The 57,671-nt window shown below is 41.6% G+C and carries 50 protein-coding genes, 1 pseudogene, 1 riboswitch and 1 other annotated feature (2 of these 53 cut by a window edge); of the genes and pseudogenes, 21 read left to right on the top strand and 30 right to left on the bottom strand.

Translation table 11 applies throughout. The features are described from left to right. The 3 genes from QFZ73_RS14650 to brnQ all read right to left on the bottom strand — a co-directional run. A protein-coding gene (locus QFZ73_RS14650) for a vWA domain-containing protein (RefSeq protein WP_307267373.1) crosses the window boundary here: on the bottom strand, nucleotides 1-646 show its 5' end (the start). The gene continues 1,271 nt to the left of window position 1, outside the view; only the first 646 of its 1,917 coding nucleotides appear in the window; the start codon lies at nucleotides 644-646; its stop codon lies beyond the left edge, outside the window. Nucleotides 647-661: 15 nt separating this feature from the next. Further along, complete coding sequence (locus QFZ73_RS14645) at nucleotides 662-1,528, bottom strand: ATP-binding protein (protein ID WP_307267369.1); 867 nt, start codon at nucleotides 1,526-1,528, stop codon at nucleotides 662-664. Between the two features lie 305 nt (nucleotides 1,529-1,833). Further along, nucleotides 1,834-3,165 (bottom strand): branched-chain amino acid transport system II carrier protein, encoded by a 1,332-nt coding sequence (gene brnQ, locus QFZ73_RS14640; RefSeq protein WP_307267366.1) that lies wholly within the window; start codon nucleotides 3,163-3,165, stop codon nucleotides 1,834-1,836. A gap of 341 nt (nucleotides 3,166-3,506) precedes the next feature. On the opposite strand from brnQ, the gene QFZ73_RS14635 reads away from it, so the two are divergent. Continuing rightward, nucleotides 3,507-4,073, top strand: coding sequence for a sugar O-acetyltransferase (locus tag QFZ73_RS14635; RefSeq protein WP_251434284.1), 567 nt, complete (start codon nucleotides 3,507-3,509; stop codon nucleotides 4,071-4,073). Between the two features lie 44 nt (nucleotides 4,074-4,117). Here the strand turns inward: QFZ73_RS14635 and QFZ73_RS14630 are convergent, their stop codons facing one another. Further along, nucleotides 4,118-4,762, bottom strand: coding sequence for an SDR family oxidoreductase (locus QFZ73_RS14630; protein WP_307267361.1), 645 nt, complete (start codon nucleotides 4,760-4,762; stop codon nucleotides 4,118-4,120). A gap of 359 nt (nucleotides 4,763-5,121) precedes the next feature. Here QFZ73_RS14630 and QFZ73_RS14625 point away from each other — a divergent pair, with 359 nt between their 5' ends. Together QFZ73_RS14625 and QFZ73_RS14620 are read left to right on the top strand one after the other, a co-directional pair. Further along, a complete protein-coding gene (locus QFZ73_RS14625) occupies nucleotides 5,122-5,385 on the top strand; it encodes a CD3324 family protein (RefSeq protein WP_307267358.1) in 264 nt (87 codons plus the stop codon). A 159-nt stretch (nucleotides 5,386-5,544) separates the two neighbouring features. After that, a complete protein-coding gene (locus tag QFZ73_RS14620) occupies nucleotides 5,545-6,180 on the top strand; it encodes a FusB/FusC family EF-G-binding protein (protein ID WP_307267354.1) in 636 nt (211 codons plus the stop codon). Between the two features lie 142 nt (nucleotides 6,181-6,322). On the opposite strand, the gene QFZ73_RS14615 is transcribed toward QFZ73_RS14620, so the two are convergent. The 4 genes from QFZ73_RS14615 to QFZ73_RS14600 form a co-directional block, all read right to left on the bottom strand. After that, nucleotides 6,323-7,042, bottom strand: coding sequence for a DUF4386 domain-containing protein (locus tag QFZ73_RS14615; protein WP_307267351.1), 720 nt, complete (start codon nucleotides 7,040-7,042; stop codon nucleotides 6,323-6,325). Nucleotides 7,043-7,229: 187 nt separating this feature from the next. Further along, complete coding sequence (locus QFZ73_RS14610) at nucleotides 7,230-7,751, bottom strand: MEDS domain-containing protein (RefSeq protein WP_307267348.1); 522 nt, start codon at nucleotides 7,749-7,751, stop codon at nucleotides 7,230-7,232. 117 nt (nucleotides 7,752-7,868) lie between these two features. Continuing rightward, nucleotides 7,869-8,279 (bottom strand): cytidine deaminase, encoded by a 411-nt coding sequence (locus QFZ73_RS14605; RefSeq protein ID WP_307272784.1) that lies wholly within the window; start codon nucleotides 8,277-8,279, stop codon nucleotides 7,869-7,871. 24 nt (nucleotides 8,280-8,303) lie between these two features. Continuing rightward, entirely contained in the window at nucleotides 8,304-9,452 is a 1,149-nt protein-coding gene (locus tag QFZ73_RS14600; protein WP_307267345.1) for an amidohydrolase, read from the bottom strand. Between the two features lie 425 nt (nucleotides 9,453-9,877). On the opposite strand from QFZ73_RS14600, the gene QFZ73_RS14595 reads away from it, so the two are divergent. The 6 genes from QFZ73_RS14595 (at nucleotide 9,878) to QFZ73_RS14570 (ending at nucleotide 15,435) form a co-directional block, all read left to right on the top strand. Further along, entirely contained in the window at nucleotides 9,878-11,206 is a 1,329-nt protein-coding gene (locus QFZ73_RS14595) for an LLM class flavin-dependent oxidoreductase (protein WP_307267341.1), read from the top strand. A gap of 61 nt (nucleotides 11,207-11,267) precedes the next feature. Beyond that, entirely contained in the window at nucleotides 11,268-11,801 is a 534-nt protein-coding gene (locus QFZ73_RS14590) for a GNAT family N-acetyltransferase (RefSeq protein WP_307267338.1), read from the top strand. A 19-nt stretch (nucleotides 11,802-11,820) separates the two neighbouring features. Next, on the top strand, nucleotides 11,821-12,621 hold the full coding sequence (locus tag QFZ73_RS14585) for an amino acid ABC transporter substrate-binding protein (protein ID WP_063234906.1): 801 nt from the start codon (nucleotides 11,821-11,823) through the stop codon (nucleotides 12,619-12,621). Nucleotides 12,622-12,645: 24 nt separating this feature from the next. Continuing rightward, nucleotides 12,646-13,317, top strand: coding sequence for an amino acid ABC transporter permease (locus tag QFZ73_RS14580; RefSeq protein ID WP_063234905.1), 672 nt, complete (start codon nucleotides 12,646-12,648; stop codon nucleotides 13,315-13,317). Nucleotides 13,318-13,321: 4 nt separating this feature from the next. Further along, complete coding sequence (locus QFZ73_RS14575) at nucleotides 13,322-14,089, top strand: amino acid ABC transporter ATP-binding protein (protein WP_307267333.1); 768 nt, start codon at nucleotides 13,322-13,324, stop codon at nucleotides 14,087-14,089. 5 nt (nucleotides 14,090-14,094) lie between these two features. Further along, nucleotides 14,095-15,435 (top strand): MmgE/PrpD family protein, encoded by a 1,341-nt coding sequence (locus QFZ73_RS14570; RefSeq protein WP_307267330.1) that lies wholly within the window; start codon nucleotides 14,095-14,097, stop codon nucleotides 15,433-15,435. 353 nt (nucleotides 15,436-15,788) lie between these two features. On the opposite strand, the gene QFZ73_RS14565 is transcribed toward QFZ73_RS14570, so the two are convergent. Both QFZ73_RS14565 and gltB read right to left on the bottom strand, forming a co-directional pair. Next, a complete protein-coding gene (locus QFZ73_RS14565; protein ID WP_307267327.1) occupies nucleotides 15,789-17,270 on the bottom strand; it encodes a glutamate synthase subunit beta in 1,482 nt (493 codons plus the stop codon). Nucleotides 17,271-17,286: 16 nt separating this feature from the next. Further along, a complete protein-coding gene (gene gltB, locus QFZ73_RS14560; protein ID WP_307267324.1) occupies nucleotides 17,287-21,837 on the bottom strand; it encodes a glutamate synthase large subunit in 4,551 nt (1,516 codons plus the stop codon). Between the two features lie 133 nt (nucleotides 21,838-21,970). On the opposite strand from gltB, the gene gltC reads away from it, so the two are divergent. Together gltC and QFZ73_RS14550 are read left to right on the top strand one after the other, a co-directional pair. Then, on the top strand, nucleotides 21,971-22,873 hold the full coding sequence (gene gltC, locus QFZ73_RS14555) for a glutamate biosynthesis transcriptional regulator GltC (protein ID WP_251434263.1): 903 nt from the start codon (nucleotides 21,971-21,973) through the stop codon (nucleotides 22,871-22,873). Between the two features lie 412 nt (nucleotides 22,874-23,285). Continuing rightward, nucleotides 23,286-23,708 (top strand): hypothetical protein, encoded by a 423-nt coding sequence (locus QFZ73_RS14550; protein ID WP_307267320.1) that lies wholly within the window; start codon nucleotides 23,286-23,288, stop codon nucleotides 23,706-23,708. Between the two features lie 617 nt (nucleotides 23,709-24,325). Here the strand turns inward: QFZ73_RS14550 and QFZ73_RS14545 are convergent. From QFZ73_RS14545 to QFZ73_RS14500, 10 genes are all read right to left on the bottom strand, one after another. Next, the gene (locus QFZ73_RS14545) at nucleotides 24,326-24,973 is read right to left on the bottom strand and encodes a hypothetical protein (RefSeq protein WP_307267317.1); all 648 of its coding nucleotides are present in this window, start codon (nucleotides 24,971-24,973) and stop codon (nucleotides 24,326-24,328) included. Then, nucleotides 24,960-25,601, bottom strand: coding sequence for an ATP-binding cassette domain-containing protein (locus QFZ73_RS14540; RefSeq protein ID WP_251434254.1), 642 nt, complete (start codon nucleotides 25,599-25,601; stop codon nucleotides 24,960-24,962). Before QFZ73_RS14540 ends, QFZ73_RS14545 begins: the two co-directional genes overlap by 14 nt. An 11-nt stretch (nucleotides 25,602-25,612) precedes the next feature. After that, entirely contained in the window at nucleotides 25,613-26,335 is a 723-nt protein-coding gene (locus QFZ73_RS14535) for a DUF2705 family protein (RefSeq protein WP_251434251.1), read from the bottom strand. Next, nucleotides 26,328-27,059, bottom strand: coding sequence for a WxPxxD family membrane protein (locus tag QFZ73_RS14530; RefSeq protein WP_307267310.1), 732 nt, complete (start codon nucleotides 27,057-27,059; stop codon nucleotides 26,328-26,330). The genes QFZ73_RS14535 and QFZ73_RS14530 overlap by 8 nt, the downstream gene beginning before the upstream one ends. A gap of 11 nt (nucleotides 27,060-27,070) precedes the next feature. Next, nucleotides 27,071-27,547, bottom strand: coding sequence for a hypothetical protein (locus QFZ73_RS14525; protein WP_307267307.1), 477 nt, complete (start codon nucleotides 27,545-27,547; stop codon nucleotides 27,071-27,073). 353 nt (nucleotides 27,548-27,900) lie between these two features. Further along, nucleotides 27,901-28,386, bottom strand: a complete 486-nt coding sequence (locus tag QFZ73_RS14520) for a DUF2712 domain-containing protein (RefSeq protein WP_307267305.1) — start codon at nucleotides 28,384-28,386, stop codon at nucleotides 27,901-27,903. A 260-nt stretch (nucleotides 28,387-28,646) separates the two neighbouring features. Continuing rightward, nucleotides 28,647-31,814 (bottom strand): S8 family peptidase, encoded by a 3,168-nt coding sequence (locus QFZ73_RS14515; RefSeq protein WP_373458936.1) that lies wholly within the window; start codon nucleotides 31,812-31,814, stop codon nucleotides 28,647-28,649. 338 nt (nucleotides 31,815-32,152) lie between these two features. Next, the gene (gene leuS / locus QFZ73_RS14510) at nucleotides 32,153-34,567 is read right to left on the bottom strand and encodes a leucine--tRNA ligase (RefSeq protein WP_251434234.1); all 2,415 of its coding nucleotides are present in this window, start codon (nucleotides 34,565-34,567) and stop codon (nucleotides 32,153-32,155) included. Nucleotides 34,568-34,620: 53 nt separating this feature from the next. Beyond that, nucleotides 34,621-34,852: a binding site (T-box leader), on the bottom strand. A 156-nt stretch (nucleotides 34,853-35,008) separates the two neighbouring features. After that, nucleotides 35,009-35,272 carry a DUF2524 family protein gene (locus QFZ73_RS14505; protein ID WP_034310579.1) on the bottom strand — a complete coding sequence of 88 codons (264 nt, stop codon included), beginning with the start codon at nucleotides 35,270-35,272 and terminating at the stop codon, nucleotides 35,009-35,011. A 95-nt stretch (nucleotides 35,273-35,367) separates the two neighbouring features. Further along, nucleotides 35,368-35,874 (bottom strand): SMI1/KNR4 family protein, encoded by a 507-nt coding sequence (locus QFZ73_RS14500; RefSeq protein ID WP_251434231.1) that lies wholly within the window; start codon nucleotides 35,872-35,874, stop codon nucleotides 35,368-35,370. A 168-nt stretch (nucleotides 35,875-36,042) separates the two neighbouring features. On the opposite strand from QFZ73_RS14500, the gene mnmL reads away from it, so the two are divergent. The 3 genes from mnmL (at nucleotide 36,043) to QFZ73_RS14485 (ending at nucleotide 38,105) form a co-directional block, all read left to right on the top strand. Beyond that, entirely contained in the window at nucleotides 36,043-37,002 is a 960-nt protein-coding gene (gene mnmL, locus QFZ73_RS14495; protein WP_307267287.1) for a tRNA modification radical SAM protein MnmL/YtqA, read from the top strand. After that, nucleotides 36,999-37,571 carry a tRNA 5-(aminomethyl)-2-thiouridylate-methyltransferase MnmM gene (mnmM, locus tag QFZ73_RS14490; RefSeq protein ID WP_307267285.1) on the top strand — a complete coding sequence of 191 codons (573 nt, stop codon included), beginning with the start codon at nucleotides 36,999-37,001 and terminating at the stop codon, nucleotides 37,569-37,571. The genes mnmL and mnmM overlap by 4 nt, the downstream gene beginning before the upstream one ends. 138 nt (nucleotides 37,572-37,709) lie before the next feature. Next, nucleotides 37,710-38,105, top strand: coding sequence for a hypothetical protein (locus tag QFZ73_RS14485; protein ID WP_251434226.1), 396 nt, complete (start codon nucleotides 37,710-37,712; stop codon nucleotides 38,103-38,105). 175 nt (nucleotides 38,106-38,280) lie between these two features. Here the strand turns inward: QFZ73_RS14485 and QFZ73_RS14480 are convergent, their stop codons facing one another. Next, nucleotides 38,281-39,444, bottom strand: coding sequence for a helix-turn-helix domain-containing protein (locus QFZ73_RS14480; protein ID WP_307267279.1), 1,164 nt, complete (start codon nucleotides 39,442-39,444; stop codon nucleotides 38,281-38,283). Between the two features lie 193 nt (nucleotides 39,445-39,637). Here QFZ73_RS14480 and QFZ73_RS14475 point away from each other — a divergent pair, with 193 nt between their 5' ends. Together QFZ73_RS14475 and QFZ73_RS14470 are read left to right on the top strand one after the other, a co-directional pair. Further along, complete coding sequence (locus QFZ73_RS14475; protein WP_307267276.1) at nucleotides 39,638-40,000, top strand: hypothetical protein; 363 nt, start codon at nucleotides 39,638-39,640, stop codon at nucleotides 39,998-40,000. Then, nucleotides 39,997-41,565 carry a sodium/solute symporter gene (locus tag QFZ73_RS14470; RefSeq protein WP_251434223.1) on the top strand — a complete coding sequence of 523 codons (1,569 nt, stop codon included), beginning with the start codon at nucleotides 39,997-39,999 and terminating at the stop codon, nucleotides 41,563-41,565. Before QFZ73_RS14475 ends, QFZ73_RS14470 begins: the two co-directional genes overlap by 4 nt. 113 nt (nucleotides 41,566-41,678) lie before the next feature. On the opposite strand, the gene QFZ73_RS14465 is transcribed toward QFZ73_RS14470, so the two are convergent. After that, nucleotides 41,679-42,482 (bottom strand): alpha/beta hydrolase, encoded by an 804-nt coding sequence (locus QFZ73_RS14465; protein ID WP_251434222.1) that lies wholly within the window; start codon nucleotides 42,480-42,482, stop codon nucleotides 41,679-41,681. Nucleotides 42,483-42,692: 210 nt separating this feature from the next. On the opposite strand from QFZ73_RS14465, the gene QFZ73_RS14460 reads away from it, so the two are divergent. Further along, nucleotides 42,693-43,211, top strand: coding sequence for a gamma carbonic anhydrase (locus tag QFZ73_RS14460; RefSeq protein WP_307272779.1), 519 nt, complete (start codon nucleotides 42,693-42,695; stop codon nucleotides 43,209-43,211). A 326-nt stretch (nucleotides 43,212-43,537) separates the two neighbouring features. Here the strand turns inward: QFZ73_RS14460 and metK are convergent, their stop codons facing one another. Continuing rightward, entirely contained in the window at nucleotides 43,538-44,731 is a 1,194-nt protein-coding gene (metK, locus tag QFZ73_RS14455; protein ID WP_251434220.1) for a methionine adenosyltransferase, read from the bottom strand. Nucleotides 44,732-44,893: 162 nt separating this feature from the next. Further along, nucleotides 44,894-45,056, bottom strand: a riboswitch (SAM riboswitch). 430 nt (nucleotides 45,057-45,486) lie between these two features. Between metK and pckA the strand changes: the two genes are divergently transcribed. After that, nucleotides 45,487-47,076 carry a phosphoenolpyruvate carboxykinase (ATP) gene (gene pckA / locus QFZ73_RS14450; RefSeq protein ID WP_251434218.1) on the top strand — a complete coding sequence of 530 codons (1,590 nt, stop codon included), beginning with the start codon at nucleotides 45,487-45,489 and terminating at the stop codon, nucleotides 47,074-47,076. A gap of 415 nt (nucleotides 47,077-47,491) precedes the next feature. Here the strand turns inward: pckA and QFZ73_RS14445 are convergent, their stop codons facing one another. From QFZ73_RS14445 to QFZ73_RS14435, 3 genes are read right to left on the bottom strand one after another with little or no spacing between them, the layout of a single operon-like run. Next, entirely contained in the window at nucleotides 47,492-48,793 is a 1,302-nt protein-coding gene (locus tag QFZ73_RS14445; RefSeq protein WP_307267266.1) for a nucleotide sugar dehydrogenase, read from the bottom strand. Between the two features lie 41 nt (nucleotides 48,794-48,834). Next, nucleotides 48,835-50,151 carry a glycosyltransferase gene (locus QFZ73_RS14440; RefSeq protein ID WP_307267262.1) on the bottom strand — a complete coding sequence of 439 codons (1,317 nt, stop codon included), beginning with the start codon at nucleotides 50,149-50,151 and terminating at the stop codon, nucleotides 48,835-48,837. A 23-nt stretch (nucleotides 50,152-50,174) separates the two neighbouring features. Beyond that, the gene (locus tag QFZ73_RS14435) at nucleotides 50,175-51,380 is read right to left on the bottom strand and encodes a glycosyltransferase family 4 protein (RefSeq protein WP_373458934.1); all 1,206 of its coding nucleotides are present in this window, start codon (nucleotides 51,378-51,380) and stop codon (nucleotides 50,175-50,177) included. A 196-nt stretch (nucleotides 51,381-51,576) separates the two neighbouring features. On the opposite strand from QFZ73_RS14435, the gene wecB reads away from it, so the two are divergent. Together wecB and QFZ73_RS14420 are read left to right on the top strand one after the other, a co-directional pair. Beyond that, nucleotides 51,577-52,713 (top strand): non-hydrolyzing UDP-N-acetylglucosamine 2-epimerase, encoded by a 1,137-nt coding sequence (gene wecB, locus QFZ73_RS14430; RefSeq protein WP_373458933.1) that lies wholly within the window; start codon nucleotides 51,577-51,579, stop codon nucleotides 52,711-52,713. A gap of 560 nt (nucleotides 52,714-53,273) precedes the next feature. Further along, nucleotides 53,274-53,681 carry a VOC family protein gene (locus QFZ73_RS14420; protein WP_307267255.1) on the top strand — a complete coding sequence of 136 codons (408 nt, stop codon included), beginning with the start codon at nucleotides 53,274-53,276 and terminating at the stop codon, nucleotides 53,679-53,681. A gap of 71 nt (nucleotides 53,682-53,752) precedes the next feature. Here QFZ73_RS14420 and QFZ73_RS14415 read toward each other — a convergent pair whose 3' ends face one another. From QFZ73_RS14415 to QFZ73_RS14400, 4 genes and pseudogenes are all read right to left on the bottom strand, one after another. Further along, nucleotides 53,753-54,523, bottom strand: coding sequence for a sulfite exporter TauE/SafE family protein (locus tag QFZ73_RS14415; protein ID WP_307267252.1), 771 nt, complete (start codon nucleotides 54,521-54,523; stop codon nucleotides 53,753-53,755). 42 nt (nucleotides 54,524-54,565) lie between these two features. Beyond that, a pseudogene (locus tag QFZ73_RS14410) lies at nucleotides 54,566-55,047 on the bottom strand (2-thiouracil desulfurase family protein). Between the two features lie 522 nt (nucleotides 55,048-55,569). Then, nucleotides 55,570-55,812 (bottom strand): DUF2584 domain-containing protein, encoded by a 243-nt coding sequence (locus tag QFZ73_RS14405; protein ID WP_251434191.1) that lies wholly within the window; start codon nucleotides 55,810-55,812, stop codon nucleotides 55,570-55,572. A 50-nt stretch (nucleotides 55,813-55,862) separates the two neighbouring features. Beyond that, nucleotides 55,863-56,651 carry an alpha/beta hydrolase family protein gene (locus QFZ73_RS14400; RefSeq protein ID WP_307267246.1) on the bottom strand — a complete coding sequence of 263 codons (789 nt, stop codon included), beginning with the start codon at nucleotides 56,649-56,651 and terminating at the stop codon, nucleotides 55,863-55,865. Between the two features lie 180 nt (nucleotides 56,652-56,831). Here QFZ73_RS14400 and QFZ73_RS14395 point away from each other — a divergent pair, with 180 nt between their 5' ends. Further along, a protein-coding gene (locus tag QFZ73_RS14395) for an ABC transporter substrate-binding protein (RefSeq protein WP_251434390.1) crosses the window boundary here: on the top strand, nucleotides 56,832-57,671 show its 5' portion. It continues 117 nt past the right edge of the window; the window shows 840 of its 957 coding nt (coding positions 1-840); it begins with the start codon at nucleotides 56,832-56,834; its stop codon lies off the right edge, out of view.

Raw genomic sequence — 57,671 nt, 5'->3', positions numbered from 1 at the left:
CACGGAAAACGATTTGCTCGCAAATCCTCGTGATATCACTGGTTTTAGTGGCTTCAAAGACAGAATGGATGAACGGTTTTAGTTTCTCCAGTTCTTCCAGCTGCCTTACATTGGCCCTTGGAAAAATCGGATCCGGCCTGTCAGATTTAAGCAGTAAATATATGAGGCAGTATAATTCATCCAGTGCGAAACTTCTTGTGACATTCGTCTCCAATTGGCTTTCGAAATATTGTTTAAGGTAAGCACCCCTTACCGAAAACCATTTTTTCGTGCCTGGCCTTTCTTTCTTCACCAATTCTTCCAATCGCAAATCTTCCAGTAAAGCGAATAATTGGGCTGCAAACTTCGGAAGCGAACTTTCCCCGATGATGTCCTGGTACTCCTTCATGCTCTGGATTGTTGAATGATGCAGCGTACCTATCGTCCTAAGGAGCACGTCCGTTTTCAGCCCCGCTTCCTTCACTTCCTTATTTCCATTTTCCCAAAAATGGCTGGCTGTGACCTTATTCTCGATCAGATCAATGAAGGAGCCATAATTGTATTCGAATTCCAGCTCAGGAATGCCGGATAAAACAGTCGAGAGATCCTGCAGCTGTAAAAAAAGAGCCGTATCTATTATTGAATCATTGAACCGGATATACTTCATGAGGCATTCTCCTAGTTAGAATAATGTGTCAGCCAAGTTCTTAACAAACTCACGCTCCCGTTCCTCGTCCAACTTATCCACAATGGAACGAAGGATCGCCCTTTTCGGCGGGATCAACACACTTAGATCGCAAGCATCAAGCAAAGCCCTGATCGATGCCGCATCTTCAGCCACCTTCCCTTGATTCACGGCATTTATCAAATCACTCGACAGTTTAACGAACAATTCGATACTTCTTGGGTCCTTCAACTTTGTATTGGTTTCTATCAATTGCTTTAACTGCTCCCCTTCTATATAAGGCACTTCAATTACGACAAACCTATTTTTTAGCGCTTCGTTCAGCGGCACTGTACCGACATACCCTTCGTTGATTGCAGCAATCACATTAAAGCCTTCTTTTGCCGTTATGACTTCATTCGTGAACGGATTCGTTATCGTCCTTCTGTAATCAAGCACACCATTGATAAGCGGCAGAGTTTCCGGTTTTGCCATGTTGATTTCATCTATATATAAGAAGTGACCGTGATTCATCGAATTGGTCACTGGTCCAGGTACGAATTCTATCATTTGTTTATCCTCTTTGTAAGCCAACGTCTTGAAGCCCAATAAGCTTTCGGCATCCAAGTCGACTGAGCAGTTGACACTGAACATCGGCTGGTTGAATAAATTTGATAATGTCTCGGCAAACTTTGTCTTTCCTGCCCCTGTCGGACCCTTCAAAAGGATATTTTTCCCCATGCTTACGGCCGTGATGGCATCTACCATCAACTCCATCTCGGGAGGCAGATATCCGCCGCTCCTGATCAATTCCTCAAATTGAGCAGGATTCTTTTTGCTTGCTTGTAATATATTTGCGATTTCTATTGGTAATCGATTGATCATTGTGTTCCTACACCCCTTTCTGAACATTTTAAGGCTCTTTCCCATTAAAAACAAACACTAAGAAAAGGAGCTGTCATCAAGACAGCTCCCAGACTGCAGGCAAACTAGAAGAAAAGCGAGTTTGCCTGCAGTTTTTTATAAAAAAACAATCCAGTTGATTGGAACGGAAGGTACGAGACTCCTGCGGGAAAAAGCGCGTCCAAGGGAGACCCCACAGGCGCAAAGAGCGCCGAGGGCGGACCGCCCGCGGAAAGCGAGTGCCTGTAGAGGAAATCATCGTTATTCGAAGTTCATTCTGATGACTCTTAATAAGCTTCCTTAGGGTCGCCTTTCATTAGGTATATCATATAGCCCAATACACCGCCGATGATGGCAGGAATCACCCATCCTACCCCTACACCATATAGTGGAAGGTATTGAGTGAAAAGGTCCGAAACAGCGTCCATTTTAATGCCTGATGCCATGAATCCATCCGTTATGCTGATGATGGCCGTTAGTAATAAGCTTCCTAAATACACCTCCGATTTCCCTTTGAAAAAGGAATGGAAGAACGTAAGAACAATCAAAACGATCGCCACGGGATAAAGCGCCGTTAACACAGGCACTGTAATGGAAATGAGCTTGGTCAAGCCTACATTGGCAACAGCCGCACTAAAAACAGAGAAGATGACGACATATGATTTATACGATACAGCAGGCAGTATTTTATTGAAATACGTAGAACATGCCGTTATCAAACCGATGCTTGTCGTTAGGCATGCAGCGATCACAATCAACCCTAACAGCACGGCACCAGCCGGTCCGAAAAAATGATTCGAGGCTTGAGCCAAAACGTCTCCGCCATTACCCAGTTGACCCAGTTTCTCCACACTTGTTGCCCCGACATAAGTCAATGACGTATAAACGATCACCAATAAAGTGGCAGCTATTAAGCCGGCTTTCATACAGAAGCCTAACACTTCTTTTCTTGATGTTATCCCTTTATCTTTGATCGCGTTGATGACAATGATCCCAAATGCAAAACCGGCCAGCGTATCCATAGTCAAATATCCTTCTTTAAATCCCTTGAAGAAAGAATTATCTGAATAATTCGCCGCTGGTGACTGAATTTCACCCATTGGGTTAATGATGGCAACCACAATCAGAATGCCGATGAAAATCAATAATAACGGTGTTAATATTTTTCCGACGATATCCAGCATTTTTGATGGGTTGATTGATAATAAACAGGCAATTCCAAAGTATATGATCGTGAATGTCAGCAATGGTAAAAAACCGACATCATTAGATAGGAAAGGTTTAATCCCTATTTCGTAGGATACACTCCCCGTTCTTGGAAGCGCGAAAAGCGGTCCCAATGATAAATAAAGAACGACCGTGAAAATGATGCCGAATAACGGGTGTGCCCTGCTTGCAAGCGATTGAACATCATTTTTTCCTGAAAAACCAAATGCCAATATTGTAATGAATGGCAATCCAACACCAGTAATGATGAATCCTAAACTGGCCGACCATAAATTAGTCCCGGCGGATTGACCGAGCATGGCAGGGAAAATTAAGTTTCCTGCACCAAAAAATAAAGCAAAAAGCATTAATCCTGTTACAATGACAAAAGAAAGTGGTGCTTTCTGTGACATATAGAGCCCTCCATTGTTTTGATTATCTTAACGAAGAAAAGAGTTGTCCATCAATTTCCAGTAAAAAAGTGACATGAACTACAAACTATTCTACCTATCTGTTAAAATGTACCTTCATGAAACTATGAATCATCCATAATACTCCTTACTATAAAATCCGGCGGAACGTTTGTCAAAGCTATTTCATTCATTATTCGGAAAAATCTTTCTTTTCTTACTTCTTTTCGAGAAAATGAGAGAGGCATAGAAAAGTTGAGTAAAAAGTACTGCAATTTATTTTGCGGGAAAAATATTTTAATATTTATCCAAACTATATAAAAACAAGAAAATAGGAGGTAAACATGAATACTGAAAAAGAAAAGATGTTGAGTGGGGAACCTTACATCGCCGCTGATCAGGAATTAATAAAAGATAGGGAAAATGCCAGAAAGTTGACCCGGTTATACAATCAGACAACGGAAAGTGAAGGGGACGAACGAACTGCACTGCTGAAACAGCTTTTAGGTTCCACTGGGCTAAATGTATATATTGAACCCACTTTCCGTTGTGACTATGGATACAACATTTCTGTCGGGGAAAACTTTTATGCTAACTTCGATTGTGTCATTTTGGATGTTTGTGAAGTGAAAATTGGCAGGGACTGCATGTTGGCTCCCGGAGTGCATATCTATACTGCCACACATCCGCTGAATCCCTTTGAACGCAGTTCTGGTGTGGAATACGGAAAGCCGGTTACGATAGGGGATCATGTATGGATTGGCGGAGGGGCCATCATCAATCCTGGCGTAACAATAGGGAATCATTCCGTCGTCGCTTCAGGGGCCGTCGTAACAAAGGATGTTCCTGAAGGCGTTGTTATCGGTGGAAACCCTGCGAAGGTCATCAAGCATCTTGATGGAATTAAATAAGGCAGAGATCACTCCCCCCTGAGTGGCTCTGCCTCCTTTTTTCGTTAAATTCCCCTTAATGCTTCCGCGATTATTGTATCACCCGAGTTTAAATCAAATGAACGCTTGTAGGTATTTTCTTCAGTTAAAGAAGCAAGAATAGTTCGAGCCACATCTTCACGGGCAATCGAACCTCTTTCCAATTCTTCGGCGGCGGTCACTTTGCCCGTCCCCGGTTCATTCACCAGACCCCCTGGCCGAATGATGGTATAATTTAAATCGCTTTGTACCAATGCCCTATCCGCATAGTGCTTGGCCACATAATACGGTTTGATGGCTTCATTCCAGTTTTTGCGATTATTGGCCTGAAATGCACTCACCATGATGAATCGGTTGATTCCCAAATTTTCTGCCGCCTCAATCGTCTTAACAGCACCATCCAGATCGATCAACAGCGTTTGATCAGCACCGGTGCTTCCTCCGGATCCCGCTGTAAACACGATGGCATCACAGCCTTTTGCCGCATTCGCAATCTCATCCACTGATCCAGTTAAACTGACGACCGCTGATTTAATTCCATTTTTCTCTAAATACTCACTTTGTTCTTCTTTACGAACCATTGCCCGTACACTATGATCCGGGCTATCTTTTAATAAATCCACAAGATGTTTACCGATCTGCCCATTTGCCCCAACTACGAATACTTTCATAAAGGTCAGCTCCCACAATGGTTTGTTTGGTTTCCATTCAAATTATTTCATGGACTCAGAACATTATCAAACAATCAGCCCGCCAATTCAGCTTTAACATTGGAAAAAGTTTGGCAACCACCCTTATATATTTTATAATAAGAACAATACGTGTTCTTCAGGGGCACAAAGGGGAGGTGTAAAGATGGCAATAAGAATGTTAATGCCACCTTCTGCAGCGTCTCATGCAAAGCCTAGTATTGGAGGCGATACTTTGCATGGGGTTGAATTAAGCTAAACTTAATCGCCCGCCTTATCATTTCTAATATTCGGCTTTGCACCTTATTTCATTCTTAATAAAGAATAAGGGGCTGGCAGAAATGAAATATGTAAAAGCGACGGCCGTTTTGCCTGAAAAGCTGATCGTTGAAATTCAAAAGTATGTGCAAGGTGAAACCATATATATCCCTAAACCTGAAAAGGCCCATCACAAATGGGGAACCCGTTCGGGGTCAAGGGAATTGATCGATGACCGGAATGCCTCTATAAAATATGCATTCAAGGACGGGCATACCATCCATCAATTAGCCGAGGAACATTTTCTCTCCACGGAAACCATCAAGAAAATCGTTTATTCTAAATAGGATAGCATGGGTAGCACTGATAATGATATCAGTGCTATTCGTATGCCGAGTATGTTTCTCAGTCATTTCCCCCCTTTTATAGTAGATGCGATTTCTGTAAAGTAAATATAAACGGTAACATGTGACAAGTATCAAGCAACAGAAACAGGAGTGAAGAAAATGGAACCTTTTATCAGGAGCGAGCAGTATAACTTCATAAAATCCCAAACGCAGATTCTCATAAATGGACACGCGACTGCCAACGATAAGGATGTGATCAACACCCTGAAAACAGTCGCCAAAGAAAGAGTACTAAGCTTATTCAGTGACTTGAGCGAAGAGCAAAAACAATTGCTGGATCCAGTAGATACCATTAAAGATCCCGCACAAGCCGAAGCCTTTCTGTTACAGGTAAAGCCATTTGTGATCCCATTTAAAGAAGTAACCGAAAAAACGATAAAAAAATTGTTTCCTAAAGCAAAGAAATTAAAAACCCCTTCGCTGGAAAACATCGATTTGAGAGAGATTTCATACTTGGGATGGGATGATGTCGGATCCGGAAAGAAATTCATCATTGCACCTCATCATAATAAACTCACCGGATTGCATGGAACCATTAAACCTGCCAACAAAAAAGGGATCTGTGCCATATGCAGCCGCTTTGAAGAAGTAGGGATGTTCATGTCTGAAACAAAAGGAACAGTCCAAGGGACATTCATTAAAAAAGGGAATTATATTTGTCTGGACAGTATGAAATGCAACCATAACATAACCACTTTGGATAAAATGACCGACCTAATCGAGCGGCTGAAATAATACGAAAAAGCAATCCTTCAATGGCGAAGGATTGCTTTTTTGGGTTTTATTATACATTCATGTCATTTTTGAATATGTCCATTTTATGAACTAACTTTCTTACTCAACAGCCTCAATAGGTACGCCTCCTAATTTTGGAAGGTCATCTCCTTTGTTGAACTTTAACACCCTTAATCAAAAGCCAGAAAGCTAATGATAACTCCCCAACCACACCAGGTATGGCTACAATCAATAAGAATATCGTTTTATAGTCGGTGTAGTTGGTTAGAAGAAAATGTGCAAAACTGTCTATTAAATACCCAGCAGATGCAAGGACCAGGAAGATCCCGATCAACCTTGGTATGTAGCCTCCTGACCTGATTATTAAATAACCAACGACAAACAAATGAAAGCCAAAAAACACCAGCCCAATAAGCCATCCATTATTGAAAGCATCGATTAATGACAGCACTTGAGCATGTATCTGTCCAGTTGTGAATACCGTCAAATATTCAGTACCGCTTAGCAGTTGCAGAACACCAAGGAAATTATGCAAGGCGACCCCAAAGATGGCGGTATACACCAACCTAAACCACGCAGCGAGCATAGCCAGATTCTTATTAACGGGTTTAAGCAGAACATACAGGGCCCAAGCTAACAGCACATCAAGAATGAGCACGATGACAAAGCTAATGAATCCCCTCCTAAATAACATCTCATTGGTCATGATGTTAGTGGCAGTTACTGCTGCATCATCAAAGACAATAAGTCCTTCGAGAACAGAAAAGTTAGAAAACATCGCAAGTATTGCCATAAGCAATAGCCCTACTCCTGCGACTCTAGAATAATGTAGTGCTGGGGTTTCATTATTACGGTTTGTCATTTCTGACTCCTCCTAAATTACTACTAACTTTACAATATTCGAAGCACTATTGTCATATGAATCAAAAAGATGGCTGTGGCAAAATTAATTTTTTTTCTTGAATGGCCAAAAAAGGTAATGAATTAAGAAGATAGCAATCATGCATGCCGTTTATCAGCAATTCTTTATATCTTTGAGAATACGAATTTCAAGCTTCATCTACTGTTCTCTCAAAATCCTCTATGATATGCAGCGGCTCTTCCATGGTTGCCCATTCCACATGTGCCCATGATCGGAAAGAGATTTTATTATCCACATAGGATTGTACCGTTTTATTAAAGTATTCTTCGATTGCAGGAGGATGATAACTGCCGCTTGAGCAATAGAAATCGAAGTTGTTCACAAAGTGAATGAACTCCATTTGATCTTTCGTTAACCGAGTGCTCAGTTCTTTATGAATAATGGGGTAAATACGGTCATTTTCAATAAGAATGATATAATCTCCTGCCGCGATGCCGTCTTGGATAAAATTCAAAACTTGTTTAATGTAATTTTCCATTTCATTATAGGAATACAGCACATGAACGCTCTTTTGGTCTTTGAACAACTGATTCATTTTGCTTTTCAATATATCATTCCTTCTTTCATGCATCTCTTCAATTATATTGAATTCTATAAGCAGGACAAAATCAATCGGTGACAGCAGGTAAAGGTACGATGATATCATCATATCGGAACAATACTTGCCATCTAGTTTGAAATAATGAACAACACGCTTAGGGATTCTCCTAAGCGTGTTGTTTTCCGTTGCATTATTGAATTATCATCATCATGAATCCCTCGTGTATTAATACGGCAGTAACTCACCGATTTTCACCTTGACCGTTTCCCCATTAACAGTCAGTAGGACAAAGCAGGCTTTTGCATAATCCGAGATTAATTCACGACACATCCCACACGGGCTAACCACTTTTAAAGCTCTGTCTTCATCATCGGAATAGGGGTGCTTAACCGCCACGATTGTATCGAATCCCTTTTCGCCGTCCGATATCGCCTTCCCGATCGCAATGGCTTCTGCACATACGGTAACCCGGCCAATATATGCTTCAATATGTACGGTAGCAACGATTTTTCCTGACTTCGTTTTTAATGCAGCGCCAACATGATGCCTATTTTCCTCGTAAAGATCCCTAATTTTTGCACTTGCAGCTTCTATTAAATCACGATCCGACTCATTCAAAGGATAAGTTTTGATGATTGGCCCTCCTTCTCTTCTAATATTTCATTCAGGGATTTTTTTTAACGCTTCTAAAGCCAATAAGCGGAAATAAGAAGCCGCTGGAAAAAGTGCCGTTTCATCTACTATAAACTTAGGGTGATGCAGGTCATATGGACCGCCTGAACCTATCATTACGAAAGCACCTGGTATTTTTTCTTGGTAAAAAGCGAAGTCTTCCCCTATGGAGCTAGCTTCTAACGTTTTTGTCGTGTAACCTGCTGTGTCTCCAACCTGAAGCGCCAAATCTGCCCATTCAGGCGTATTATCAACTGATGGGGGGCCTGGATGCCATGATAATTCAACATTTGCATTGAATGTTTCACTTATACCGTGCAGGACTTGTTTCATACGTTTCTGAATGAACTCTCGTTGAGTTTTACTGAAGGTGCGGACGGTTCCTTCCAAATATGCACTATCTGGGATAACATTCCATGTTGAGCCACTATGAATTTGAGTGATGCTCAAAACCGCGGACTCTTTTGGCGCCACATTTCGGCTGATGATGGTTTGCAACGTTGAGATAATATGTCCTGTTATGATAATCGGATCATTTCCCTCTTCCGGTTTGGCCGCATGTGAGCCAGTTGCTTTAATATGCACTTCAAAGCGATCGACTCCCGCTGTCAGTGCGCCATGTTTTGTCCCTAACTCCCCAACTTGCAATGTCGGATCATTATGAAGACCAAAAATCACATCCACATCATCCAACACACCAGTTTCCATTAAAGCACTCGCACCATGTCCCGTTTCCTCCGCAGGTTGAAATATCAAACGAATCGTTCCGGACAGATCTCTTTCTTCCTTTTTTAATAAAAAAGCAGTCCCCAAAATGACAGAAGTGTGAAAATCATGACCACATGCATGCATCACGCCGATGTGCCTTGAAGGAAAGTCCACCTCAGATTGCTCCAAAATTGGTAAAGCATCAATATCGGAGCGAAGTGCTATCGTAGGTCCCGGCTTGCTCCCTTTTATCTCAGCTACGACACCAGTTTTTAATGGAAAATTAAGTATCTTAATTTTTTGAGATTGAAGCGCTTCTTTAATTTTTTTAGTCGTTTCAAATTCTTGGTTTGATAATTCAGGTGTCATATGAAGATCACGTCTGAATTCCAATAGATAATTTTCCAATTCTACATTACTTATAGTCAACGGTTGTCCATCTCCTTAAAAATCCGAATATTAAAGAACGAAAGCTAATATCCAAGCTATCAAATAAGCTATTTGATAAACGTGTAAAGCATGAGTTCTAATTTAAGTAGCATCGTAAGCATCATAACAATGAATTCCCCGAAATGAAAAGTGTTTATTTCGAACATTCAGCATTGACAATTTATTATACAAGATGCTACCATGTGAAGTAATTTACTATATTATAGTAACGTATCAATACAAAAAAGGATTAAATTTATATAGTAGAAAAGAAGTAAAGACATACATACACATTGGTCGGAAGGAACCCTCTTCTAAACTGGAAGCGGGTTTTATTTTAACATTAATTCATAGTAAACCAGTAAGGATATACTATTATAAATCCCCTGCGTTTAAAAGTGAAGACACAAAGGAGCAATTGACACATGAAAAAGAAAACAGTAAAACTTGGTGTATTTTTGGCCGGAACAGGACATCACGTTGCTTCTTGGAGACATCCTAACGCCAATCCGAAAGCAAATATGAACATCGATTATTTTAAGGGGTTGGCGCAGACTGCCGAAAAAGGTTTATTTGATTTATTATTCTTGGCAGATAGTTTGTCAGTTGCAAAGGACTCGCATCCTAATATTCTGACTCGATTCGAGCCATTGACCTTGTTATCTTATCTAGCCTCGGCGACTTCCAATATTGGGTTGGTTTCAACGGCCTCTACCACCTACGAAGAACCCTTTAATGTTGCTAGAAAATTTGCTTCTTTAGACCATATTACCTCCGGCCGTGCTGGATGGAACGTAGTCACAACGTCCCTTGCCTCCACTGCAGTAAACTTCAATAAATCTGAACATTTAGAACATGGTCTCCGTTATAAAAGGGCTACTGAATTTGTTGAAGTTACCAAGAAACTGTGGGACTCATGGGAAGACGATACGTTGGTTATCGATAAAGAAACAGGCCAATTCATTGATGAGTGCAAGTTTCATGAAATCAATCATCAAGGTGAGTTTTTCTCTGTAAAAGGACCATTAAATATTTCTCGCTCACCTCAGGGGCATCCGGTCATCGTACAAGCAGGTTCTTCTGGCGATGGGCAATTGCTTGCAGCAAAGCACGCAGAGATTGTCTTTACCGCCCAGGAGAACAAGGAGGACGCGATTTCATTTTACCATGAGTTAAAAGGTCAATTGGCCGCTTTTAATCGGGAGAAAAGCAGCTTGAGTATTATGCCAGGTTTGTTCCCGATTGTGGGACAGACTGAGAAGGAAGCCCAAGAAAAGTACGAGGCATTGCAGGAGCTGATTATTCCCGAAATAGGATTGGCTGTTATGGGAAGGTATTTTGGAAATGTGGATTTTTCGAATATCCCTTTGGATACACCGTTTGCTGATATTTCGTTACCAGATAATGTAGATAGCATCCAAAGTAAATATGATTTGATCGTTAAACGGGCGACCAATGAAAATTTGACGTTACGTCAGACATATCAGTGGGTTGCTGGATCACGTGGACATCATATCGCAATTGGAACACCAACGCAGATTGCGGATAAGATTGAAGATTGGGTGAATGGAAATGCAGCTGACGGCTTTAATATCATGCCAGCCCTCTTGCCTGATTCTTTAACGGATTTTGTTGAACTTGTTGTCCCTGAACTGCAATCAAAAGGAATTTTCCGTACGAAATATGAAAGTAACACATTACGAGGGAATCTTGGCCTGGATAAACCGGTCAACCAATATTCTCATAAGCTTTAACTCAAGGACAGAACCACCCAACCGAAAAAGAATTAACTAGATAGAGTATAGGAGGCGCAAGATGAGTCAAATATTTCGTGAAGTACGTGTAGAAGATGTGGATAAATTCCTTCATTTAACATTGGATGCTTATGCGAGTATAAGAGAGTTGGATATTCACTTCTCTGCGGCAACGGCCACGAGAGAGGAAGCAATTAAGCACATATCCGAAAATAAGGTATATGTTCTGGAGGAAAATGGGACATTTATTTCCACCGTATCGATTCGTTTACCGTGGGGCCCCAATCCTGGCCCGCTCGTATTGCCACACATAGGCTGGTTCGCTACAAACCCTGCATATAAGCGTCAAGGCATAGGGAAAAAAGTTCTGTCATGGCTCGAAGAAGAAATTTTGAAGAAGCAACTGAGAGCCCCCGCGGTTACACTCGGAACCGCGGATAATCATCCATGGCTAAAAAAAATGTACGAAAAAAGCGGATTTGAAGAAATAGGTCAAAAAGATTTAGGCAAAGGTCATCTCACTATATATTTGAGGAAAATCTTGTTACCAGGACAATATCAAGCTTGGACTGAAAAACAAAATCAAACCATTTAAAAATAGGAGGAAAATAACGATGAAAAAAATACTTTCCCTTGGACTCTCTTTACTTTTCATATTAGTACTTGCAGCATGTGGCAATTCAAAACAAGAGGATACGGCCAAAGATTCCGAACAAAAAACAATCAAAGTGGGGTCAACTGGCCAAAGCTATCCAAATGGTTATCAAGAGGATGGTAAATTAACAGGTTTTGACGTAGAACTTACAGAACGCATCGCTAAGGATTTAGGATACAAGGTAGAGTGGGTCACTTCTGATTTCAGTGGGATAATGGGGCAATTGGGATCCGGTAAATTGGACACCGTTGCGAATGCCGTTGCTATTACAACAGAACGACAAGAGCAATTTAATTTTACAGAGCCATATAGTTATTATGGTGCACAAATTGTATCAAGCACAAAAAACAATGATATTAAAAGTTTGGATGATCTTAAAGGCAAAACCGTTTCCGGTGTGTTGGGGTCTAATAACGTTGCAAACCTAGAAAAATATGATAAAAACGGCGATATCAAAATACGAACCTATGAAACTCGGGATGGCGCAATGCAAGATGCCATTAACAACCGTGTAGATGGATATATCAATTCCCGCCCAATCCTAGTTGCAGAAATAAAGAAAAATGATCTTCCGTTAAAACTAGTCGGTGATCCAGTGGCATATGAAAATGTAGGATATCCATTTCCCAAGACAGAAAAGGGCAAAAAATTAAATGAAGAATTCACGACAGAAATAAAAAAACTTAAAGAAGATGGTACATTAGCAAAGCTATCCAATAAATATTTTGGTGAAGATATCACCACGAATTCCGGCGAATAAGCATAGCGGAGGTTTTAAAGCATTATGAATTTTGATTTACAATATATGTTGGAAATTTCCCTACAAATCGCAAAATTTATTCCGATCACTCTGGTTTTAGCCATCATATCGATGGTTTTAGCCATTATTATCGGACTTGTAGTAGCCTTAATAAGAAATAGTAATATTTTTGGAATCACCCATTTGGCAGGCTTATATATCTCTTTATTTCGAGGAATGCCAACATTGGTACAATTATTCATCATTTACTACGGTTTACCACAGTTATTCCCGTCGTTGTCAACGATGGAAGCAATCACGGCGGCGATCATTGGATTTAGTTTGAAAGAATCCTCTTATTTAGCAGAAATTTTCCGAGCTGGATTGAATTCTGTGGACAAAGGGCAGATGGAAGCGGGCCTTGCAACTGGCATGAAAAGAGTGCAGATTTACTCGCGAATCATTTTACCGCAGGCTGCTTTAAATGCATTGCCAGCAACAGGGAATACGTTTATATCTTTGATTAAAGAAACGTCCCTTGCCTTTACATTGGGAATTACGGAACTATTTGCAGAGGGAAAGATGATTGCATCCGCTAACATGCGCTTTTTCGAGACGTATTTGGTGGTTGGCTTGATTTACTGGCTATTGGTCATTCTTTATTCTTGGATACAAAAATATCTGGAGATTTGGCTCAGCAAACCACTTAGAAGGTGATCATATGATAAAAGTAAGAAACTTAACCAAACATTTTGACGATAAACAAGTATTGAACGATATTAACTTGGATATAAGAACCGGGGAAGTTGTCGCCATTATAGGTCCTTCCGGTTCTGGAAAATCAACGTTATTACGCTGTCTGAACTTGTTGGAAAAGCCCAACAGCGGCACCATCGAAATCAAGGATGTAAAATTGGATACCCAAAAATATAAAGAGAGAGACGCGTACCAATTAAGACAGCAAACAGCGATGGTATTCCAACACTATAACCTTTTTAAAAATAAAACAGCTTTAAAAAACGTGATTGAAGCTTTGCTTGTCAGCAAAAAGATGAAAAAAGAGGAAGCCATTCAAATCGGCGTGGATTTATTGAAACGGGTTGGCTTAGAAAAACAAGCCAACCAATACCCCGCTACCTTATCTGGTGGACAACAGCAGCGTGTTAGCATCGCTAGAGCATTAGCTGTAAAACCACATGCCATTCTATTTGATGAACCTACCTCCGCTCTAGATCCCGAATTGGTTAATGAGGTTTTACAAGTAATACGGGAGTTAGCGAAAGAGGATACGACAATGGTGATCGTGACGCACGAAATGCAATTTGCGAAGGAAGTTGCTGACCATGTCATATTCATGGCAGATGGACACATTATCGAACAAGGCACCCCAGAACAAGTAATTGAGCGTTCCCTTAATCCGCGAACCCAGCGTTTTTTACGGCAAATGGGAGATGAAACGGACGGATCTGCCAGGCAAAAAAGGAAGTGAAGTGTATGAACACGGAAAGGTTATCTGAAATGATTTATCATTCCAATCCGTTGGTAAATGAAGAAGTATTACAGGCTGCCATCGAAGGACTTCTTGATTATCTTGCTGTTTCCTATCAAACAAAATCCGAAAAGGAAATTACGATTTTAAAGCAAATCATTTTGGAAGAAGGCGGAAATGGGACGAGTTACTTGATTGGAAGTCTCATTCATGCAACAAGATCCCAAGCCGCACTCTTCAATGGCTTTCAAGCTCATTTACTAGATTATGATGATGTACATTCAGATGTACGAGGTCATCCAAGCGCAGTCATTTTGTCTGCTTTGTTAGCAGTTGGAGAACCTGAAATGTCCGGGAAACGCTTTTTAGCTGCCTATGTGGTTGGTGTGGAGATCATGGCTCGGTTTGGAGAAGCTATGAATCCCTATCATTATACAAAAGGTTGGCATAATACAGCTACACTTGGCGTAATAGCTGCAGCTGGTGCCGTTGCGTATTTACGGGAATACTCACCACGCTTAATAGCTGAAACCATGAGTCTTGCCGCTACCCAATCGGCGGGTTTACGACTACAATTTGGTACTGTGGTAAAGCCGCTCCATGTAGGGATTGCTGCTAAAAACGCTGTGGACTCCGCCGATTGGATTCGGATGGGATTACATAGCAACCCCGACTTTTTGAATGATAAGAATGGTTTCTTTGAGGTATATGCAGAAAATGGGGTTCCCGATTTAACGGTAAATTGGGGAAAGACATGGCGGATCGTAACACCAGGATTATGGTTTAAACAGTACCCGTTTTGTTCTGCTGCGGCACATGGCGCTGAAGCAGCTGTTTTTTTACATAAGACGTACGATTTGTCGGAAGAAGATATTGAATCGGTGAGTGTTTGCTTTCCTCCAAATGGTGATTCCGCTTTGATTCACCATAACCCAGGAACTGGTGAAGAAGGAAGATTTTCGATTGAGTATATTGTATGGCTCGCGCTTACAGGCAAACCCCTGACCTTTGCTTCATTTGAATCGAAACCTATTCCCCATTCATGGAGAGAATCCTTTCAAAAAGTAAATAGAGAGACGGATGCAACGATCAAGCCTTCCAAAGCAGCACTACCGGTGGGACGATTTACAATTGTGACCGTGACCACAACGAGTGGTGATGTACTATCGAAACGAATCGATACACCTAAAGGAAGTCCAGGAAATCCATTAACAAAATCCCAGCTAATAGAAAAGTTGTATAAAGCCGTGGGAGATGAAGTAGAGACAGGGAAAATAATAGCAGCTGTCCATGCACTGAATCACACATCCCTTGGTGTTCTTCAAGAAGCTGACTATAGAAGCTGACTGATAGTAAATTAGGCGAACAGTATTTATATACTGCTCGCCTAATTTGTATTCCATCAATCCTTGACGACCCTCTTCTTTAGCACGGTATCTTTACTCGTGAGTTTTGCACTTTATTCGTGAGATTTGGTCGCTTTACTCGTGAGTTTTGCACTTTACTCGTGAGTTTTGGCGTTTTACTCGTGAATTCGGGGCATTTACTCGTGAGTTTCGGCGTTTTACTCGTAAATTTCGGCCATTTACTCGTGAATTCCGGCCATTTACTCGTGAATTCCGGCCATTTACTCGTGAGCACCACATTTTCCCACCACAAAAAAAGAAGTACCATTAAGGCACTTCTTTTTTTAAAATAATTAAGGCAATACCGTTGCGCCCATTAAGTAGCGGTCCACTTCCCGCGCTACTTCACGGCCTTCATTGATTGCCCAAACGATGAGGCTTTGCCCTCTCCTTGCATCTCCGGCAGCGAAAACTCCTTCGACATTCGTTCTGTATTCGCCATAAACGGCATCAATTTTTTGATTGACTGTTTCTACGCCAAATTGAGTCAATAACGGCATTTCCGTTCCTTCAAATCCGATTGCAATGAAAACGAATTGTGCAGGCCATACTTTTTCAGTTCCTGGAACTTCCCGGAAAATGTACATTCCGTCATCGCCTTTGATTTTTTCCATTGAAATTGTGTGCAGTTCCTTAACGTTGCCATCTTCATCGGCTACGATTTTTTTTGTTTGGATTGAATATTGACGCGGATCTGCACCGAATTTCGCTTCCGCTTCTTCATACGCATAATCAAGGGAAAAAACATTCGGGTAGGCTGGCCACATATTATCAGATGTACGGGCCGTCGGAAGGATTGGATGCTTCCCGAATTGTACGACGCTCTTACATTCCTGGCGAAGGGCAGTTGCGACACAGTCAGCTCCTGTATCCCCGCCGCCGATGACGATGACGTCCTTCCCCTTAGTGTCTAAAAACTTGCCGTCTTCAAAATTCGAGTCCAACAGGCTTTTAGTCGAAGTCGTCAAGTAATCCATTGCAAGGTGAATGCCAGTTGCTTCACGTCCTTCAATTTTCAGGTCACGCTGCTTTTGGGCACCTGTGCAAAGGATGACTGCATCATATTGATCTTGCAGTTCTTCGGCTGAAATATCCTTGCCTACTTCTGTATTGGTAATGAAGTCGATGCCTTCCTGGGTCAATAATTTGATTCGGCGTGCAACGACATCTTTTTCAAGTTTCATATTCGGGATACCGTATGTCAACAGCCCGCCTGCACGGTCTGAGCGCTCATAAACCGTGACCGAATGGCCTGCTTGATTCAACTGGTCGGCACTCGCCAAACCTGCCGGGCCTGAACCGATGATGGCAATTTTCCTGCCGGTCCTGCTTTCAGGGATGCGAGGCGTGATCCAGCCATTTTCAAATCCTTTATCGATGATGGTCCGTTCAATGTTCTTGATGGTAACGGCTGGATCGCTTATCGCCACCGTACAAGACCCTTCACAAGGGGCCGGGCAGACGCGCCCGGTGAATTCAGGGAAATTATTCGTTTTCGATAAACGGTCCAATGCTTCTTTCCATCTGCCGCGGTACACCAAATCATTCCACTCCGGGATCAGATTATGAATCGGACAGCCTGTCGTTACCCGGTTCAATTCCATGCCCATATGGCAGAAAGGGGTGGCGCAGTCCATACACCGCGCTCCCTGTGTACTTAACTTTTCATCAGAGAAAGGAGCTGTATATTCTCTCCAGTCGCTTAAACGAGTGAGAGGATTCCGGTCTTTTGGTTTTTCTCGCGGATAATCCATAAATCCTGTTGCTTTTCCCATCTTTCTCTCCCCTTCCTTACTGCATCACAGCTTGTTTAGTGATTTTTTTATCTTGAACGGCATTTGCTTGAAATGCACTCATGATCGCTTCTTCATCCGTTAACCCTGCATGCTTCTGCTCATTGATGCTTTTCATCATCCGTTTGTAATCTTTCGGAATGACTTTTACGAATTTCTTAGCGAAATCCTCCCAGTTCTCCAGTACATACGATGCTTTGGCACTCTCTGTATAATGAAGGTGGCTGTAAAGCATTTCTTTTACCTCGTTTGCATCATCCATATTCTCAAGCGTCTCGAATTCTATCATTTCACCATTGCATAATGACTTGAATTCTTCTGCATCATCAGCAAGTACATAAGCGATGCCGCCTGACATGCCTGCCGCAAAGTTTTTGCCGACGTCGCCCAAGATGACCACGCGTCCGCCTGTCATATATTCACAGCCATGATCTCCAATTCCTTCAACGACGACATTGACTCCACTGTTCCGTACGGCAAATCGTTCTCCCGCACGGCCATTAATGTAGGCCTCGCCGCTTGTTGCACCGTATAAGGCGATATTTCCGGCAATTACATTGTCCCCAGCCTCAATTTGATTGCCAGCAGGTGCCGTAACAATGATCTTTCCGCCAGATAAGCCTTTCCCAACATAGTCATTGACATCACCTGTCAAATACATCGACATCCCTTTTGGAATGAACGCACCGAAGCTCTGGCCCGCCGATCCCGTAAAACGAAGTGTGATCGTATCTTCAGGCAACCCCTCTTCCCCATAGCGTTTGGATACTTCACTGCCGACAATCGTTCCGACCACACGGTTCACGTTTGTAATCGGGAAGCTGACATCGACCTGAGTTTGATCATTTAAAGCAGGCTCCACAACTGGTAAAATCTCACGGATATCCAAGGATTCTTCAATTTTATGGTTTTGAGGAAGTTGATACGTACGTATCCCTTCCGGTTGGAAAAGAAGTGTCGTCAAGTCCAGATGCTTCGCTTTCCAATGGTTTCGTGCCCGCTCGCTCACTTGTAAAACATCCGTGCGGCCGACCATTTCTTCCAGTGTTCTAAAACCAAGCTCAGCCATCGTTTCCCGCACTTCCTCAGCGATGAAGCGCATGAAATTCACGACATGATCAGGGTCTCCAGTGAATTTGCTGCGAAGCTCAGGGTTTTGAGTAGCTACCCCGACTGGACATGTATCCAAATGGCAAGCACGCATCATGACACAGCCAAGGACCACAAGCGGTGCTGTAGCAAAGCCGAATTCTTCCGCTCCAAGGATAGCTGCCATGACTACATCGCGTCCCGTCATTAACTTTCCATCCGTTTCAAGGACTACACGGCTGCGCAGGCCATTCAGCATCAATGTTTGGTGTGCTTCGGCAAGGCCCAGCTCCCAAGGAAGACCTGTATGTTTGATACTCGTTTTTGGTGATGCACCCGTACCGCCATCATACCCGCTGATAACGATGACATCTGCTGCTCCTTTTGCCACACCGGCTGCAATCGTGCCTACGCCTGCTTTTGATACAAGCTTGACGCTGATCCTGGCATCTCGGTTCGCATTTTTCAAATCATGGATCAGCTGTGCCAGATCTTCAATCGAATAGATATCATGATGCGGAGGCGGTGAAATCAGGCCGACACCCGGTGTGGAACCACGGACCTCTGCGACCCAAGGATATACTTTGTTTCCGGGCAGCTGGCCGCCTTCACCCGGCTTTGCACCTTGCGCCATTTTGATTTGAAGTTCATCGGCATTAACAAGGTAATGGCTTTTCACTCCAAAACGACCGGACGCAATTTGTTTAATTCCGCTGCGGCGGTCATCGCCGTTTTCATCCAGTTGGTAACGGCTAGGATGCTCCCCGCCTTCACCGCTATTGCTTTTTCCGCCTAAACGGTTCATCGCAATCGCTAATGTTTCATGTGCTTCCTGACTTAATGAACCGAATGACATCGCACCCGTCTTGAATCGGCTGACGATGGATTCCACGGATTCCACTTCATCTATGGAAATGCTTTGGCGCTTTTGATCGAACGAGAATAAATTCCGTAAAAACCCGAGTCTCTCTTCATTCGCCAAGTTTGAGTATTGCTTAAATAAATTATAGTCGCCTTTCCGGCAGGCCCATTGCAGTGTATGGATCGTTTTAGGATTGAAAGCATGATGTTCCCCTGTTTTTCTCCATTGAAAATCACTTCCGCTTTCAAGAGTTTGATCAAGGGCATCGACTGCAGCTTTTCTATGGCGAATCAACGCTTCCTCTGCGATCGTTGCCAAATCGATCCCACTAAGCTGCGATGCCGTACCGCTGAAATAGCGCTCGATCACTTCAGCACCGATTCCGACCGCTTCGAAAATTTGTGCGCCGCGATAACTTTGAATCGTTGAAATCCCCATTTTCGACATCACTTTTACGATGCCTTCTGTCAACGAGCGTACATATTTCCTTACCGTTTCTTCGTGGCTGATGGCCAAACTGCCTTCCAATACGGCCTGCTTATATGTTTCATAAGCAAGGTACGGGTAAATCGCATCCACTCCATACCCGATTAGGGACGCATAATGATGGACTTCCCTTGCTTCCCCCGATTCAACGATAATGCTCACTTTCGTACGGTTCCCATGACGGATCAGCTCCTGATGAAGGGCGCTCGCAGCCAGCAGGGAAGGAATCGCAGCCTTTTCTTTACTCATATCCTTGTCAGATAAAATCAAAAGGCTGACACCATCAGCGATTGCTTGTTCCGCTTCACGGCAGATGCGATCGAGTTCGCTCTCTAAATCTTCTGAAAATAAAGTGTGAATGACTTTGCTCCTGAATTCAGGATAGGCATTTTCTTTCAACTGCTGCATTTGACCTGGCGTCAAAACAGGTGAATCCAATTGAATGCGGCGGCTGTTCGTTTCATCAGGTTTCAGCAAATCTCCTTCCGCACCTAGAAATGTCATCGTTGACGTGACGATCTGTTCACGAAGCGAATCGATTGGCGGATTGGTTACCTGTGCAAAGGATTGCTTGAAATAATTGAAAAGCGATTGCGGGCGATCTGATAAGACCGCTAACGGAATGTCATTCCCCATGCTGCCCAGTGGATCTTTGCCTTCGTTAATGACCGGCAGTAAATATTTTTGGACATCTTCATACGTGTATCCGAACGCTTTTTGCCTGAATAACAAATCACTCAATGGCTCCACTTCGAGCATAGGTTCTTCGTCACTTAATTGAACAAGCTGTTCGTCCAGCCATTGCTGGTAAGGATTTTCCTGTGCCATTTCCGACTTGATCTCTTCATCGGAAACAATACGGCCTTCCTCTAAATCTATTAAAAGCATTCTGCCTGGGCTTAAACGATCTTTATATAATACATTCTCCGGCTCCACATCGATCACGCCGACTTCAGAGGAGAAAATGATGTAATCATCTTTTGTCACATAATACCTTGCCGGCCTTAAACCATTTCGATCCAGGATGGCACCGATTTGCTTTCCATTCGTAAAGGATATGGCCGTCGGACCATCCCATGGCTCCATGAGCATGCTATGATATTCGTAAAATGCCTTCTTTTCCTTCGTCATATGCGGGTTTTCCGTCCATGGTTCAGGGATGAGCATCATCGCCGCATGTGCAGGTTTACGCCCGGCAAGCACGAAGAATTCAAGTGCATTATCAAGAATCGAGGAATCACTGCCGTCTATATCCAGAATAGGCAGGACCTTTTGCAGGTCATCCCCGAATGCTTCAGAAACAAACTGCTGCTCACGAGCTTTCATCCAATTCACATTACCTCTAAGCGTATTGATTTCGCCATTATGGATCAAGTAACGGTTTGGATGTGCCCGTTCCCAACTAGGAAAAGTATTCGTACTGAAGCGGGAATGCACTAAAGCGAAGGCCGAAACGAAAGACTCCTGTTGAAGGTCAAGATAAAAAGCATCCACCTGCTCTGGCGTCAACAATCCTTTGTATACGATCGTAGCACTTGAAAGGCTGGCAAAATAAAAACGATTGCCGCGTTCACGAGCCCAGTTTTCAGCTTGTTTTCTGATAATGAACAATTTACGCTCAAAAGCTAAATCATCGGTCATCCCATCGCTGGCACCGATGAATACTTGGCGGATCGTCGGACATGTCTCCTTGCCGACCTCCCCGATTTTCGTTGCATCAACAGGAACCGTTCTCCACCCTAATAGCGTTTGGCCCTCTTGTTCGATAAATGCATTCAAACGAGCTTCGATTTCATTCCGTTCATCATCATTGTTAGAGAAAAAGAGCATCCCTACACCATAGCGTCCTTTTGCCGGCAAGTTCATTTCCGGGCATGCCAGCCTGAAATACTCATCAGGAATCTGCACCATTAACCCTGCGCCATCTCCTGTAAGGGGATCGCTGCCCTGTCCGCCGCGATGATCTAATTGGCACAGCATATTCAGTCCTTGTTTGACGATGTCATGTGTAGCAAGCCCTTTTAAATGAGCGTATAAACCGATCCCACATGCATCATGTTCAAATTCAGGATGGTAGAGCCCTTGTGCTTTTGGTATTTGATTGTATGTCATATTAATCGCCCCCTTCGTATTCTTACACCGTTATGTCACTTACATTTATTCTAGGTTTTCAAATCGATATAAACAATATATAATTCTAATAGAATCTATCTCGATTTGAGATGAATGGCAGGAGGATGAATAAATGGAACTACGACAATTACGTTATTTTGTAGAGGTCGCCGAGAGAGAACACGTCTCTGAAGCCGCAGAGCACCTGCATATTGCACAATCAGCAATCAGCCGGCAAATCTCCAGACTGGAAGATGAGCTTGGCGTACTTTTATTCGAAAAAATCGGGCGGAATATCCAGTTAACTCCAATTGGTAAAATTTTCTTGATCCATGCCAAAACGGCGATACAGGCGATAGAATATGCCAAATATCAAATTGAGGAGTTTTTGGACCCTGAACACGGAAGCATTAAAATCGGGTTCCCGACCAGCCTTTCCACCCATTTACTGCCTACCGTCATTTCCGCTTTTAAAGATGAGCAGCCGAATATCGGCTTCCACTTAAGACAGGGATCTTATTCCTCTTTAAAGGAGGCTGTCAAAAATCGCGAAATCGGCTTAGCCTTCCTTGGACCGATTCCGACAAACGATCCAGATATCGAAGGTCATATCCTGTTCACGGAAAACATTTCCGCTTTACTGCCCATAACTCACCCATTAGCTGAAAGGCAAAGTCTGCGTCTAAGTGACTTACGAAATGATCCCTTCGTATTGTTTCCAAAAGGGTACATCTTTCACACTATCGCTCTCGAAGCATGCAAAGCAGCCGGTTTCACACCGAACATCGCCTCGGAAGGTGAAGACATGGATTCCATAAAAGGGCTCGTATCTGCCGGAATCGGAGTCAGTCTGCTCCCTGACAGTACCTTTTATGAAGTCATTCCAAGACTGACTGTCAAAATTCCGATCGATACACCCGAAGTCAAGCGGACTGTCGGCATCATCACTCCCAAAAATAGGGACTTGGCTCCATCAGAAAAACTTTTTTACCAATTTGCCAAAAAGTTCTTCTCTGTTCTCGAGCAATATCAATAAAACATGGCGATCCTTCTAAACTGTGAATGTGAATCGAAGATGGGACAGCTCTTCCTAATTGATTTCACTAGACAACTTACAAATAGCCCACTGTTCGAATAACGTATCAAGATTTATTCGTTCAGGAGGAATTCAAATAATGAAACCCACCCATTCACATCTTGCTTGGCATGTAACACTCGAGCTTCATGAATTGGTCGCCGCCAGTCCAATGCCCTTATGAAATTTAAAATAGCTTATCCAAAAATAAAAGACCCCATTTTAAAAACGATATATAGGCAAACGATTGATACCCTTACCTAAAACATCATGGAACTGCTGCAATTTTTCCCATTGACGCCTAAGACGGGCCGGGATGACGATGCATTAAGGGATGACGCATCGGCCGCTGCTGCCGGGGAGTTGCTCGGCTTTGCCAAATCATCCATCAAAAGTTATGCACTTCGATTTCAAAGTTGAGGATACATACAAGGAGATGTCCGTCTTGGTCGAGAAATATGAATTTGGTAAACTAGTTAAGGATGAAAAAGGCCGCATGACAACTGGGGTTGAAAAGAATGGGACGATCATCTTCACTACATCCAAAACGGATGATGACCAAGATCGATCGATGTTCAATATCAGCATTCAAAACGATGGTGGAATGACTACAGCCACTTATCCTGAAACCATTGATGAAAAGGATTCGAGCGTGTCGGGCAGTGCTGGCCAACTCAATATAAACAGTGCAAACAAGCTTGCATTGGCGAGTATATGCAACTCAAGCGGAAATGAAGGCATACGTTCAGTTTCCACTGATTTTTATGGTGATATGGATGGCATATGGACGTGTTGAAGGAATACGATGTTGTCTACCTCCTGAGAAGGAATTCACTAAATGAGCTGACAATTGGAGGGTAAGTTGAATCTAACTTGCCCCTGCACAGTTTATTTTTAGCAGGCTAATAATGATTTCAAGAAAATATGAGGCATTTGAAGATTCAAAAAAGGGGTTGCCATCAAATTAGTGAAGTGAAAAAGTCCAAGCAAATGCTGATTTGTCATTCGATATATGAACAAGTCCAAATTATGGGTATAGGGAAATTTTAATGAAGTAAATTTTTCTACATTTTAAAAAGGGGTTGAAGGAAGAGGTATTTGGGTGTAATCTTTAAAAGTAAAAAACGGAAAGAAGATTATTAATTTGAAGAAAATCATCCTCCTCTTTGCAGCAGTAGTCATTGCGAGCTCTCTCGGACATCAAATAAACGGCGGATATTTGGACCCTCGAAAATCCCGTCCTAGGTATATACATTTAAAATAAGGAATCCGTTTTTGAGCTTGATTCCTTATAATTTCAAGTCAATAAATATTAACATTTTAAGAAACGGTCATGGGATTTGAACCTGTCATAAAGATAATATTGATTGATAGGATATCAAACTTATCAAGCTAGTATTAAATCCCCTTAAATTACTCACTATCCTCATTATTTCTCTCTAATATCAGATCACCCTCATTTGATATAAAGCCATCTTTTCCCGTTTTATCGATATACACGTTATATCCATTTTCCAGTTCAATTTCGATTGGTTTTTTTACATTTTCATCAATTTCCCATTGAATGGTTTGTAAACTTTCGGTTTCCGTTTTATCCTTTATATCGACAAACACCCGGATTGTATGAGATGTCCTGGATAGTACATAATTCCCAGCTTGTATTTCTGCACCGACCTTATAATAACCGGGATCTTTAATGATGGTTTTTTGACCCTTTTTCTCTACTTCTTCAAATTCAGAGGGCTTGAATTCTAATTTTCCTTTAATCGAGAAATTTTCATTCATATGAAAAGGCACCGCATGCAAAACATCATTTTTATGAATTTTATCACCAAAAAAATCCGATTCCTTATCGAGAGATTTAATATCATAATAGCCTGGATCGATATCTTTACCGACAATAATTTTCTGTGATTTCAACATCTTATAGGAAGCAGTATTATTTTGAGTTTTTCTGGTATCTTCACTATCAGATGAAGAAACAAAGAACGCTTTGTATATAAGGAATCCGCCTACTAATACTAGTAAGCTTAATACTGCTATACTTTTATTTAGAGTCAAGAACGATTCCTCCATTATCCATTTTTATATATTCATCCGTTAATGCTTCTAAATCCTGTTTATGATGACTTGTCAATATGATGAGTGCCCCGCGCTCTTTTTCTTCTTTCAAGATTTGATAAACTTGAATGACACCTTCTTCATCGATTGCATTTGTTGGTTCATCCAATAATAAAATATCCGTTTTTTCAAATATAGCTTGGGCGACACTTAAACGTTGTTTCATCCCTAACGAAAACTTTCCTACCTTCATTTTTGAATCAGGATCAAGACCGACTCTTTTTATCGCCAATTTAATATCCTCATCAGTGGTGATGTTCCTGATTTTTGATAATATTTTCAGATTTGTATAGGCATCGTACTGGTGAAGCAGGGAAGTGTTTTCAATAATGACACTAATATTAGAAGGAAATGAAATATCCTTATGGAGAATTTTTTCATTTATCGAAATTTCACCAGAGCTCGGCATGATTAACCCTGCAATCGCTCTAAGCAGCATCGTTTTACCAGAGCCATTTCTTCCATACAAACCATAAATTTTCCCGCCGCAAAACTCATAATTAATATCATGTAAGAGAGTCTTCTTCTTCATCCGTTTATTTAAAGAGCTAATTCGTATTTTTGTCATTGTGCACCTCATTAAATTAAATCCATTTTCTTTAATCGTATAAATGATAAAACACTTAAAATCATTATTATTACGGTTAAAACCATATATGCAAGTACCGGCGATAATCCACCTGATTCAGGTAAATACACCCTTTCAAACATTCCGAAATTGGGAATCAAAAAATATAAGATCCACGTCAGCTTTTGTACTGATAAAAGAACTCCGCCTAATGTAACAGAAAAAAGCACATAAACATTTATCAGCAATAAAGATACTTCCTCCGTAAAATGGAGTTCGAGTGCCATTTGAATAAAAATAAGGACAAAATTGGACATAATATATAGACCTGCTATACAAATAAATGAGTGGAAATCATGATAAAAAAAGGCCTGGTCCACATTATTTATATAAGCGAATACGATAGAGACAAGAAGTTGGATTAAAGATAACCCAGATATAAGGATCATTAACTTCATGATTCTGCTAATCCCTAGTCTCACCCTGCTATTTTCCCTGATCATCTGGTATAGCCCGTAATCGGAAATATATTGCCTCAAATAACCTAACGACAGAAAACTCAGCATAGAAAAGAAAATATACCATGTACCCAATAGAACAAATTTATTATTAATCGGAACTCCGCTAACGATCATGAATCCCGTAAGATCGGCTTTAGATCCATCAAAATAATTAAATAAAAAAATTTGCAAACTGATTACCAACAACATGGTTGAGAAGATTCGTTTAGTCATTTGAAACCTCAACAATGAAATCCTTTTTCTCGATGGCAAATAGCCCAAGTAAAATCATTACAATAGATAGCAATAACTCTTTTCCAATCATCATCAACGATTGATGCCCTGACATTCCGCTGCTTAAAAAAGGATCTATAATATTCAATGCACTGGCAGGTGTCCAATGAATATTCAGATAACTCTTCATCATATATAGGAGAAAACATATAAAAAAGGTCCCTGCCATCGCAATGATTGAATTGGAATAATCAAAAATGTAATAAAAAAGCATTCCAATCGAGAAATAAACACATGTTAATAGCGCTAGATTAAGAAGGCATATGTTCCAATAATTTGAAGATATGAAATGAAATCTATCGAATATGAAAACACCTGTGAAATTAATCAATAAAATGCCCAATGCATATATAAATGAACTTATAAAAACTTGGATTGTCCTTCTTCGGTAAATATGGACTCTTGATGTTAATCGAACCAATATATGCGGATGCTCATCATCAATAAAAAAGCGATAAAATAGTAATAAAGGGATAATATAAATCGTCAGCAAATTTTTAATCGAGAGATAGCCATCTACACTCCCACTTACATCTATGATCAATGGATACGATGGGTCTACTTGCTTTACTTTTAGATAATGAATATTATAGATCATCCATAAACATCCAAATAAAAGTAAAAGCAGCATTGATAAATATACTTTTTTTTGATTAGACTTCATCACTTTTCACCTTATAAAAGGAACCCGACCGTGATTATCGCTAAAAAAAGGATTGTAGATTTAAAGAAAATAAAAATGAAATCTGCTAAGTTCACTTCGTTAAAAGGTTGGATAATCAATGCTAATGAATGATGTAATCCCAAAATTTGCGAGAACCAAATAACAAAGCTTAATGGATACGTATACTTCATATCAGGGAAACACCAACTAAGGACGGTAGCCATCCCTGCACATAAACTAGTGAAAAAACCAAAAAGGATGATATAAATCACATTACTAATAGTAGGCATTGCATGGGCAAGTGTATATAAATGATTTTCAGGGAACAGGTCAGGTGACAAACCCTGGTCAAATTCACCATTCATAAACACCAAATATGTAATAAACATGTTGAATAACAAGCAACAAACAATGACTAAAAAGGAAAATGACATATTTCCGAATAGCATGGTTTTATAGTAAGCAAATCGCCCTTTTTTTGTCGCCATGATATATCGGTATCCTGTTCTGTAGTCTTGGATATAACTATCAGCACACATAATTAATAGAAAAATGGGCAAAAACCATATTAGGATTATTTGCATCATATGGCCTAATGAACTTCCCGCTAAAAAAGTGGCTAAATGGGGTGCTAACGATTCTGATGAATACAGTGTTGATGAAAAATTCCCCATCAGAATGAATATATCAATAATTACAATTGCCAATATACATAACACTATGAACTTTGTTTTTCTATTTTTTGTTAATCTATAATAATAACTATTCATTTTTTCTCCCTTTATAAAACCATCTTGAATAAAGAATCATCCAATATGGCTTCACAATGATCATCATTTTTTTATTTATTATACTCAGTGGTGTAATAAGTATTATATTGTGAAGGTAATATTCTCCCCGTCTCCTCATCCCAGTACCCATTTACCGAATAGCTGTTAGAACTATAATTATTATTTTCTGCTGTTAATCTTACTTCAGTGGCATTGGCACCTGAATTGCCTTTAATATAATGGTTGCGCCCACTATTTTCACCGCCGCTACCAGCTTTAACTTTCACTGCAGGGGATACATTCGTACCATTGCTTTTTTCCAACCAATAAGCAGTTAAAGCATTAGTTCCTTCTGTTGATTTATACATTCTCACTTTCCATGTATTCCGTTCCATAGTCGTTTGGCGATACTCTGTACCTGTGTACGAGTTAGCTTGCTCTTTCTTAATCGTAAATGAATATCCCGAATTGTCATTTCCAGCCTCAACTGAAAGCGTTCCTAACCCAATTGAGCAAGCTAAAATAGTGCCTAATGCTATTACTCTTACTTTTTTCATTTTATTTCCCCCTGAATATTTTATTTTTCAAGTTAACAATACCACTTTATACCTATTTTTCCAATGATTTTTTTGATAAAAAAGTACTATTTTGGATAAATTTATTATTTTACCCTCAATTATCCTGCATATCCTTAAAATAGTTATTTTATAAAACAAGACTTATGTTACTAAAAAAGGACCATTGGCAAGTCAAAAAAAATAGTCGCACAAAAAAAAGCCGTTTAACATGAGAGTTAAACGGCTTTCACCTCTTATTGCTATTTAGATTCTTTAACCGTTACTTTTGCTGCTTTTCCTGTATTGCCCGCTTTGTCTTTTGCTGAGACATATAATGCGGATCCTGCTTTTTTCTTGCTGATTTTGATGGAGAAATTCCCCTTACTATCAGCTTTTGCCGTTCCGATGTTTTTATTGTTGTATTTCACGGTAACGGTTGAACCGATTTCCGCTTTACCAGTTACTTTTGTTGCTTTGTCGTTTACTCCATTCACTTTCGGTGCACCTGGAGCGGTTTTATCTTTAACCGTTACTTTTGCTGCTTTTCCTGTATTGCCCGCTTTGTCTTTTGCAGAGGCATATAATGCGGACCCTGCTTTTTTCTTGCTGATCTTAATGGAGAAGTTCCCCTTTTTATCAGCGGTTGCCGATCCGATATTTTTATTGTTGTACTTCAAGGTAACGGCTGAACCGATTTCCGCTTTACCTGTTACTGAGGTAGCTTTATCGCTTACTTCATTCACTTTCGGTGCATCCGGGGCTGTTTTATCGAGAACAGTCACGGTTGCCGCCTTGCTTTCACGTTTTGCTAAGTCCGTAGCTGTGACTGAAAGTTTAGTGCCAGCCTTTTGCTTGCTGATTTTCACTTTGAAATTCCCTTTGCTGTCCGTGTTACCTGAACCAATCACTTTTTTTGCGCTATTTTTGATCGTGATTTTCATGTCTGCTTGTGATTGACCCGTTACATACGTATCTTTGTCACTTAAAGCTTTTACAGTTGGCTTGTTAGGGGTTGCACCCTTATTCACGTATACTTTGATTGAAGATACTGCTAGTTTGGAAGAATCAGAGATATTCACAGTAAGCAGCTGCTCCGCTTTTTGGACCGGAATAGTAACGGTGAACGTTCCGTTAGCTGCCGCCGTTCCTTTACCGAGCGTTTTGTTTCCGCTTTTCACTTCGATTACTGAACCTTTTTTAGCTGAACCAGTCAGTTTTGTTTGCGTATCCATCACAAGATTGACTTTAGCTTGTAAATCCACTGCACTAAGTGCACTGTACGCATTCAGCCTTCCATACCCAGAGACTAAATCTTTTCCGACAGGCAGTTCTTCTTCCGGTATTATGATTTCTCCATCTTCTGGTTCATAGCCCTCATAAGGGTCTACATTATCTTCTTCTTCAAAAGCAACATATTCCGATGTCTCATGAAGGATTTCCCTTACTTCATTCACTTTCAACCCAGGGTTTCCGGATAATAACAAGGCTGTAGCTGCCGCAACATGCGGAGCTGCCATTGATGTACCATCCATGTAGGTAACATTCCCATTAGGTACAAGGCTCGGGATGCCTGTCCCTGGAGCGACCATGTCCAATTTCGATCCATAATTGGAATAATCGGAAACTAAATCAAGGGCATTGGTTGCACCGACGGATATGGCGTATTTAGAAGATGCAGGATAAGATAGACCATCCGTACCATCATTACCGCTTGCTACGACAACCATTACATTCTTGGCAGCGGCATGTTTCAAGGCATATTCAATCGTCCTGCTATATCCTCCGCCCAGGCTAAGGTTTATGACCTTGGCACCATGGTCCACGGCATATTTAATGCCTAGTGCAACTTTCTCCATGTCTCCAGATCCTGAAGAATCCAAGACCTTTACAGGCATGATTTTAGCTGCTGGATTGATTCCTTGCATGGAATATCCATTATCGGCTTTGGCAGCGATGATTCCGGATACATGTGTACCATGGCCATTGTCATCGACTGCATCTACTTTCTTATCAATGAAATTCTTGCCTAAGTCCATGCGGACCGTATCTTTCAAATCCGCCAGTGAATCATCGACACCTGTGTCGATAACAGCTACCAATGTATCTTTTAAATTACGTTTCTTAATAAGGTTCTGCAGTTTTTCGTTATCTATGTCCGCTCCCTTTATGCCCTCTTCTCCACCAGCGTTATCTAAAGACCATTGATACGGTGATTGAATATCGGCTGAAAGCGCTTTGTACGTTTTTACCGCTTCGATATATTCCACTTCTGGAAGGTTTTCAATACTGGATAGAGCTGCTGTGCTCATTTCAGCTTGATTCTTTAACTCTACAACATACATACCATCATACAGAACCTCTTGTTGCTTAGGTGCCGATAATGTTCCAAATCCTTTTCCGCTTACCTTGGATTGGACAGCGCTTAATGACTTCCCAGGTTTAAGTTTGACGATATATTTGTTCTTTATATTTTTCGAAGCCGGAAGTTCGATTCCCGCTTTGCTTGCGATATCGACGATTCTCTCGCCTGCAAGCTTATCAAGATTGATTTTCTTTGCAATGCCGTTCATATCCTTTTTCAGCCCAGCTGGAGCGACGCCTGCCGCCTTGTTGAATAAAGCTTTAATCGCTTCTTGCTGCTTGTTGCTGATGACCGCCGTACTGCTTGCTCCATTTTCATTAAGATCCTCAATAAGGGGCTTAATCTCGACTAAGTGATTATAAACGGCTTCCCTTGCCGTTTTATTACCAGCAAGATGAAGAGCCAGGAATGGCGAAGCCTTATAGTATAAAGAAGAAAGGGTGCGTCCCTCAGACGACTTCGTGAGAACTTCATCTCTAAACACACGGAGTGTTTTCAACATCGATTCTCCCGTTTTCTTATCGTTGACACTTAGTTCAACCGGGCATGACTCGAGGTCCTCCCCTTCGTCCCCAGAAGATGGCGGCAATGTCACTGAATGCGCATTGATTGAGTATTCAGCTACATTTTCCGCATCCGGGATGGGATTTCCCTCATCATCCGTATCGCCGAAATATTCAACTTTAACATAATACGTGCCTTCCCAAGCATATGGGAAATCGACTACAGCTTTTTCATCAGGATAAGAAGAGACAGAATAATTGCTCTCATCTTTTTCTGCTTTTTCTTTATCTTGATATACGGAGATATTCAAGATTTTGTCCGAATTGACTTCGAACTCAATATGGGAGAACTTTTGTATTTCTTCTGTTGTGGGACTGATTTCGTACCACTGAACATCCGGCTTTTCAAACTTTCCGTCCAGAGTGTCCCCATTTTTAATCGTTTTTACATTTTCAATGGGTGTTACAGCTGCAGCTTTAGAATTTAGTGGAACCATCAAGCTGAAAATCAGTGTAAAAATTAGTGCACACGCCGTAATTCGACTCACATTCTTAAATTTCACGGTTTCCCCTCCAATAATTGGTTAAAAAATAACAGTACTATACCAAACTATCACACTGTAAAATTTTATCAACCAATTTTTTCCCTTTTTTATGTCAAATGCTTGATTTATTTGGCCATCAAGCCGAAAAATGATTCTCATGTACCAATTAAGCAAGATATTTGAGTTCCGATGGTCATCTCATGACGATATTCGATGTCAACATTCGGTAGTTTCATGTTAATAGATTTAAATCGGCGAAAATCCTAATATGACCTTTTTCCCATGGTCAGCCAATGCCACGAAAAAAAGCTGTCCCAGCAGTAAAAATATGCGGGACAGCTTCCAATCATTTTTATTTAGTTTGCGACGATATTGACTAATTTGCCTGGTACGGCAATCACTTTACGAATGGTTTTTCCATCGATTTGTTCTTTGATGGAATCATCACCCATCGCGATTTCTTCCAGTTTTTCTTTCGTAGTGTCAGTCGGCACCATTAATTTCGCTTTGACTTTTCCGTTGATTTGGATGACGATTTCTACTTCGTTATCCACTAACTTCGCTTCGTCGAAAGCCGGCCATGTTCCGTACGTGATGCTCTCGGAATGGCCCAGTTTAGACCAAAGTTCCTCTGCAATGTGCGGTGCAACTGGTGCAAGCAGCTTTACGAAGCCTTCGATATACACCTTAGGAAGAGAATCTGCTTTATAAGCATCATTGATGAATACCATCAATTGTGAAATCGCCGTATTGAATTTCAATTCCTCATAATTCTCGGTCACTTTTTTAACAGTTTGATGATAGACTTTCTCGAGCTTGCCCGTGTCATCCGTCTCTGTCATCTTATCTGTGATCGTACCGTCATCGTTGACTAATAAACGCCAGATACGGTCAAGGAATCTGCGGGAACCGTCCAATCCGTTTGTGGACCAGGCAATCGAAGCATCCAATGGCCCCATGAACATTTCGTACATGCGAAGTGTATCGGCACCATGGCTTTCAACGATATCATCCGGGTTCACGACATTCCCTTTGGATTTACTCATTTTTTCATTATTCTCGCCAAGGATCATTCCTTGGTTAAATAGGTTTTGGAATGGTTCCTTCGTTGGCACGACACCGATATCGTACAGGAACTTATGCCAGAAACGAGCGTAAAGCAAGTGAAGCACTGCATGCTCAGCGCCGCCAATATAAATGTCGACCGGCATCCATTCTTTTAATTTTTCAGGATCTGCAAGTGCTTCCTTGTTGTCAGGATCGATATAACGAAGGAAGTACCAGCTGCTTCCTGCCCACTGTGGCATCGTGTTTGTCTCACGTCGCCCTTTTCGTCCGTTTTCATCCGTTACATTCACCCATTCCGATATGTTCGCAAGAGGTGATTCGCCTGTACCTGAAGGCTTGATGTCCGTAGCTTTCGGTAAAATCAATGGAAGATCTTCTTCCTTCACTGAAGACATCGTGCCGTCTTCCCAATGGATGATTGGAATCGGTTCACCCCAGTAACGCTGACGGCTGAATAACCAGTCGCGAAGGCGGTATGTTATTTTCTTCGTACCGATTTCTTTTTCTTCCAGCCATTTGATCATCGTCGAAATGGCATCTTCCTTATTCAATCCATCAAGGAATTCCGAATTCACATGAAGTCCATCACCTGTATATGCTTCACTTGTCACATCTCCGCCAGCTACGACTTCCTTGATCGGCAAGTCGAACTTAACTGCAAATTCATAATCACGCTCATCATGGGCAGGAACGGCCATGATTGCACCTGTTCCGTAGCTGATCAACACGTAATCGGCAATCCAGATCGGCATTTTTTCGCCGTTTACAGGGTTAATGGCATAAGCCCCCGTGAACACACCCGATTTATCCTTTGCCAAGTCTGTTCTTTCCAAGTCGCTTTTATGTTTCACTTCATCTAAATAGGCTTCAACTGCCGCCCTTTGATCAGCCGTCGTAATTTTATCGACAAAGTGATGTTCAGGTGCCAATACGGCATATGTTGCACCGAATAACGTATCCGGACGAGTCGTGAATACCGTGAATGTTTCATCAAAGCCATCGATATTGAATGTAACCTCCGCTCCCTCGGAACGGCCAATCCAGTTACGCTGCATATCCTTGATGTTTTCCGGCCAATCCACATCATTCAGATCGTCGATTAAGCGGTCTGCATACGCCGTGATACGAAGCATCCATTGTTTCATCGGACGGCGCTCAACCGGATGTCCCCCACGCTCACTTTTCCCATCGATGACTTCTTCGTTAGCCAATACCGTGCCAAGTGCCGGACACCAGTTAACGGCCACTTCATCAATATATGCCAGGCCCTTTTCATATAATTTCAAGAAGATCCATTGCGTCCATTTGTAATAGTCGGGATCTGTCGTGTTTATTTCGCGATCCCAGTCATAAGAAAAACCAAGGGCTTTGATTTGGCGGCGGAACGTGTTGATGTTGTGCTCCGTGAATTCAGCTGGATCATTTCCCGTATCGATCGCATATTGCTCTGCCGGAAGTCCAAAAGCGTCCCAGCCGATCGGATGCAATACATTATACCCCTGCGCCCGTTTCATCCGTGCAAGGATATCGCTTGCGGTATAACCTTCCGGATGCCCCACATGAAGACCGGCCCCTGAAGGATATGGGAACATATCCAGCGCGTAGAATTTACGTTTGCCGCTTTCTTCACCCGTTTTGAATGTCTTATTGCCTTCCCAGTACTTTTGCCATTTCGTTTCTATGCTTCTATGGTCAAAACTCATTTGATTTCCTCCTAATTTCCGTATAAAAAACAATAAAAAACCCCTCATCCCAAAATAGGGACGAGAGGATTATGTATATCTTCCCGCGGTACCACCCACATTGGCGATAGCTAAAATCCGCCCAGCTTAAAACATCCGTAACATGGATTAAAACGCCAGGCATTACTTTTCACCTTCACACCCGGGACTCCAAGGCGAGTTCACGATGATCCCAGGTTGACTTGCACCATCCGTCAACTCTCTTTACTGGTTTAAACCGCTACTATTCCTCATCATAGTCTTTATGAGAATATTGGATTTTATTTCATTCTAGTCAATTTCACCGATAATTGCAATAGCCGTACATAAACATTATCGACAGGTTTTTCATTATATATGCGAATTCAGGAAAATTCGTGCAAAAAAAAGGGAGCTATGCATTCATAGCTCCCTTGCTTCCCTTTAATGTCGCAGTAAAATCATTTCATTCCTCAATTCATTCAACTGCTGCTTCATCCGCGAAAGCATTTCCCGTTGCTGGTCATTCGAACTGGCATACAATCGTTCCATATCCGTCAAAGCCTCTTCGATATACCTTTGCGAATTTTGAAATTGTTCATCATCATAATGCTCCTGCCGTGAGGCCTCGTTAAATTCAAACTCTGCAAAATGGAGAGCCCCTTCACATTGCTCTAAAAAATGATCGACGGATTGTCTGGTTGCCATGTCAAACCCTCTCCTTCGCGTCTCATTTGGATGATTCGGAATCATCTTTTCTAGTTTGAGCAAATAACGGGTGGATTATCATTTTTTTTGAGCAATCAACCTTTATCCCAAAACTTCTCACCTTGATGGGAAATGAACTGCTCGATCCATTCGGCAAAGCCCATATGGAGCTTCTCGCCTTCTTCAAAATCATCGATATGGCCTTTTACCATTAAATACTCCTTATCGCCTTTAGCGACGGCTTCCCCATCGATGACGATATTATCTTGATAAATGCAGGCCACTTTATAGCATCCCTCGTAGGGATTCTCATATGTGTAATTAATGATATCATCCAAGCTGTATAAATCATTTTCCCCGCCCGATTCGACATTATCGAACAGACGGCATCCATTCGTTATTTTTAAAAACTCCTTATAATCCTCGGGCAGAAGCAGTCCGGTTTTCTTTTCAAAGGAATGAATTTGTTCATCCGAAGCAGGTGAATTGAAGGTGCAAGTGGCTTTGTATATGAACCCATCTTCATTTACTTCGATCACCTGATTATTTTCGGCTAATTTCTTTTTCATTTGATTAATCGCTTCTTCAACTTGACCGGTCATGTCCATCAGCTCCCGATAGGATATAGTCATTCAAAGATATACTGGAAATAGCAGCAAAATGTTTAGCCCTCAAGTATACAGTATACGCTTTTTTTTCAAAAAAAGACCTAGCTGCGAGAATGTTGTATAATATATGTTGCGCTTTATTTTATTTAGGAGGTTGCTGATTTGAATCAAGCAAACCCGTTTATATATGCAACGGATAACAAACGATATCATACATGGAATTACCACCTTAGGGAACATTTTGGTCATAAGGTTTTTAAAGTTGCACTTGATGGCGGTTTTGACTGTCCGAACCGTGATGGCACCGTCGCACATGGCGGCTGTACCTTCTGCAGTGCCTCTGGCTCTGGTGACTTTGCTGGCAGCAGGGTCGAACCCCTCGACGTCCAGTTTAAGAAGATCAGCGAACGGATGCATCATAAATGGAAAGATGGAAAATATATGGCCTATTTCCAAGCGTTCACCAATACGCATGCACCCGTGGCAGAGCTTCGCGAGAAATATGAAAGTGTATTGACCCAGGAAGGTGTCGTCGGACTCTCGATCGCTACGCGCCCGGATTGCCTTCCAGATGATGTGGTCGAGTATTTAGCGGAATTGAACGAACGCACTTACCTTTGGGTGGAACTGGGTCTCCAGACGGTCCATGAAAAGACCGCGACGATGATCAACCGTGCCCATGACTTCGATTGCTACAAAGAAGGCGTCGATAAACTGCGTAAACACGGCATCCGCGTGTGCTCCCATATCATCAATGGCCTTCCTCAGGAAGATTACGACATGATGATGGAAACTGCCCGTGAAGTCGCCAAACTCGATGTTCAGGGGATAAAGATCCATTTACTTCATTTATTAAAAGGGACACCGATGGTCAAACAATATGAAAAAGGCCTGCTCGAGTTTCTTGACCGTGACGATTATGTCAGCCTGGTATGTGACCAGCTGGAAATAATCCCTCCAGAAATGATCGTTCACCGCATTACGGGTGACGGTCCGATCGATTTGATGATCGGTCCAATGTGGAGCGTCAATAAATGGGATGTCTTGAATGCCATTGACGCCGAATTGAAACGCCGCAACAGCTGGCAGGGGAAAAATCATCACATGGAGGTACAATCATGAAGCTTGATCGAATTTTGCCATTCGCCAGGATTCTGCTGGAAAAAGCGGTCCACCCCGGGGATATAACCATAGATGGCACGATGGGCAACGGCTTTGATACGGTCTTTCTTGCAGGACTTACAGGTGTAAACGGACATGTCTATAGTTTTGATATTCAGAAAGAAGCGATCCAAACCACAACGGCGAAACTGAACGCCGAGAATTTACAAGAGTGTTGCACCCTCATTCACGATGGGCATGAACATTTAAGCAAATACATCAGGAAAGAGCATTCCGGAAAGATCACGGGTGCCATTTTCAACCTAGGCTACCTTCCTGGCGGAGACAAATCAATTATCACCCAAGCCGATACGACGATATCAGCCATTGAACAGCTGTTCGAACTGCTGGCGCCTGAAGGCATCATCATCCTCGTCATTTACCATGGTCATCCAGGGGGATCGGCAGAACGGGATGCATTGATGGATTATGTACAGAACTTCCCTCAACAGAAAGCCCATATCCTGAAATACGGGTTCATCAACCAAGCAAACAATCCACCATTCATTGTCGCGATCGAAAAGAGATGATGACTTTTGACACCGTTCTATACGAACGGTGTTTTTTCAATCCACACTCACATGCAGCAGAATTACCAATCATAACTTTTTGAATTTTGCGTCTATAATGATTATAATTAATAGCAAATAGATAAGAGGGTGCAGAAAATGGAACATTTGCCTACTTCATTACTGACGGATATCTTGACTGAAAAAATCAAAAGGGATTCAAGTGAACAATACGGGGAATTTGTCAGCTCGCTTAACTCGTTGACAGAAAAACAAAAAACCATGGAGGACCTCAAACAATTCGATCAACATTTTGATAAGTTCCTGCCACAGCTCGATTTAATGATTTCCACACAAAACCATGAAGCGATCATGAATATGAAAGCGACGCTTTTGGACCTATTCGCCAATGACCTAACCTTCAAATCCATTTATCTTCTATCCACTGCATTATCCAATAAAAAAGAACTTACACATTTGAACCAGTTTATGTACCCGGTTACTTTCTGGGCACCGGTCATCAAGTCGAACGAATTGCTTAAAAACGCAGGCTGATCTATTCAAACAAAGCTGCTCAAAATCACCAGCAGCACATTAGAAAACAAAAATAACAGAGACTCCCTTCATTAGGAAGTCTCTGTTGCTTTTTCACCAAGTGGATATCATTATCTTTCTTGAATCGCTTGTGCAATCCATATTTTATAATATTTACCAACTACATTAACATGCTTCATATGAATATTATCTCTCTCGTTGTTCGATACTCACTTGGTGAAAGCCCCACTACCTTTTTAAAAATTGTACTGAAATAGTTGGGCGTATTAAAACCTTGTTCAAAAGCAATTTTTTCTATCGTTTGATCGGTGTGCCGCAAGAGCCATACTGCCTTTTGGATACGCACAAATGTTAAATAGGAAACGAAGCCATGACCAGTTTCTTTTTTAAATATTCTACTAAAATATGTTGGACTAAAATTAACTTCATTTGCCGCTTGTTGAATCGTCAAGTTTTCCGCGAAGTGTTCAGTAATATAATCTATGCTCGTTTGTACAGATAGATTCGTTGGAATTTCATCGAAATAGCGTAGGGATAATCGATGTCTGGGCGGACTCCTCCGAGCCGTTCTTGCTTCTTGATAAGACTTTTTTAAACCTGATAACTCTCGATGGATAGAGCCCACACCTATATATAATTGAATGCCATATTGATGCTTCAAGTGATCTATCAGTTCAACGATTGTCTTTTCTCCTTCCTCCCAATAACACGGAGCAGAGATACCTTTAGGAATTTTCAGCGTAAACAATAAATGCTTCCTAAAGGGAAGAAAGTAGACATCATGTTCAATAGTGGCAAACGCTTTCATTAGCTTTCTTTGAATTACGCTCGAAGCCTGCCACCCCTCGTTCTCCTCCCTCTTTGGCGAAAGCACCAAACCTTGAATGAAGTACACCACATTCGGGATCATCCCTTTTATTAAAAAGGTTTTCATCTGCTCAAGAGCTACTTCTTCTCTAAGAATACTCTGTAAAAACAGTTCATCGATTGGATAATCTTCTTCCTGTTCAAATGTAACCATGTTCCTATTAGATGAACCCAGTACTTTTTTTATATTCCGATAAAATAAATGCTTACTAATAGGTTTGATGAATAACGATGGTAGCTGAAGTTCAATCGCAATAGGGGCCGTTTGTATCATCGAGGCGTCAATCAATGGAAACAAGAGTAAATTTGAATGCTTTTTGAGCAATCTTCTTACCTTTAACCAATCAAATGGCGTATTGATTTCCATTATTATAATCATTTCATCGTTACAGAATGTCTCTAAGTCATCTCGGAGAATTAGTTTTTCAAAAAAAGGATGCGCTAGCCAAGTTACAATTTTTTCTTTTTCCATCGAATCGTTCACTAATAATTTTACACAATACGCCATGTTCCCCCCTATTTTGACAGAAAATTCTATTTATTAACCATTATACTATTTCCCCCTGGATACTGAGCATAATTATGTAAAAATCAAACAAAATTTCGAAAGGTACCTCGTTTGATTTTCAAGTACAATAAAAAATAACGAAAGGAGTTGTAAGAAGATGGCTAGTGAGTTCAATGACGATTACGAATACGTGGCAGCAGAAAAAGTGGACATTAAAGATTTAGCTCCACTTGATGCCGAAACAAGCAGAGTCATGAAACAAGAATTTGGAACAGGTTTTAAACTAACGATTTGTTACTACATCTTTATCTTTTCCATTCCGATTTTAAATTGGTATATGCCTGAAATTTTCTTTTCTAAATTTTTTGGTGGCATGACGTATTCATGGTTTTTCACTAGTGTCATTGCGATGGCATTAGCTTTCATTATTGCCTATGTTCACACCTCACTTTATGAGAAGCGACTTAAAAAGTACGAGTATAAGAATGCTGGCCGTACTGAGAGGAGGAACATTAATTGATTAAAACTCTACTAGAGCCAAAAATGTTACTGACAATTATATTGATGGGAACAATTGTCTATATAACATATTTAGCAAAACGAAATTCAAACGCAAGTGATTTCTTTGTTGGAGGACGTAGCTTCGGTTGGTTTACGAACGGGTCAGCAATTGGTGGAGACTATTTAAGTGCAGCCACTTTCCTTGGAATCGCCGGCCTAACTTTCCAATTAGGATATGACGGAGCCTATTATGCGTTTTGTTTCTCCATCGGTTTAACTTTGCTTGCCATTTTCGTGGCTGGTCCACTACGCCGATTCGGTGCTTTTACAGTGGCCGACTTCCTCGCCTATCGCTTCCATAGTCAACGTGCCCGACTGACAGCTGTTGTTGTCGTCTTGGCAATTTCAGGATTTTATGCAGCACCTCAGTTACTTGGTGCAGCACAAATATTAAGTATGTTCTTTGGAACAAGTTATGAATTTGGAATTATTTTCACTTGTACCATTATGGTGTTCTATGTTGGAGTCGGTGGCATGAAAGGAACCACGGTGAACCAAGCCCTTGAACTATGGATCCGTCTTGCTGCATTTATCGCAATGACTATTGCTGCTGTTTATGCCGGATTTCATTACCATACCATTTTAGCGAATATAAATGATTTTACTGGTTCAATTATGAACACCGCTCAATACACAATTGATGGCAAAGATTTTGTTGTCGATGGTGATTCCTGGTCCGGAACAGGTAACTACTTCCCCACATTCTGGCAAACAATTTCGATGACGATCGGTCTTTCCCTTGGTACAATTGGTCTCCCTCATCTATTATTACGTTTCTATACAAACCCTAGTGCAAAAGCAGCTAGACGTTCTGCATTAATGGCGATCGGTATTGCCAGCGTATTCTTCTTATTCGCTGTTTATCTTGGAGTAGTTGGTCGCGCAATCTTCATCAAAGGTGAGGCTTCTTCACAAGTTATGAGTAACCTTATTACGGGTGGGAACAACATGGTTGTTCCATCTACAGCTCAAGCACTAGGTGGCGAATGGATGCTAGGTCTTGTTATCGCTGGTGCCTTTGCCGCCATTTTCTCAAATTTGTCAGGTCTGTTCATCGCAAGCTCTGGAGCACTTGCTCATGATGTATATGCCACGTTTTTCAAGAAAGACATTACTCAAAAGCAACGTGTTATTGCTGGTAAAGTAGCTATTCTCATTCTTGGTATGTTATACGGGGCACTTGGATTACTTGTTAAAGAGGCTTCAATTGGTCATCTTGTTGCCCTTGCATTCACTGTTGCCGCAAGTACATTCACCCCCATTTTCATCTTGGGAATATGGTGGCGAGGCATGACAGAAAAAGGGGCAATTGCCGGACTTCTTCTTGGACTTGCTTCATCGATGTATATGATTTTCTTTAAAGACACACTACCTAACTTCCTACAATTCAATGTTCCAGGGCTAATTACCGTTCCGATTGGCTTCCTTGCCGTATATATCGTTTCTAAATTAGACGGTAAGGTTCCTAGTGATGTCAATAAGTTTATGCAAAAAGTTCACGCAAAGGAGTCTGAGGTTGCTTAAATAAAGGTACACTAACTTACAATGAAAAAAATCCCTGAATTATGAAACAGGGGTTTGTCTCCGGCCCATTTAACCAAAAAAAGCTGCTGAACCTAAATTCAGCAGCTTTCTGGTCAAACGACATACCCTAATATCTTTAAACGGTTTTCAACAAAACTCAACGCATATTGGAATACATCATCACGTTCTGGTTCGTTGAAGATTTCATGATAAAGCTTCGGCCATTCCTTATATTGCTTTTCACTGGCCAAGTTATAATTAAACCACTCACGAACCGCCTTCTTATTCACGATTCGGTCATCTCCGCCCTGCATGACCAAAAGCGGCACATCCTGAAATTCGGGAATCTCTTCAAAAGCATCCTTCATCGACTGCGCAAGCTCGCGATACCAGCGAATCGAAACCTTTGTGATATATAATGTATCGTTTCTATCGGATTCACGAATTTCCGCACTTCTCGTCGCCATTTCAGGTGTCAATCCGGAATCTACCCTGAACTTAGGCATCACGATGTTCAAACCATGCGAGATGGTTGTCAGGAACTTCCGCGGCTTCGTCACGAGGCCCAAGCATGGAGAAGAAAGTATCACCCCTGCAATGTCCCATTCCTCTTCCTGAAGAAGGCGTATCGAAATCAAACCACCCATGCTGTGTCCAAGTAAAAAGACCGGCAACGAATATTCGTAAGCCTCTTCTATCCAGCTTTTCACTTCGTCCAAATACTCATCAAAGGAATCGATATGTCCCCGGTAGGCGCGAGTTGTCATACCCTGCCCAGGAAGGTCGCCCATGACGACATGGTATCCAGCTGAAAGCCACATTTGTGTTACCCACTTATAACGTCCGTGATGTTCCATTGCCCCATGAATGATGACAATGACGCCCTTTGCGTCTCCTTCTGTCTCCCATTTCCACATTCGAAATCCCCCTTTCACTTTTCACTTGTTGTGTACGATCCATGATAGTTAAAATAATATATATGAATTATAACCATATTCGTGATTTTCGACAAAAAAGAAATCTAACAAGTTGTACATTGCTATTATAAATAGCCAAGTGTATTTGCATACGGTATATTAAAATAATACATAAAAACATTCACTTCGGAAAGGAAATGATTGAAAATGATTATTTATCCGTATAAAGGCAAAGAACCTGAAATTGCTGAAAGCGCTTATATTGCTGAAAATGCTGTCGTGACTGGCGATGTCAAAATTGGCGACGAAACATCAATTTGGTTCAATTCCGTCATTCGCGGTGATGTATCCCCAACCATCATCGGGAAAAAAGTCAGTATACAGGATAACAGCATCCTGCACCAAAGCCCAAATAATCCATTGATCATCGAGGATGAAGTAACCATTGGCCATCAGGTCATTTTACATAGCTGTAAAGTCCGTAAAGGAGCTTTGATCGGCATGGGATCGATTGTACTTGATGAAGCCGAAATCGGCGAAGGGGCCTTCATCGGTGCCGGCAGTCTCGTTCCCCAAGGTAAAGTCATTCCGCCGAACATGTTGGCATTCGGACGCCCAGCTAAAGTCATTCGCGAAATCAACGAAGAAGATCGCCAGGATATGGAACGCATCGTACGTGAATACGCCGAAAAAGGACAATACTATAAAACGGTGGAACGAATTAAGTAACTCACGAGTAATTGACTGAAAGTTACGGGTATTGTACTCAAATTCACGAGTAATTGCTACAAACTCACGAGTAAACTGCTCTAACTCTCGAGTATTGCACCAACTTACGAATAATTGCTACAAACTCACGAGTATTGCACCAACTCACGAGTTAACTACTCAAACTTACGAGTAATTGACCCAAACAAACTTGTAAACGACCCTAATTCACGAGTATTGCACCTAATTTGAATTTCTTTGGGATTTCTTGAATTATTCCCGCTGATGGTAAAATTAATCCATAAAAAAGGTGCCCCGCTAATAGCGGGACACCTTTTTTATATGGATTACGCTTGTGCTTTTAATGTTTCTGCTTTGTCCGTGCGTTCCCATGGAAGATCGACATCTGTACGGCCAAAGTGTCCGTAGGCAGCTGTTTGTTTGTAGATTGGGCGACGAAGGTCAAGCATTTTGATGATACCAGCTGGACGAAGGTCGAAGTTAGCGCGAACTAGGTCAACAAGGATTTCTTCGCTAACTGTACCAGTTCCGAACGTATCAATAGCGATCGATACAGGCTCTGCCACACCAATTGCGTATGCCAGTTGAACTTCCGCTTTGTCGGCAAGGCCGGCTGCCACGATGTTTTTCGCAACGTAACGAGCAGCGTATGCAGCAGAACGGTCAACTTTAGTAGCATCCTTACCAGAGAATGCACCGCCGCCGTGACGAGCGTATCCGCCGTAAGTATCAACGATGATTTTACGTCCAGTAAGACCAGCATCCCCTTGAGGTCCGCCAATTACGAAACGGCCAGTCGGGTTGATGAAGTACTTAGTTTCAGCATCGATCAATTCAGCTGGAACGACTGCTTTGATCACATGTTCTTTTAGATCGGCTTGAATTTGTTCAAGCGTAATTTCTGCATCGTGCTGTGTAGAGATAACGATCGTATCTACACGTACAGGAAGGTTATTCTCATCATACTCCACAGTTACCTGTGTTTTACCATCAGGGCGTAAGTAAGCAAGAGTTTCATCTTTACGAACTTGAGCCAAGCGGAATGAAAGTTTATGCGCCAATGAAATCGGAAGCGGCATAAGCTCTTCTGTTTCATTACAAGCAAATCCGAACATAAGACCTTGGTCCCCTGCACCGATTGCATCGATTTCTTCCTCTGACATGTTTCCTTCACGAGCTTCCAATGCTTTATCGACGCCAGCTGCGATATCGGCAGACTGCTCATCAATGGAACTCAACACGGCACAAGTTTCAGCATCGAAACCGTATTTCGCACGTGTGTAGCCAATTCCTTTAATCGTATCACGAACGATACGCGGAATATCCACGTAAGCGGACGTTGTAATTTCACCGGCAACAAGTACAAGACCTGTTGTTACACTAGTTTCACACGCTACACGTGCATTTGCATCCTTAGCAAGGATAGCATCTAAAATGGAATCTGAAATCTGATCACAAATTTTGTCCGGATGGCCCTCTGTAACAGATTCAGAAGTAAATAGACGTTTCTTTGACATCATATTTCCTCCTTGGAAGTTAGTATGTTGTAGGCATAAGCCTGTTTTTTACGGAACTCGTTTCCCTCATTAGTTTCAACTATAGACACAGAATTACTTATAAAAACACAAAAACCTTCCCTGGCAAATGAGGAAAGGTTTAAAATTCTGTCTTCTATCCTTTCACTCTTATCGTTCAAGGGTTTTTTACCTTGCTCAGGTTAGCACCATCACCACTATTCCTTGAAGACCTTCGCTTTATTTTCGGCGATCGATCTTGGAGTCAAGTTCAATATGGCAGGTTGCTGGGTTTCAAAGGGCCTGTCCCTCCACCAACTCGGGATAAGAGAATCCGTACAATTTAAGATATTATCTTATCTAGCTGGAATTTGTCAATGCTTTTCTAAAAAGAACATTTCCACCCAGAATGGCGGTTATTTAAAAAAACATGTTGATACAACGTCCTAGAAGGGTTTACAATGCAAAATACGAAAAGAAATGTTGTAAATTGCCATTAATAATAAAGTATTGAGCATACTAAAAGGAATGAAATCCTGACTTCCCCAATGGACATATATTGCTTACTTACTTCCTATTAAAATAAATTTTTCTTCATGAAAGTATATGCGATAATCCTGAATCGGTTCCTCCCGGATTAAAATGATTAACGCGACCAGCTGAAAATAATCACAAATTAAAAGAAATAGTATAGACTAATTAAATGAATGTGTTATACTAATTGTAATCTAAAAACTTAAACAAAGGAAGGTACCTCATATATGAATTCTGTAGATGTTTCTAATGAGTTACACCAATTATTAACAGGAAATAATGTGCAAACTCAACTTTCAGTTCCTCAATTGGTCGAAAAAGTATTAAGCAGAAATGAAGGCGTTTTAACATCAACCGGCGCGGTAAAAGCTGAAACTGGCAAATATACTGGTCGTTCACCTAAAGATAAATATATCGTGGAAGAAGCATCAGTTAAAGATAAAATTGATTGGGGTTCAGTAAACCAGCCAATTTCCGAAGATGTGTTCAATAAACTATATAATAAAGTAGTTGACTACCTAAAAGCAAAAGAAGAGATTTTTGTTTTTAAAGGTTTCGCTGGTGCAGACGAATCATCACGTCTTCCAATCCGTGTTGTTAATGAATATGCTTGGCATAACCTTTTCGCCCATACTTTGTTCATCCGTCCAAACGAAGAGGAACTAAGAGGTCACGAAGCAGAATTCACAATCCTTTCTGCACCTAACTTTAAAGCAGACCCAGAAGTGGACGGAACTACATCCGAAACTTTCATCATCGTTTCATTTGAACGCCGTACCATCCTGATCGGCGGAACGGAATATGCAGGAGAAATGAAAAAATCGATCTTCTCGATCATGAACTACTTACTTCCAGAGGCTGGAATCCTTCCAATGCATTGCTCTGCTAACGTAGGACGTGAAGGGGACGTCGCTTTATTCTTCGGACTGTCCGGTACAGGCAAAACAACTTTATCAGCAGACACTAGTCGTAAACTGATTGGCGATGACGAGCACGGCTGGTCTTCTAACGGTGTATTCAACATCGAAGGCGGCTGCTATGCGAAAACGATTAATCTTTCACGTGAAAAAGAACCACAAATTTTCGATGCGATCCGTTTCGGTGCCGTACTGGAAAATGTTGTTGTTGATCCGGATACACGCGAAGCGAACTATGATGACAGTTCATTGACTGAAAACACTCGTGCTGCATACCAAATGCAAGCGATCGATAACATCGTGAACCCAAGTATTGCAGGACACCCAAATACAATCATTTTCTTAACAGCTGATGCTTCAGGCGTTCTGCCTCCAATCAGCAAGCTTTCGAAAGAACAGGCAATGTTCCATTTCCTAAGTGGATACACTAGTAAATTGGCTGGTACTGAAAGAGGCGTAACTTCACCGGAAGCTACCTTCTCCACTTGCTTCGGTTCACCTTTCTTACCGCTTCCCGCTCAACGCTATGCTGAGATGCTTGGTGATAAAATTGACGAGCACAATGCAAAGGTATACCTTGTCAACACTGGATGGACTGGAGGAGCATACGGAACTGGAAGCCGTATGAAACTTGCTTACACTCGTGCGATGGTACAAGCGGCACTTGAAGGTGAATTAGCGAACATCGAAACGATCAAAGATGAAATCTTTGGTTTGGATATTCCTCTTCATGTTCCTGGAGTTCCTGACGAAGTGCTTCAACCTATTAAGACTTGGGCAGATCCTGCCGCTTATAAACAAGCAGCAACAGCCCTTGCCGCTCAATTCCGTGCAAACTTCAAGAAATTCGGCAGTGTTCCAAGTGAAATCGAAGAACTTGGCGGACCGACAGCTCAATAAATTATACACAAAAGGACCAAGCTCTTGCTTGGTCCTTTCAGTTTATCGACAAGAAATGTCTCTTCCCGAAACATGATTTTAAACCAAGACCAGGTTATCCTTCATGGTTTTTTTACTGTAATCCTTATGGATTGAAGATAATGCGACACTCCTGCCGAATAACTGGCTAGCCAAGACTCCGCTAGATGCTTACGGCGAGGAGGCTTGGCAGACAGTCGGCGGAAAGGGAGCGGATTTCCGAAACGAACTGGAATGTTTTCACAGACCGAAAGGACCAAGCTCTTGCTTGGTCCTTTCTTCATTGTTTTTCTGCCCTCCGTCCCTCCTCTCCTGCCAGATCATGATATTCAAAAAGGGCACTGTCATAGTCAGCGCCCCCTTAATCCTATTCCATTATCGATGTTTGTCCAATTTTTTAGATGATCGCTTTATTCCTGGCTTTTTTCATGCCCATCGTTTTGTATTGATATATATTGCCCAGGTTGGCCACCGGGACATCGGTTTTAGTTGCATCAATGCAATTGCGTGTATCCAAAATCAATTTATTGCTCATGAGATTCGATAGCTTATCATAATCCATCTGTTTAAATTCATCATGGTCAGTCAGGACAAGTATCAAGTCCGCATCATTTACAGCGTCTTCAACTGATACGACTGGCATCTTTCCAGATTGGACATGCGGGTCATGCAAGGCTACATCCATGTTTTCCATCCCCATCAAGATATTGACGACATCAATGGCGGGACTTTCACGAATATCATCTACATTTCCTTTGTATGCAAGACCGAAAACAGCTACTTTTGGCTTCCGGATCCCCTCTAGCATCATCCTTACGCAGTTAACGATATAATAAGGCATCGATACGTTGGTATCACGGGCCAATTTAATGATTTTCGCATACTCTGGTGCCTTTGCAACGACGAAATACGGATCGACCGCTAAACAATGGCCGCCAACTCCTGGTCCTGGTTGGTGTATATTGACTCGAGGGTGTTTGTTTGCCATTGATATGACATCCAAAACATTGATGTCCAGCTCGAAACAGACTTTCGTCAGCTCATTCGCAAGGGCGATATTGACATCCCTGAAGGTGTTTTCCATCAGTTTCGACATTTCAGCCGTTTTCGCATTCGTCTGAATGATCTCCCCTTGAACGAAGGTTTTGTAAACAAGACTTCCTTTATACGAGCATGTTTCCGTTATGCCCCCGACGATACGGTTATTATGAACCAACTCTTCAAGAATCCTTCCAGGTAAAACACGTTCCGGACAATGAACGAGGAAAATGTCTTTGCCGATGGTAAGGCCCGTCCTCTCGATCATCGGTCTAATATGATCATCCATGCTTCTTGGCGCAATCGTCGATTCGATAATGATGACATTCCCTTTTTTGATAAAAGGAAGAATGTTGGAGGTTGCATCCGTGACATGAGTTAAATCACAGGATTGATGCATGTCCTTTTTATTTGGAGTAGGCACCGCGATAATGAAAACATCCGCATGTTCCGGGCTTAATGCAGCTCGGAACTTATTGGCAGAAATCACTTCTTCTAATACCTCATCCAATCCAGGTTCTTCGATATGGAGCCTGCCGCTATTCAAATTGGAAATAATCTCAGGATGGATATCCACGCCGACAACATCGACACCGTGTTTCGCAAACATTAAAGATGTTGGAAGTCCTATATAACCAAGTCCGATTGTACAAAGTTTCATATAAACCACTCCTATCTATTTTTCTGCTACACTTATATTTGTTAGGCTGTTTGATAGATTTCGATAAAGATTTCCTTCTCTTGTTTCCAATTGTATTTTTGCCGCGCCTTCAGGCAGTTATTGCTCATTTCCGCCCTTTTTTCAGGATGTTTCAATAAGTAATTGACCCCTTCGGCAATTGATTTTGGATCATGTGAATCGACACACACACCTATTTTTTCCGTATCGACAACCTTTTGAATTTCAGGAAAGCTGCAGGCAACTACAGGCACACCGCTCATCATGTATTCAAACAATTTATTTGAAGATGCGGAGTAGTGATTAAAGCAGACATTATTCAATATCTGAAAACCTAAATACGCATTTTTTGTATAATGGAGCAGCTCGTCGACCGGAACCTTCGGCAGGAACTTCACACGATGCTCCAGATTCATGTCGCTTACTTTTTTCATTAATTCATCCTTGATCCTTCCATCTCCGATAAAAACTACCGTCCCGCCCTCGATCATCGGTACAGCATCAACCAATTGCTCTAACCCTCTTCCCATTTGAACACCGCCTTGGTATAACAATATCGGTTCATTCTCCGGCAAATCGAGCAGCTCATGCAAATTCACGGCCGTACTTTCCTCAGGATTGGTTGGAATCGGATAGTTATGGACCACCTTGGGATACAGACCATATAAGTCTTCGTTATACTTAGCTCTCGTATGGTTTTCGGCAATCATTTCATCGACGAACATTAATAGGAATTTCTCCATCATCCCGTAAATTCGGCTATTATATCCCGTTCTGCTCGTTTGTACCTCATGCGAGTCATAAATCAGCTTTTTTCTTCTCAACCATTTACTGCTGATCGCTCCCTGCATGAGCGTATTCAAGTCATTCGAATGATAAAAATCATATTTCCTTTTCCGGCCATGATAGATCATTTGACCAAAAATGTAACTCCTTGTTAATAGTGTCGGCAGCTTCGTTTTAGTGATGATAAGGGTACCCATCGCAAGGAGTGCAAGGGAACCGAACAGTATTCCCGATCCCACCCAACCGTTGATCAAGTTCAAGTTCCACAATGTATTCCAGACCAATAAGGCCAATAGAACGATTTCAAACTTCTTTTTCTTCAATTTACCTACGACCCTGAGAATCCTATGAAGCGCCTCCCAGCGGTTATTCACCCTAGTGACAGAGAAACCATTTTGGTACCTCTCCTTTTTGGGCAAATCCTTGATCTTCCAGTTATGAATGGCAATTAAATCGACTTCATAACCCGCTTCAGCAAGTGCTGTGCATTCTCTTAGAACCCTCGCATCGTTCGTAAAGTGATTCCACACGAACATACATACTTTCTTCGCCATGTTGTCCTCCACTTCCGGATTTTTCAGCCTGACGCTTCCATCACATTGATGAGGCCTTTAATATTTTTAGACCATTGAAAATGTTGTTTAGCATACCGATGGCCGTTTTCCCCAAGTTCTTCACGAAGGGCTGGGTCTGAGGCCATGGTCAATATGTGCTGACAGATTTCATCAACATTCCTGCTCTCTGCCACCAACCCGCATTTCGCCTCTGAGAGCATCTTCTTGGCCCTGCCGTCCACATCACCGACAATGGGCTTTCCGACACACATATAATCGATGATTTTACCAGGCAGGACCTTATTGAAGACTTCTTTTTCAACCAAGCTCACATAGGCAATATGGGACGTTGAAACTTCATGAAGAGTCACTCTTCGATTCATCGCATTAATCATTTTAATATTAGTCAGCCCTCTAGAGCTTATCTCCTTCTCCACTTCGGATATCCGATATCCATATCCAATCATCGAGAACTCGATTTGTTTATGTTCCCTTAGCTTTTCAGCTACGGCTATCAGTTTTTTCAAGTCCTGAGCCAGTCCGATATTCCCCGCATAAACGACCTTGATTACTTTTTCCGATACGGGTGTAAGCAAAGACCTTAACGTCAGCTCATCCGCAGTAAGCGAATTAGGGATGAATTGGATGGCCTCTTCCTTGACTCCCTTTGCAACGATATAATCCCTGAAACCAGGACTATTGATGATAATAAAATCTGAATGCCGATATAACTTCCTTTCCAGGAAGAAAGCGATTTTCAAAACCCACCTATTAGTAAATACTCCTACTCCTATCAACGATTCCGGCCATAAATCCCTGACATCGGTAATGAGTTTCGCCTTCATCTTTTTCTTGGCGATCAACGCCGCCAATGTCGGGAAGATCGGCGGGGTCGTGGCAAACACGTAATCATATTTTTTTTCGAGACGGATGATTGTATAAATGAAAAGCCACATCGCTTCAAGATAATGAAGCAACCGCTTCCCCATATTGCTTGTATACCTCTTCACTTTGTCCGGTTTAATCCTGATGACATCTTCTTCAATGCTTTCTTCATCCCAAAACTTTGTATCTTGATATAAACTTTGATTAGGATAACTCGGCTTCAATGTGATGACCGTTACCTCAAATCCGTTTCTTTTCAAATGGAGATATATATTTTTCATTCTATTTCCCGCACTTCCGATTTCCGGATAAAAGTTTTGCACGATCATCAGGACACTTTTCATATTCGCCTATCACCTCTATTCTGCTTTGCTATGCTTCCTGCTTTACATTGTAAATGCCAGATATTAACTGAAGGTTAAAGAAATATAAAGTCCTCATTAACATTGTAAAAATTCTGTTAATTATTGTTTCGTTTTTATATTTCCCATGAACTACCCGTTATAATGGGGGAGACATTCAGAAGGGGAGGAAATGAGCATGCCTAAACAACGTATAAAGGTCATGACCGTATTTGGTACAAGACCAGAGGCCATCAAAATGGCACCAGTCGTTTTGGAACTGAAAAAGCATCAAGAAGAAATAGAAACCATCGTGGTGGTCACCGCCCAGCATAGGGAAATGCTCGACCAAGTCTTGCAATGTTTTCAAATAAAGCCAGATCACGATTTGGATATGATGAAGGATAGACAAACATTAGAAGAGATCACAACGCGAGGCATTGAAAAATTGAGTTCACTCATGAAAGATATAAAACCGGATATCGTCCTCGTACATGGGGATACAACGACAACTTTCATCGCGAGCCTGGCCGCGTTCTATAATAAGATACAGATTGGTCACGTTGAAGCCGGTCTTCGGACTGGTAATAAGTATTCTCCATATCCTGAAGAAATGAATAGGCAGCTGACAGGCGTCTTAGCTGATTTGCATTTTGCCCCAACAAATCAGGCGGCAGAGAATCTAATTTTGGAAAATAAAAAGAGTGATTGTATCCATATTACTGGCAATACGGCTATCGATGCCTTGAAAACAACCGTACGGAAAGACTATGAACATCCGATTCTATCTGGTTTGAATGGAGATCGTATGTTATTGATGACAGCGCACAGACGAGAAAATATCGGAAAACCAATGGAAGAAATATTCCGTTCCGTCAAACGGCTGCTTGAAGATCACACGGATATCCAAGTTGTTTTCCCACTTCATAAAAACCCAGTAGTCCGTGAAATTGCTTACCGGATTTTTGGTGAAACGGAAAAACTTCACTTAATAGAGCCACTTGAAGTGCTTGATTTTCATAATTTTGCGGCGCACGCCCATCTAATATTGACAGATTCCGGAGGGGTGCAAGAAGAAGCTCCCTCACTTGGTGTTCCTGTCCTTGTGTTACGCGATACGACAGAACGTCCGGAAGGAATCGAAGCTGGTACCCTTTTATTGGCGGGAATTGAGGAAGAACGAATTTATCAATTAGCAACAGACTTACTTACTAATGAAGAAACCTATAAAAAAATGGCGACAGCTTCCAACCCATATGGTGATGGATTCGCTTCAAAGCGGATTGTTGAAATCCTATTAACGCATTGTGGAATGAAATCCCCCCTTCCATTATGAAAAAAGTTCAAGAAAAATAAGATAATGAAAGAGGCCTGTCACGTAACGGCAGGCTTTTTCTATTCAGTCAGATTTTGAAACAGCTTCTTCCATTTCCCTTTGCCCTTTCATTACAATTAAAGCAACGAATACAATCTAATCCTAATTTGAATTTGAAAATGTTAGATCCATATGTGATAGTTTGGGTAGATTAAAGTTTCATTGAAGTCTATCGTATTAGATTGAAAACTTTAAATTGCTTGGAGGTGTGTAAATGTTCGGGGAAGATCCCAAGTGTGTTAATTGTGGCAAAGAAATTAAAGGAGACGAAGTCGTTCTTGTGAAAATGCGTCATCCAAAGCGTAAAGGGATGACTTAAATAAAGGCATTTGAAGGAAGTTTCATCCGCGAAGCTTGTTTTGATAAGGAACACTGAACTGGGCTTTCCCTCGATGGGCATGATTCCCATTCAAAGATGCAGCTAAGCCATCAGTGCCTGCATACTTTTCCCAGTGAATATACAGGAGGATAAGATTTCCCTGTCGAATTTGATAGTCATGACACGAAACAGGAGGATTAGTATGAAAAATCAAGTTACCCCCTATTTAATTTTCGATGGCCAAGCAAAGGACGCATTAGCTTTTTATGCAGAAGTATTTCAGGCAGAGGTTACCGATATGCAAACCTACGGGGAAGCTGATTTCCCTACACCTGAAGAAGCGAATGACCTTATTTTGCATGCCAAAATCAAAAAAGGCGATATGTTGATCATGGTATCTGATACGTTTCCAGGCAATCCCCTTGAAGTCGGGAATAATGTAGCGCTGGTCCTTGAATGTGAAAGCGAATCGGAAATCCAGCATTTATATGATCTTATGTGTGAAAAAGGATCATCCTTAATGGAACTGCAAGATACCTTTTGGGGAGCTAAGTATGGTAAGGTCAAGGATCAATTTGACATTCACTGGGACTTGAATTTCACAAAATGAATGTAAAAATGGCCGAAAATACGATTTGTATCCCCGGCCATTTTTATAGGAATCATTCGGGAAACCATCCATCAAAACACATGAAAATAATTAAGGACATTTTTTCCAATCAATAGAATCGTGACGCAAATGAATAATATACGTACATAGGAAGCACCTTTCTTAATTGCAAAGTTCGTTCCTACTAATGCTCCTGCAACCATTGCAAGACCCATCGGAATTCCATAGGCAAAATTGACGGTCCCCATAGATAAGAATATGATAAGTGCGGCAATATTGCTTCCAAAATTCAATATTCTTGCATTCCCGGCAGCCTGGAAAAAATCAAACCCAATGATCAAAAATGAAAATAATAAAAAGGAACCTGTGCCTGGTCCAAGAAAACCATCATAAAAACCAATCGCAAATATTATGACTATCAAAAGAATCATTTTCTTCCTTTTCAGCCCTTTATACTTTGCATCTTTACCCCAATCCTTTTTTACCAACGTATAAATCGCGACAATGACCAACAAAATCAAAATGAGGGGCTTCAGTATCTCTGCGGAAACGAAATGTACAACGTATGCCCCTAACGCCGCTCCAATCACGGTAATCGGAAACAGCTTGATGACGAATTTGAAATCCACTTTTCCAGCCCGAATAAATGAAATCGTACTCGTTAAAGATCCCATTGTACCCGCCAGCTTATTAGTGGCAAGTGCCGCTGAAGGCGAAATCCCCGTGAACAATAAAGCCGGAATGGAAATTAAACCTCCCCCGCCCACAACGGAATCGATGAATGCAGCAATAAAACCCGCAAGTACTAAAAATAGCAAAGTATAGAGATTGATATCCTCCATGTAATCCCCTTCTTTCAAAAGCACTATCTAAAATGCAATTACTCATTTTTCATCCAAATAATCGAATAACCTTTCCTCTGAAATGACCGTGAATCCATGCCTCCTAAGCAAAGCCGCGGTCACTCCATTCCCGACCTTCTTCTCCCCCTTGAATTCCCCATTATAAATCGTGGCACTCCCACAGGATGGACTATTTTCTTTTAAAACGACTAACGTCGCCCTACCTCCTGGGCTTTCAATAACGTAAGATTCGCTCCCTTTATGTACAATTCCGTTACATCCCTGCCCGACTTTTCGATGATCTTCGCTTTTCCATCAAGGACATCCCCACCTTCACCGCCAACTATCTCAGCAGGTTCCCTCGGTGTCGAAAAACCCCCAAGCAACTCAGGACAAACCGCTATAGCCTTTTTCTCCCTCATTAATTCCTTAATTCCATCATCCAAGCTGTGTGTACCATTGTATCTCACCTCAAGACCCGCTAAACAAGAACTCACCAAAATCATCAAATCACCCCACCCCATGCGCTTTACACCATTTTACCACTCTTTTAGTGACAATCATTTCGAAGATTGAATATCCAGGATTTTGCGCTGACAAATCGTAGGTTGGATTATTGATATGGAGGTCGATTTATGGGCGCGTGGGTCGGATTATTGGTGCGTAGGTCGATTTATGGGCGCGTGGGCTGAATTATTGGTGCGTAGGTCGATTTATGGGCGCGTGGGCTGAATTATTGGTGCATAGGTCGATTTATGGGCACGTGGGCTGAATTATTGGTGCGTAGGTCGATTTATGGGCGCGTGGGCTGAATTATTGGTGCGTAGGTGATTATGGGCGTGTAGGGTCGGATTAGTTGGTTCAAGGTCGAATTATTGGCGCATCTGGTCCGATTATGGGCGTGTCGGTCGAATTATGGGTGCACAGGCCGAATTTAGCGCCTGGGTCGAATTGTTGGTCAAATTATTGGCGCACAGGTCGGATTCTGCAACACAATCAAAAAAAGCGCTTGCAGTGAAGACTATTCACGGCAAGCGCTTGTCTATTTAGTTAGTTGAGTTCAGTGATAGTAGTTGGTACGTAATGATAGTCCTTTCACTGGTCCATTCAATTTTTTGGATAACGGCTGTTCCGCTTGAGTCAGATTGAATCGTTTTGCGGACATCGATTGGAATATCGATAGGGTATAACCTGTAACCAGCTTTCGACAGCCGAAAAATGTTTTCTTCTTCACGGGTTTCGTTCCCTTTTGTAACGATCATGGTATTTAGCTCCATAGGCATGCCCATGTGTATCTCCTCCTCTTACCAATATACTTAGAATATACTTCATTCTATCATTATTCGGTTTTACTTTTCATCCAAGATGTTAAATCTTCGACTACTTTTCTGTTTACGGCCGGTGGGAAGTAATGCGTGAATTGAGGGAAATACCAGCTTTCGACCTCTTTGTCATGCATTTTCAGCCTTTTTTCCAACCGGTATGCGTGTTCAATGGCGACATTGTCATCTTTTTGACCATGAATGATCAGGACGGGTACATTCAAGTCTTCAATCGCAAACAATGGAGTACGGTATTCATATTGATCGGGGCATTTTTTAGGTGTTCCGCCGATGACCCGCTTCATCATCCGTCGCATATCGACACGTTCGACATATGTTAAAAACATATCCGACACACCTCCCCATGTGACGATCGACGCGGCATTCCTGCAGTATATCCCAGTCCAAAGCGCCATGATGCCGCCACGGGAAAATCCTAGGATATGAATGTGGTCCTTGTTCACTCGGGGGTGCTGTTCAAGAAGATTGAATCCTGATATCGCATCGAATCTATCTTCGCCTCCAAAATCCTCATCTCCCTCTCCGCCTTGATTTCCACGGTAAAAAGGGGCAAAGACGATGAAACCTTCTACTGCATATTGCACGATCCTTGCAGGCCTCACCTTGCCGACATTTTTAATCCCGCCGCGTAAATATAAGAAGGCATCATGTATTTCGCCATCAACCGGTTCAGCAAGCAACCCCTTTACCTTCAGGCCTTGTGATATGTATGTAACTGAATAAAGATGGATTTGTGGATGCGGTGATGGAAACCGCCGTTTTGAAATAATCGTTCCGTTCTCCAAGTTCCACTCTCCTTTCTCTTTAATCTTATTTTAAAACATCCGCTTGTTTTTATCCCCTGAGAGGCATTCACATTTTTTTCTTCCGTTCATACGATAAAGTAGGCAAAATACCTATATATCAAGGAGGAAGGAATTTTGAAAAAATGGTATAAAGCAGGTGTCGTATTTTCACTTCTGTGCATGCTGGTGATCCCGCTTGGAGCATGCGGCAACAAGGAAAAGGAAACAACGAAGGTCAGGGTGGCCGAAGTAACCCGCTCCCTTTTCTATACACCGCAATATGTAGCGATTGAAAAAGGATTTTTTAAAGATGAGGGTCTAAGCATTGATTTGAAAACGACGGCAGGCGGCGACAAGACGATGACCACGCTTCTGTCCGATGGGGCGGATATTGCTCTCGTTGGCTCTGAAACATCGATCTACGTTCAGGCACAAGGTTCGAAAGACCCCGTCATCAACTTCGCCCAATTAACACAGACGGATGGAACTTTCCTTGTTTCACGTGAAAAAATTGATAACTTCAATTGGGATATGCTGAAAAACTCTACATTCCTAGGCCAGCGAAAAGGCGGGATGCCGCAAATGGCCGGAGAGTTCGTATTGAAAAAACATAACATAGACCCGAAAAAAGATTTGAACCTCATCCAGAATATTGATTTTGCGAATGTCGCAACTGCCTTCGCTTCCGGAACCGGCGATTATGTTCAACTGTTCGAACCAACGGCCAGTGTGTTTGAAAAAGAAGGAAAAGGATATATCGTCGCTTCTTTCGGCACTGAGTCCGGGCATCTTCCCTATACAGTTTATATGGCTAAGGAAAGCTATTTGAAAGAAGACAAAGAGACTGTCGAAAAATTCACGAGGGCATTGAAAAAAGCACAGGATTGGGTTCAGGAAAATGATGCTGCCGAAATTGCTGAAGTCATTCAGCCGTATTTTGAAGATACCAATATCGAGACGATGGAAACAGTTATCAATCGCTACAAAGAACAAGGATCCTTTGCCACGGACCCCATTCTT

Source organism: Peribacillus sp. V2I11 (genome assembly GCF_030817135.1).
In the GTDB taxonomy this organism is placed as follows: domain Bacteria; phylum Bacillota; class Bacilli; order Bacillales; family DSM-1321; genus Peribacillus; species Peribacillus simplex.
This window is presented reverse-complemented; position numbering and strand designations above follow the sequence as displayed.

Coding starts and splice junctions, on each gene's coding strand:
- QFZ73_RS14645 (WP_307267369.1), bottom strand. CDS start 1,528: ATGATCAATCGATTACCAATAGAAATCGCAAATATATTACAAGCAAGC.
- brnQ (WP_307267366.1), bottom strand. CDS start 3,165: ATGTCACAGAAAGCACCACTTTCTTTTGTCATTGTAACAGGATTAATG.
- QFZ73_RS14635 (WP_251434284.1), top strand. CDS start 3,507: ATGAATACTGAAAAAGAAAAGATGTTGAGTGGGGAACCTTACATCGCC.
- QFZ73_RS14630 (WP_307267361.1), bottom strand. CDS start 4,762: ATGAAAGTATTCGTAGTTGGGGCAAATGGGCAGATCGGTAAACATCTT.
- QFZ73_RS14625 (WP_307267358.1), top strand. CDS start 5,122: ATGAAATATGTAAAAGCGACGGCCGTTTTGCCTGAAAAGCTGATCGTT.
- QFZ73_RS14620 (WP_307267354.1), top strand. CDS start 5,545: ATGGAACCTTTTATCAGGAGCGAGCAGTATAACTTCATAAAATCCCAA.
- QFZ73_RS14615 (WP_307267351.1), bottom strand. CDS start 7,042: ATGACAAACCGTAATAATGAAACCCCAGCACTACATTATTCTAGAGTC.
- QFZ73_RS14610 (WP_307267348.1), bottom strand. CDS start 7,751: ATGATGATATCATCGTACCTTTACCTGCTGTCACCGATTGATTTTGTC.
- QFZ73_RS14595 (WP_307267341.1), top strand. CDS start 9,878: ATGAAAAAGAAAACAGTAAAACTTGGTGTATTTTTGGCCGGAACAGGA.
- QFZ73_RS14590 (WP_307267338.1), top strand. CDS start 11,268: ATGAGTCAAATATTTCGTGAAGTACGTGTAGAAGATGTGGATAAATTC.
- QFZ73_RS14585 (WP_063234906.1), top strand. CDS start 11,821: ATGAAAAAAATACTTTCCCTTGGACTCTCTTTACTTTTCATATTAGTA.
- QFZ73_RS14580 (WP_063234905.1), top strand. CDS start 12,646: ATGAATTTTGATTTACAATATATGTTGGAAATTTCCCTACAAATCGCA.
- QFZ73_RS14575 (WP_307267333.1), top strand. CDS start 13,322: ATGATAAAAGTAAGAAACTTAACCAAACATTTTGACGATAAACAAGTA.
- QFZ73_RS14570 (WP_307267330.1), top strand. CDS start 14,095: ATGAACACGGAAAGGTTATCTGAAATGATTTATCATTCCAATCCGTTG.
- QFZ73_RS14565 (WP_307267327.1), bottom strand. CDS start 17,270: ATGGGAAAAGCAACAGGATTTATGGATTATCCGCGAGAAAAACCAAAA.
- gltB (WP_307267324.1), bottom strand. CDS start 21,837: ATGACATACAATCAAATACCAAAAGCACAAGGGCTCTACCATCCTGAA.
- gltC (WP_251434263.1), top strand. CDS start 21,971: ATGGAACTACGACAATTACGTTATTTTGTAGAGGTCGCCGAGAGAGAA.
- QFZ73_RS14540 (WP_251434254.1), bottom strand. CDS start 25,601: ATGACAAAAATACGAATTAGCTCTTTAAATAAACGGATGAAGAAGAAG.
- QFZ73_RS14535 (WP_251434251.1), bottom strand. CDS start 26,335: ATGACTAAACGAATCTTCTCAACCATGTTGTTGGTAATCAGTTTGCAA.
- QFZ73_RS14530 (WP_307267310.1), bottom strand. CDS start 27,059: ATGAAGTCTAATCAAAAAAAAGTATATTTATCAATGCTGCTTTTACTT.
- QFZ73_RS14525 (WP_307267307.1), bottom strand. CDS start 27,547: ATGGCGACAAAAAAAGGGCGATTTGCTTACTATAAAACCATGCTATTC.
- QFZ73_RS14520 (WP_307267305.1), bottom strand. CDS start 28,386: ATGAAAAAAGTAAGAGTAATAGCATTAGGCACTATTTTAGCTTGCTCA.
- leuS (WP_251434234.1), bottom strand. CDS start 34,567: ATGAGTTTTGACCATAGAAGCATAGAAACGAAATGGCAAAAGTACTGG.
- QFZ73_RS14505 (WP_034310579.1), bottom strand. CDS start 35,272: ATGGCAACCAGACAATCCGTCGATCATTTTTTAGAGCAATGTGAAGGG.
- QFZ73_RS14500 (WP_251434231.1), bottom strand. CDS start 35,874: ATGACCGGTCAAGTTGAAGAAGCGATTAATCAAATGAAAAAGAAATTA.
- mnmM (WP_307267285.1), top strand. CDS start 36,999: ATGAAGCTTGATCGAATTTTGCCATTCGCCAGGATTCTGCTGGAAAAA.
- QFZ73_RS14485 (WP_251434226.1), top strand. CDS start 37,710: ATGGAACATTTGCCTACTTCATTACTGACGGATATCTTGACTGAAAAA.
- QFZ73_RS14480 (WP_307267279.1), bottom strand. CDS start 39,444: ATGGAAAAAGAAAAAATTGTAACTTGGCTAGCGCATCCTTTTTTTGAA.
- QFZ73_RS14475 (WP_307267276.1), top strand. CDS start 39,638: ATGGCTAGTGAGTTCAATGACGATTACGAATACGTGGCAGCAGAAAAA.
- QFZ73_RS14465 (WP_251434222.1), bottom strand. CDS start 42,482: ATGTGGAAATGGGAGACAGAAGGAGACGCAAAGGGCGTCATTGTCATC.
- metK (WP_251434220.1), bottom strand. CDS start 44,731: ATGATGTCAAAGAAACGTCTATTTACTTCTGAATCTGTTACAGAGGGC.
- pckA (WP_251434218.1), top strand. CDS start 45,487: ATGAATTCTGTAGATGTTTCTAATGAGTTACACCAATTATTAACAGGA.
- QFZ73_RS14445 (WP_307267266.1), bottom strand. CDS start 48,793: ATGAAACTTTGTACAATCGGACTTGGTTATATAGGACTTCCAACATCT.
- QFZ73_RS14440 (WP_307267262.1), bottom strand. CDS start 50,151: ATGGCGAAGAAAGTATGTATGTTCGTGTGGAATCACTTTACGAACGAT.
- QFZ73_RS14435 (WP_373458934.1), bottom strand. CDS start 51,380: ATGAAAAGTGTCCTGATGATCGTGCAAAACTTTTATCCGGAAATCGGA.
- wecB (WP_373458933.1), top strand. CDS start 51,577: ATGCCTAAACAACGTATAAAGGTCATGACCGTATTTGGTACAAGACCA.
- QFZ73_RS14420 (WP_307267255.1), top strand. CDS start 53,274: ATGAAAAATCAAGTTACCCCCTATTTAATTTTCGATGGCCAAGCAAAG.
- QFZ73_RS14415 (WP_307267252.1), bottom strand. CDS start 54,523: ATGGAGGATATCAATCTCTATACTTTGCTATTTTTAGTACTTGCGGGT.
- QFZ73_RS14405 (WP_251434191.1), bottom strand. CDS start 55,812: ATGGGCATGCCTATGGAGCTAAATACCATGATCGTTACAAAAGGGAAC.